The organism is Arthrobacter sp. S39 (genome assembly GCF_004320525.1).
Classification (GTDB): domain Bacteria; phylum Actinomycetota; class Actinomycetes; order Actinomycetales; family Micrococcaceae; genus Arthrobacter.
This window is the reverse complement of the sequence record NZ_SIHX01000012.1, coordinates 1-57,671: the sequence shown is the minus strand read 5'-3', so window position 1 is coordinate 57,671 and position 57,671 is coordinate 1. Positions and strand designations below refer to the sequence as shown.

49 protein-coding genes (1 of these 49 running past the window's edge) are annotated in these 57,671 nt (G+C 66.6%); 14 read left to right on the top strand and 35 right to left on the bottom strand.

Annotated features, from left to right (window positions below; all coding sequences use genetic code 11):
• From EYS21_RS19570 to EYS21_RS19540, 7 genes are all read right to left on the bottom strand, one after another.
• Positions 1-1,359 carry the 5' portion of a LuxR C-terminal-related transcriptional regulator gene (locus EYS21_RS19570; protein ID WP_242633519.1) on the bottom strand. Its footprint begins 777 nt before the window's first position, so 1,359 of the gene's 2,136 nt are visible here — the first part of the coding sequence; its start codon is at positions 1,357-1,359; its stop codon lies beyond the left edge, outside the window.
• 3 nt (positions 1,360-1,362) lie between these two features.
• Complete coding sequence (locus tag EYS21_RS19565) at positions 1,363-3,516, bottom strand: Hsp70 family protein (RefSeq protein ID WP_347559578.1); 2,154 nt, start codon at positions 3,514-3,516, stop codon at positions 1,363-1,365.
• A 113-nt stretch (positions 3,517-3,629) separates the two neighbouring features.
• A complete protein-coding gene (gene ccsB, locus EYS21_RS19560) occupies positions 3,630-4,754 on the bottom strand; it encodes a c-type cytochrome biogenesis protein CcsB (protein ID WP_131134910.1) in 1,125 nt (374 codons plus the stop codon).
• On the bottom strand, positions 4,754-6,505 hold the full coding sequence (locus tag EYS21_RS19555) for a cytochrome c biogenesis protein ResB (protein WP_131134909.1): 1,752 nt from the start codon (positions 6,503-6,505) through the stop codon (positions 4,754-4,756). The genes ccsB and EYS21_RS19555 overlap by 1 nt, the downstream gene beginning before the upstream one ends.
• A complete protein-coding gene (locus tag EYS21_RS19550) occupies positions 6,505-7,260 on the bottom strand; it encodes a cytochrome c biogenesis protein CcdA (RefSeq protein WP_131134908.1) in 756 nt (251 codons plus the stop codon). Before EYS21_RS19550 ends, EYS21_RS19555 begins: the two co-directional genes overlap by 1 nt.
• A 15-nt stretch (positions 7,261-7,275) precedes the next feature.
• A complete protein-coding gene (locus EYS21_RS19545) occupies positions 7,276-7,884 on the bottom strand; it encodes a TlpA disulfide reductase family protein (RefSeq protein ID WP_242633518.1) in 609 nt (202 codons plus the stop codon).
• Positions 7,885-7,889: 5 nt separating this feature from the next.
• Complete coding sequence (locus EYS21_RS19540; RefSeq protein ID WP_131134907.1) at positions 7,890-8,570, bottom strand: histidine phosphatase family protein; 681 nt, start codon at positions 8,568-8,570, stop codon at positions 7,890-7,892.
• Between the two features lie 202 nt (positions 8,571-8,772).
• On the opposite strand from EYS21_RS19540, the gene EYS21_RS19535 reads away from it, so the two are divergent.
• The 3 genes from EYS21_RS19535 (at position 8,773) to EYS21_RS19525 (ending at position 11,380) form a co-directional block, all read left to right on the top strand.
• On the top strand, positions 8,773-9,321 hold the full coding sequence (locus tag EYS21_RS19535; RefSeq protein WP_131134906.1) for a YceI family protein: 549 nt from the start codon (positions 8,773-8,775) through the stop codon (positions 9,319-9,321).
• Positions 9,322-9,505: 184 nt separating this feature from the next.
• The gene (locus EYS21_RS19530; protein WP_242633517.1) at positions 9,506-10,237 is read left to right on the top strand and encodes a hypothetical protein; all 732 of its coding nucleotides are present in this window, start codon (positions 9,506-9,508) and stop codon (positions 10,235-10,237) included.
• A gap of 237 nt (positions 10,238-10,474) precedes the next feature.
• Positions 10,475-11,380 (top strand): hypothetical protein, encoded by a 906-nt coding sequence (locus EYS21_RS19525; RefSeq protein ID WP_131134905.1) that lies wholly within the window; start codon positions 10,475-10,477, stop codon positions 11,378-11,380.
• 86 nt (positions 11,381-11,466) lie between these two features.
• Here the strand turns inward: EYS21_RS19525 and EYS21_RS19520 are convergent, their stop codons facing one another.
• Positions 11,467-12,225, bottom strand: a complete 759-nt coding sequence (locus EYS21_RS19520; RefSeq protein WP_278184758.1) for a redox-sensing transcriptional repressor Rex — start codon at positions 12,223-12,225, stop codon at positions 11,467-11,469.
• Between the two features lie 90 nt (positions 12,226-12,315).
• Positions 12,316-12,570, bottom strand: a complete 255-nt coding sequence (locus EYS21_RS19515) for a glutaredoxin family protein (RefSeq protein WP_131134904.1) — start codon at positions 12,568-12,570, stop codon at positions 12,316-12,318.
• Positions 12,571-12,659: 89 nt separating this feature from the next.
• Between EYS21_RS19515 and EYS21_RS19510 the strand changes: the two genes are divergently transcribed.
• Positions 12,660-13,478, top strand: a complete 819-nt coding sequence (locus EYS21_RS19510) for an HAD-IB family hydrolase (protein ID WP_131134903.1) — start codon at positions 12,660-12,662, stop codon at positions 13,476-13,478.
• 119 nt (positions 13,479-13,597) lie between these two features.
• Here the strand turns inward: EYS21_RS19510 and EYS21_RS19505 are convergent, their stop codons facing one another.
• The 9 genes from EYS21_RS19505 to EYS21_RS19465 all read right to left on the bottom strand — a co-directional run bounded on the left by EYS21_RS19505 (position 13,598) and on the right by EYS21_RS19465 (position 24,504).
• A complete protein-coding gene (locus tag EYS21_RS19505; protein ID WP_003792170.1) occupies positions 13,598-13,696 on the bottom strand; it encodes an AURKAIP1/COX24 domain-containing protein in 99 nt (32 codons plus the stop codon).
• A 151-nt stretch (positions 13,697-13,847) separates the two neighbouring features.
• A complete protein-coding gene (locus EYS21_RS19500; protein ID WP_131134902.1) occupies positions 13,848-14,060 on the bottom strand; it encodes a helix-turn-helix domain-containing protein in 213 nt (70 codons plus the stop codon).
• A gap of 140 nt (positions 14,061-14,200) precedes the next feature.
• A complete protein-coding gene (locus tag EYS21_RS19495) occupies positions 14,201-15,322 on the bottom strand; it encodes a 3-deoxy-7-phosphoheptulonate synthase (protein ID WP_131134901.1) in 1,122 nt (373 codons plus the stop codon).
• Positions 15,323-15,551: 229 nt separating this feature from the next.
• On the bottom strand, positions 15,552-16,571 hold the full coding sequence (locus EYS21_RS19490) for an acetylxylan esterase (protein WP_131134900.1): 1,020 nt from the start codon (positions 16,569-16,571) through the stop codon (positions 15,552-15,554).
• 65 nt (positions 16,572-16,636) lie between these two features.
• Entirely contained in the window at positions 16,637-19,153 is a 2,517-nt protein-coding gene (locus EYS21_RS19485; RefSeq protein WP_165478367.1) for a glycoside hydrolase family 95 protein, read from the bottom strand.
• 218 nt (positions 19,154-19,371) lie between these two features.
• Positions 19,372-20,859 (bottom strand): rhamnulokinase family protein, encoded by a 1,488-nt coding sequence (locus EYS21_RS19480; protein ID WP_131134898.1) that lies wholly within the window; start codon positions 20,857-20,859, stop codon positions 19,372-19,374.
• Positions 20,856-22,910 carry a bifunctional aldolase/short-chain dehydrogenase gene (locus EYS21_RS19475; RefSeq protein ID WP_131134897.1) on the bottom strand — a complete coding sequence of 685 codons (2,055 nt, stop codon included), beginning with the start codon at positions 22,908-22,910 and terminating at the stop codon, positions 20,856-20,858. The genes EYS21_RS19480 and EYS21_RS19475 overlap by 4 nt, the downstream gene beginning before the upstream one ends.
• Before the next feature lie 4 nt (positions 22,911-22,914).
• Positions 22,915-24,081 carry an L-rhamnose isomerase gene (gene rhaI, locus EYS21_RS19470; protein WP_131134896.1) on the bottom strand — a complete coding sequence of 389 codons (1,167 nt, stop codon included), beginning with the start codon at positions 24,079-24,081 and terminating at the stop codon, positions 22,915-22,917.
• A gap of 75 nt (positions 24,082-24,156) precedes the next feature.
• Positions 24,157-24,504 carry an L-rhamnose mutarotase gene (locus EYS21_RS19465; RefSeq protein ID WP_131134895.1) on the bottom strand — a complete coding sequence of 116 codons (348 nt, stop codon included), beginning with the start codon at positions 24,502-24,504 and terminating at the stop codon, positions 24,157-24,159.
• Between the two features lie 150 nt (positions 24,505-24,654).
• Here EYS21_RS19465 and EYS21_RS19460 point away from each other — a divergent pair, with 150 nt between their 5' ends.
• From EYS21_RS19460 to EYS21_RS19450, 3 genes are all read left to right on the top strand, one after another.
• Positions 24,655-25,680 (top strand): LacI family DNA-binding transcriptional regulator, encoded by a 1,026-nt coding sequence (locus tag EYS21_RS19460; protein WP_131134894.1) that lies wholly within the window; start codon positions 24,655-24,657, stop codon positions 25,678-25,680.
• An 88-nt stretch (positions 25,681-25,768) separates the two neighbouring features.
• Positions 25,769-26,227, top strand: coding sequence for a DUF1801 domain-containing protein (locus tag EYS21_RS19455; protein ID WP_131134893.1), 459 nt, complete (start codon positions 25,769-25,771; stop codon positions 26,225-26,227).
• Positions 26,228-26,335: 108 nt separating this feature from the next.
• Positions 26,336-27,730 carry an FAD-binding oxidoreductase gene (locus EYS21_RS19450; protein WP_131134892.1) on the top strand — a complete coding sequence of 465 codons (1,395 nt, stop codon included), beginning with the start codon at positions 26,336-26,338 and terminating at the stop codon, positions 27,728-27,730.
• Positions 27,731-27,733: 3 nt separating this feature from the next.
• On the opposite strand, the gene EYS21_RS19445 is transcribed toward EYS21_RS19450, so the two are convergent.
• The 3 genes from EYS21_RS19445 to EYS21_RS19435 all read right to left on the bottom strand — a co-directional run bounded on the left by EYS21_RS19445 (position 27,734) and on the right by EYS21_RS19435 (position 30,134).
• Positions 27,734-28,168, bottom strand: a complete 435-nt coding sequence (locus tag EYS21_RS19445; RefSeq protein WP_131134891.1) for a low molecular weight phosphatase family protein — start codon at positions 28,166-28,168, stop codon at positions 27,734-27,736.
• Positions 28,169-28,194: 26 nt separating this feature from the next.
• A complete protein-coding gene (locus EYS21_RS19440) occupies positions 28,195-29,568 on the bottom strand; it encodes an FAD-dependent oxidoreductase (protein WP_131134890.1) in 1,374 nt (457 codons plus the stop codon).
• Between the two features lie 134 nt (positions 29,569-29,702).
• Positions 29,703-30,134 carry an arsenate reductase ArsC gene (locus EYS21_RS19435; protein WP_131134889.1) on the bottom strand — a complete coding sequence of 144 codons (432 nt, stop codon included), beginning with the start codon at positions 30,132-30,134 and terminating at the stop codon, positions 29,703-29,705.
• Between the two features lie 172 nt (positions 30,135-30,306).
• On the opposite strand from EYS21_RS19435, the gene EYS21_RS19430 reads away from it, so the two are divergent.
• The 3 genes from EYS21_RS19430 to EYS21_RS19420 are packed head-to-tail and all read left to right on the top strand — an operon-like array spanning position 30,307 to position 31,979.
• A complete protein-coding gene (locus EYS21_RS19430) occupies positions 30,307-31,047 on the top strand; it encodes an MIP/aquaporin family protein (protein ID WP_131134888.1) in 741 nt (246 codons plus the stop codon).
• Between the two features lie 60 nt (positions 31,048-31,107).
• Positions 31,108-31,458 carry a metalloregulator ArsR/SmtB family transcription factor gene (locus EYS21_RS19425; protein ID WP_131134887.1) on the top strand — a complete coding sequence of 117 codons (351 nt, stop codon included), beginning with the start codon at positions 31,108-31,110 and terminating at the stop codon, positions 31,456-31,458.
• A gap of 2 nt (positions 31,459-31,460) precedes the next feature.
• Complete coding sequence (locus EYS21_RS19420; RefSeq protein WP_242633516.1) at positions 31,461-31,979, top strand: GNAT family N-acetyltransferase; 519 nt, start codon at positions 31,461-31,463, stop codon at positions 31,977-31,979.
• A gap of 25 nt (positions 31,980-32,004) precedes the next feature.
• Here the strand turns inward: EYS21_RS19420 and EYS21_RS19415 are convergent, their stop codons facing one another.
• The 8 genes from EYS21_RS19415 to EYS21_RS19380 all read right to left on the bottom strand — a co-directional run bounded on the left by EYS21_RS19415 (position 32,005) and on the right by EYS21_RS19380 (position 42,444).
• Entirely contained in the window at positions 32,005-32,676 is a 672-nt protein-coding gene (locus EYS21_RS19415) for a DUF1961 family protein (RefSeq protein WP_131134886.1), read from the bottom strand.
• Positions 32,677-33,426, bottom strand: coding sequence for a rhamnogalacturonan acetylesterase (locus EYS21_RS19410; protein WP_131134885.1), 750 nt, complete (start codon positions 33,424-33,426; stop codon positions 32,677-32,679).
• Between the two features lie 28 nt (positions 33,427-33,454).
• Positions 33,455-34,327 carry a carbohydrate ABC transporter permease gene (locus EYS21_RS19405; RefSeq protein WP_131134884.1) on the bottom strand — a complete coding sequence of 291 codons (873 nt, stop codon included), beginning with the start codon at positions 34,325-34,327 and terminating at the stop codon, positions 33,455-33,457.
• On the bottom strand, positions 34,327-35,349 hold the full coding sequence (locus EYS21_RS19400; protein ID WP_242633515.1) for an ABC transporter permease subunit: 1,023 nt from the start codon (positions 35,347-35,349) through the stop codon (positions 34,327-34,329). Before EYS21_RS19400 ends, EYS21_RS19405 begins: the two co-directional genes overlap by 1 nt.
• A gap of 82 nt (positions 35,350-35,431) precedes the next feature.
• Complete coding sequence (locus EYS21_RS19395) at positions 35,432-36,961, bottom strand: extracellular solute-binding protein (protein WP_131134883.1); 1,530 nt, start codon at positions 36,959-36,961, stop codon at positions 35,432-35,434.
• 98 nt (positions 36,962-37,059) lie between these two features.
• Positions 37,060-39,630, bottom strand: coding sequence for a hypothetical protein (locus EYS21_RS19390; RefSeq protein ID WP_131134882.1), 2,571 nt, complete (start codon positions 39,628-39,630; stop codon positions 37,060-37,062).
• Positions 39,627-41,723 (bottom strand): beta-galactosidase, encoded by a 2,097-nt coding sequence (locus EYS21_RS19385; protein ID WP_131134881.1) that lies wholly within the window; start codon positions 41,721-41,723, stop codon positions 39,627-39,629. The genes EYS21_RS19390 and EYS21_RS19385 overlap by 4 nt, the downstream gene beginning before the upstream one ends.
• Positions 41,716-42,444 (bottom strand): DUF624 domain-containing protein, encoded by a 729-nt coding sequence (locus tag EYS21_RS19380; protein WP_131134880.1) that lies wholly within the window; start codon positions 42,442-42,444, stop codon positions 41,716-41,718. The genes EYS21_RS19385 and EYS21_RS19380 overlap by 8 nt, the downstream gene beginning before the upstream one ends.
• A 340-nt stretch (positions 42,445-42,784) precedes the next feature.
• On the opposite strand from EYS21_RS19380, the gene EYS21_RS19375 reads away from it, so the two are divergent.
• Positions 42,785-44,056 carry a Gfo/Idh/MocA family oxidoreductase gene (locus EYS21_RS19375; RefSeq protein ID WP_242633514.1) on the top strand — a complete coding sequence of 424 codons (1,272 nt, stop codon included), beginning with the start codon at positions 42,785-42,787 and terminating at the stop codon, positions 44,054-44,056.
• Entirely contained in the window at positions 44,056-47,433 is a 3,378-nt protein-coding gene (locus tag EYS21_RS19370; protein WP_131134879.1) for a family 78 glycoside hydrolase catalytic domain, read from the top strand. The genes EYS21_RS19375 and EYS21_RS19370 overlap by 1 nt, the downstream gene beginning before the upstream one ends.
• A gap of 120 nt (positions 47,434-47,553) precedes the next feature.
• Here the strand turns inward: EYS21_RS19370 and EYS21_RS19365 are convergent, their stop codons facing one another.
• The 6 genes from EYS21_RS19365 to EYS21_RS19340 all read right to left on the bottom strand — a co-directional run bounded on the left by EYS21_RS19365 (position 47,554) and on the right by EYS21_RS19340 (position 54,209).
• Positions 47,554-48,843, bottom strand: a complete 1,290-nt coding sequence (locus EYS21_RS19365; protein ID WP_131134878.1) for an extracellular solute-binding protein — start codon at positions 48,841-48,843, stop codon at positions 47,554-47,556.
• Positions 48,844-48,963: 120 nt separating this feature from the next.
• A complete protein-coding gene (locus EYS21_RS19360; RefSeq protein ID WP_131134877.1) occupies positions 48,964-50,223 on the bottom strand; it encodes an MFS transporter in 1,260 nt (419 codons plus the stop codon).
• A gap of 58 nt (positions 50,224-50,281) precedes the next feature.
• Entirely contained in the window at positions 50,282-50,983 is a 702-nt protein-coding gene (locus EYS21_RS19355; protein WP_131134876.1) for a Poxvirus protein I5, read from the bottom strand.
• Between the two features lie 19 nt (positions 50,984-51,002).
• Entirely contained in the window at positions 51,003-51,920 is a 918-nt protein-coding gene (locus EYS21_RS19350) for a carbohydrate ABC transporter permease (RefSeq protein WP_131134875.1), read from the bottom strand.
• A complete protein-coding gene (locus EYS21_RS19345) occupies positions 51,917-52,870 on the bottom strand; it encodes a sugar ABC transporter permease (protein WP_131134874.1) in 954 nt (317 codons plus the stop codon). Before EYS21_RS19345 ends, EYS21_RS19350 begins: the two co-directional genes overlap by 4 nt.
• Positions 52,871-52,916: 46 nt before the next feature.
• Positions 52,917-54,209: an ABC transporter substrate-binding protein gene (locus EYS21_RS19340; protein WP_131134873.1), complete on the bottom strand. Its 1,293-nt coding sequence runs from the start codon at positions 54,207-54,209 to the stop codon at positions 52,917-52,919.
• Between the two features lie 178 nt (positions 54,210-54,387).
• Here EYS21_RS19340 and EYS21_RS19335 point away from each other — a divergent pair, with 178 nt between their 5' ends.
• Entirely contained in the window at positions 54,388-56,403 is a 2,016-nt protein-coding gene (locus EYS21_RS19335) for a beta-galactosidase (RefSeq protein WP_131134872.1), read from the top strand.
• Positions 56,404-57,373: 970 nt separating this feature from the next.
• Positions 57,374-57,671 (top strand): hypothetical protein (locus tag EYS21_RS19330; protein ID WP_131134871.1); only part of this gene is annotated, 298 nt, incomplete at its 3' end.

Below are 57,671 nucleotides of genomic sequence, written 5' to 3'. Positions count from 1 at the left end.
CCGGGCGCGTTCCCACGCCAGGACCAGGCCGTGGACTTCGCCGCTTCTGCGTGCGAGGCCCACTTCCAGGGCTGAGCACAGAAACTCATCGCGTGGGACCAGTGGCCAGTGGTTGGCTTTTGAGGCTTCGTTGATGGCCAGCCGGGCGTCCTCGGGGTTGTCCTGCTGCATGGCTGACCAGGCCTGGAGCAAAAAGTGCCTCGGTTTGGCTGCGTCGCCGCCTTGGCCGGCGGCGATGGCTGCCCGCACGATGGTCTCCGCCAGGTGCGGTTCACCGCTGTGCAGGGCCACCAGCGCGGCGAGGGTGCCGGGTGTATCAGGGAAGGGGACCGAGGCGCCTGACGCATTCATCATGTCGGACGCGTGGATCAGGAGGGGAAGCCCCTGGTGCGGGTCCCCGGCCAGTGATTCCATGACACCCCTGGCCGTCTGGGCCTGCGCCACGGCCAGGAGCGTGGGAGACGCCGGAGACGAGCCGCTGGGGAACATGGACTCGGCTCCGGCGCGGTTGCCGCAGCCGATCATGGCCACGGCAGCAGCCGGCGCGGACGGTCCCATCTTTCCCGCACCCAGCCAGCTGTAGACGTCCGCACTGCGGCCCAGCATCCCCCGCTGCGCCCACACGGCGGCAGCGACGTCCACAGCGAGCCGGAGGTCGGGCGGTTCGGGGCGCACGAACAGGCCCTCGATGATGCGGTCGGCGGTATCCAGGTCTCCGGTGGCCGAAGCTGCGTGCGCGCGGCGGGCCGCAGTGGCCCACTCGTCGGCACCCGCCAGGAGCGCTTCGTCAAAGAGCTGGGCGGCCAGGCCAGGATCGCGCTCGAGTGCCTTATTTCCGGCCCCTTCCAGCTCCGCCGCTACGCGGGGGTCAGCGAGGCCGCTGCGTGCCAGTTCACGGGCGAAGTCGCCGAGCGGGCGGCCCTCCGCGGCGAAGCATCCCACGAGTTCGCGCTGCAGCGCATGGATCCTGGCTGTGGGCGTCAGGGTCAGGAGTGCGTGCTGCGCAGTCCCAATGACGGTGCCGTCAGGCAGGAGGAGCCCGGAGGCTTCGGCGCTTGCCACGAGCGAATCGATGCTCTCGACGTCCCCGCCCGCCACTTTCTGTTCGAGTTCCGCGGGCAGCGGGCCGGGAAGGCTGAAGCCCACCGACAATGCCAGCAGGAGTTCCCGGACGGCTGCGTTCTCGCCGCGGAGCTGCTGCGCCATGTACTGCGGGCTGCCCGGCGACAGCAGGTCCGTTTCCGGCCGGGCTGACGGCTCGGCCGGGTCCGGGCCGTAAACGTACGACGGCGGGAGGTGCGTCCCCCGCCGGTGGCCGTTGAAGAGTTCCCGGGCTGAGGGCTGATCATCGCCTGCCATGCGTCAGATCACCGGCTCGAACGGGACCGGGTCAGCAGTGGGCGCCGGAGGCTCGGTGGTCGGGTCGGGCGCGGGCGTTGTCGGGTCCGGCGCAGGCGTCGTTGGATCAGGATCCGGCGCAGGCGTCGTCGGGTCCGGCGCAGGCGTCGTTGGATCCGGGTCCGGCGCAGGCGTCGTTGGATCCGGGTCCGGCGCAGGCGTCGTTGGATCCGGGTCCGGCACCGGGTCAGTGGTGGGGTCCGGCGCAGGCGGATCCGTCGTCGGGTCCGGCACAGGATCCGTCGTCGGGTCCGGCACCGGGTCAGTCGTGGGGTCAGGATCCGTTGTGGTCGTTTCCGGGGAAATACCGGATCCGCCGGTGCCCTGCGCCGGATCGGACGGTGCACCCTCTGTTCCGCCTGGTGTGGTTCCTGCCGCGACGGCACCTTCGCTGCCCGCGGACCCCGCTGCGGGCGTGCTGTCGGACGGCCTGCTGGTGGGCGACGCCGCTACCTCGAACCCGGCCGTGGTGGAGAGCTGGTCCGTAGACTTCCTGGCGCTGGCTTCAAGGCCCCTCAGCGGAGCCTGTGCACCGCCCGCGGCGCCGCCCGCAGCTCCTGCTGCACCAACGCCCGCCGGAGCCGGGCCACCCGGATCCGCGGCGGCCGCCACTGACCCGTTCGCTGAGCTCTCTCCCGGCGGCGAGAACATGGCGCTGAGGCTGCCCAGTCCCACGGGACTTTGTGCAGTCGTTGCAGTGAGGACGGTAAGCATGGCCGCCGCGGCAGCCACTGCCGTAAGCCGCACTGTCGGCCGCGGGCTATGCTGTCCGGCCTTCGCGCCAGGCGCGTGGGCCCCGGCGTGGGCACCCGAATGCCCCCTGGCACCGACGGTCAAGTCGCCGGTGCCAGCCAAGGAGCCAAAAGCTGCCCCGGGCTTCCGGGACCAGCTGGCACGGCGGTTGTCCCCGTGCGGCTCAACGTTTGTCAGGGCAATGGTTGTCAAGGCGATGGCGGTTACGGAGGACTCCGTAACCGCTGAAACAACTGCAACCTGCCGGGCACGAAGCGCTGCCACCACTGCACCCAGGCAGATGGAGGACTTGGGGTCAGCGTCCACAGCGATGGGCCGGTCCAGCTGTTCCGAAATGAGCTGTGCCACGAGCGGAATCCGCGAGGAACCGCCGATCAGGAGCACCGCAGTGAGGTCATCCGCCGCCAGGCCGAGCTCGTCGAGGGAACGTTCCAGGGCGTCCACCGTCTCACGGATGGGTTCCTCGATCATGGCCTCAAGTTCGGAGCGGACCAGCCGCACCTGCTGGTGGACGGCGGGCAGGAACACGGAAATGCTGGCCTCGCTGTCGGCCGAGAGCGCTTCCTTTGCTTCCACGCATTCACGCCTAAGCCGGGCCAGGGCCGCCATGGCCGCCGGGTCGGCGGGGTCGAGGGCGGTGATCGCTTCCCCGGTGTGGGCCGCAACGTGGCGGAGGACCGCCGCGTCGAAGTCGGCGCCGCCCAGGCCTTCGATCCCCTCGGGCCGGCCGAGGAACTCAAAGCGGCCGGCGTCGGCCTTCTTCAGGATGGCCGTGTCAAAGGTGCCGCCGCCAAGGTCGTAGACGGCGATGGTGCTGCCGTCCTCCACCCTCACCTGCGAGGCGTAATGCAGCGCTGCCGCCTCCGGTTCACTGACCAGCATGACGTCGTTCAGGCCCCGGGCGGTGAGGGCTTCCTGGATGACGGCGATCCGGTGGCCGCCCCAGGCGGCCGGGTGCGACAGGATAATCTGCGACGGCGGTTCGCCTTCGCGTTCCGCGGCCCGGTCAACCACCCAGCCGGCCATGGTGGCGAAGACTTCTTCCGCCGGCAGGGAGAGGGTGCCCAGGGCGATCGGGACGTTGTCGCCGATCCGGCGTTTGAATTCCCGGACCACCCGGTCCGGGGAATCGAGGCCGCGGCGTTCCGCGGACTCCCCCACCAGGATGGGGCCTTCTTCCGGGTAATAGATCACGGAGGGCACCGACGTTCCGCGGAGCCCCAGCGGGAGGCTCTCCGGAACAGGCGGGGCAATCCGGTCAGTACGTGCAATAGCGGCGGCGGTAAAACTGGTCCCGACATCTATGGCGAGAACGTAGCTCATGGGCACCTCGGAAAAACGCAGCATGCCGTCCGCGAGCTTCATCACAGACGAGCTTCCACCAAGGTAGCATTACCGATTCGCCGGCGACACCCTTATTGCTACACCGATTTTACTTTCCCCTGCGCCGGAATGGCGTCCAGCAAAGAAACCCCTGTTCAGAGGCCCGAGTAGGAGTGCAGGCCGTTGAAAAACTGGTTGACAATGGTGAAGTTAAAGATCACGCAGAGGTAGCCAACGATCGAGAGCCAGGCCGCGCGGGTGCCCGTCCAACCGCGGGTGGCGCGGGCGTGCAGGTAGCCGGCGTAGACCACCCAGATGACAAACGTCCACACTTCCTTGGTGTCCCAGCCCCAGAACCGGCCCCAGGCCTTCTCCGCCCAGATGGCGCCGAACATCAGCGTGAACGTCCAGCCGATGAAGGCGATGGCGTTGATCCGGTAGGACAGGTTTTCCAGGCTGAGCGCCGACGGCACCAGCCGCATGAAGCCGAGCTTGTCAGCGCCGCCGGCGGCAACGGTCTTCTGCCGGTGCGCCTGGACCAGCTGCAGGGCGGACATGGCGAACGTGAGGGTGAAGAGGGCCGAGGACAGCACGGCGATGGAAACGTGGATGATCAGCCAGTAGCTCTGCAGCGCCGGCACCAGGTGGCCCACCGGAGTCCAGTAGGCAACGGAGGCGGCCACCAGCATGATGATCGCCAGGCCCACGACGAACGTACCCAGGAAGCGCAGGTCACGGCGGATCAGGACCAGCAGGAACACGGCAACGGCCACGAAGGCGCCGGTGGTGAGGAACTCATACATGTTGCCCCAGGGCACGCGGCCCGCGCCCAGGGCCCGGGTGATGACACCGGCTGCGTGGATCAGCACACCAAGGACTGTGAGCGCGACGGCGACGCGCGCCGGGGCTCGGCGTTCCGCGGCGTAGCGCATGTCGGCATCGGCGGTCTGTCCCGCACCTGAGGCGTCGCCGGCCTGCTTGGCGGCGGACGACGTCGGCCGTTCAGCCCGGCCCGCAGGCCCGGCAAGGTGCGACTCGGTCCTGTCCGTGCCGGCAGAGGAGGCCGCGCCGGCACCGGCAGTACCCACGCCTGCACCGACGGGGACCTTCGCTGCGGCTTGCTCCGTCTGGGCCGCTTTGAGGTCAACGGCGCGCAGCGCCTTGCTGCTCTTCGCCAGGTCCCAGGCGAAGGCGATGAAGGCCACGGTGTACGTGCCAGCCGCGAGCAGCATAAACAGCTCGCTGTACTGGCCCATGGTTTCGTTGATGGCGAAGGGCATTACTGGTCCTTTTTCGGCCCGGTGGGGCCAGCTGGGGTGGAGACAGAGTCTGCGCCATTATCGTCCTGGCGGCTGGGAGTTTGCTGGATGCCGGCGGAGCTTTCGGCATCATCACCGGAACCGGACTCCGGAATTTGCCACTCGTCGGCGAGAAGCTTCCTGATCGCTGCCGCCTCGGCGGCCAGGCGGTGGTCCTCGCCGCGGGCGAGGAGTCCGTATTCCACCATGGTCCGGCCGTCCTCGTGGGCTCCGGTGCGGACCCAGACGCGGCGGCGGTTGACGTACAGCGAGATGATGAGGCCGCCCACTGCGAGCAGGGCGAAGATGAGGGCGTACAGCTGGCCGGGGTTGTGGTGGATGTCCACGCCCACGTAGCGTTTCACGCCGTCGAAACTGATGGTCCCCTTGCCGTCCGGCAGGGTGTAGCTCATGCCCGGCGCCAGGGTGATGCCGCCGGCGTCCAGGTTGCGGGCGTTCAGCGGGGTCAGGTCCTTGACGTCGAGCTCGAACACGTTCTGGGGTGCGCCGTCATCCAGGCCAAGATCGCCGTAGAACGAGTTCAGGGTCAGCTGCGGGTTGATCAGCTCGGGGTCCCCGCTGAAGGAGACGCCTTCCTCGGTTTTGAACGCCGTGGGCAGGAAGAAGCCCGCGAACCCGAGCTGGTCCGGCTTGGCGTCCGGCACCTTGATCACTACGGACGAGTAGTAATTCTCGCCCTGCAGCTTGCCCACCACGGGGCCCTGCATGGCCACGTTGCCGGCGCCGTCACGGACGGTCACCACGGGGGCGTAGCCGTTGCCGGTTAGGTAGATGCTGGTGCCGCCGAGGGTCACGGGGTCGTTGACCTTCAGGACCTCCTGCTTGGCCGGCGCATCAGGGTTTTCCTTGGTGGTGACATTGGCCGTGAAGTCGATGGGCTGGCCGAACTTTCCCCGGGATTCGCGGTCGAACGTGACCGCGAACTTGTCCAGCTGGATGGAGTACGGCTGCAGCTGGCTGGACTGGAAGTTCGTGCCGGGGGTGAACTGGTCGTAGCCCACCAGGGTGTTGACGAAGGTGTCGCCCTCCACCAGGATGCGCTGGCCGCTGTAGCCGAACAGCCCACCCGCGGCCACGGACACCAGGACGCCGATCAGAGAGGTGTGGAACACCAGGTTCCCCACTTCCTTCAGGAAGCCGCGTTCGGCCCCCAAAGACGGCCGCGCGCCGTCGTCGTCCCTCACCTCAACGCGGTAGCCGCGTTTCCTGAGCAGCCCGGCGGCGCTGCGGATGGCGTCCGACGCCGGGAGGCCGGCGTCGGCGGGAACCACCATTGTGCCGTACTCGGGGAGGCGGGAGAGCCGTTTGGGGGTCCGCGGGGGCTGGGAGCGCATCGCTTTGTAGTGCGCGATGGCGCGCGGAACCACGCAGCCGATCAGCGAAATGAACAGCAGGATATAGATGGCCGAGAACCAGGCTGAGGAGTAGACGTCGTAGAGCTGGAGGGTATCCAGCAGCTTTCCGTAGTCCGGGTTGTCCTTAATGTATTGCGTCACGATGGACGGGTTGGCCGGGCGCTGCGGGAACAGCGAACCGGGCACCGCCGCGACGGCCAGCAGCAGGAGCAGGAACAGTGCCGTGCGCATGCTGGTCAGCTGCGTCCAGGCCCAGCGCAGCATCCCCACCGGCCCGAGGACGGGCAGGGCTGCTTCTGCCTTGGCGGCGGCGACGGGGGCCGGGGACAACTTGTTGGATTTCACGCGCTCGCTCATCAGATCGGCAACTTCACATCGGTTTGGAACCAGTACTGCAGCCCGGTCACCCAGGTGCCCCAGACGCCGCTGGCCATCAGGAGCCCCAGCACAATCAGGATGCCGCCGCCGGTGCGCTGGATCGCCAGGCGGTGCTTGCGGAAGAAGGACATCACGCCCATGCCGCGCCGGACCGCCAGGGCAATCAGCAGGAACGGGATGCCCAGGCCCAGGCTGTAGACAAAGGCCAGGAAGGCGCCCTTGGCCGCGGAGGAACCGCCGGACAGGCTCAGGAGCTGGACAGCGGAGTAGGTGGGTCCGATGCATGGGGCCCAGCCCAGGCCGAACGTGATCCCCAGCAAGGGTGCGCCCCACAGTCCGGCCGGTGGTTTGGCGTGGATCTTGGCATCACGCTGCAGCCAGCCGAAGCCGCCCATGAAAACCACGCCCATAACGATCACCAGGACACCCAACAGCTGGGTGATCCACGCGTTCTGCGAGCCGGTGATCATGGTGCCCAGTTGGCCGAATGCCCCGCCGAGCAGCACGAAGATCACGGAAAATCCGAGCACAAACAGCCCGATGCCTGCGAGCATCCGGCCGCGCTTCTGGCGTTCGAGGTCCACGCCGCTCAGGCCGGTGACATAGCCCAGGTAGCCGGGCACCAGGGGCAGCACACAGGGCGAGAGGAAGGAAACCAGGCCCGCCAGCAGCGCCACCGGGATGGCAAGCAGGAGCGAGCCGTTCAGGATGGCTTCGGCGAAGGGGCTGTTCACGGTCCGGGGCCGCCGCTACTCTGCCACGGCGGCGGTAATGAGGGCTTTGAGGGTGCCCTTCTGGATTTCGCCCAGCACGCGGGAGGCCACGCGGCCCTGCTTGTCCAGGACCAGCGTGGTGGGGACGGCGCCCGGCGGGACCAGCCCGGAGACGGCCAGGAGCACGGCGCCGTTCTTGTCGTCGAAACTGGGGTAGGTCAGGCCGAACGTCTTGTCGAAGGCCTCGGCGGTGGCTTTTTCATCGCGGAGGTTGACGCCAAAGAACTGCACGCCCTGGTCCGTGAACTCCTGGTGCAGCTCCTCCAGGATGGGCGCTTCCACCCGGCAGGGGGCGCAGGCGGCAAACCAGAAGTTCAGGACCGTCACCTTGCCCTGGAAGTCTGCGGGGGTCACCGCGGTGCCGTTAAACAAGGTGCCGTTAACGGCGACGGCGGCCTTGCGGTCGGCGGCGGCAAACTCCGTCACCGAGCCGTCGCCGGCAACGTAGTTCTTGTTGTCTCCGGCTTTGGCCTGCTTGGCGAGGGCGTCCTCCTGCGCGCAGGCGGACAGGCCAAGGGTCAGTGCGGTCAGGGCCGCGCCGCCTGCGGCGAGCATGCTGCGGCGGGAGGTATGGGGGTTAAACATCACTGTCAGGCTCCCGGGGTGGTGGCGGCACCGGGAAGGAGGGCGGCAGCGGGCTCGCTGTACTCAACGCGCAGGAGGGAGCCGTCGTCGTCGAACACCAGCGAGGTGATGGACGTCAGCGTGCACTCGCGCTTGCGCGGATCATGCCAGAGCCGGCGGCCTTCGGCGCTGAGCCGGGTGGCCCAGATGGGGAGCTGGTGGCTGACCATGATGGCCTCGGGCCCGTTCGTCCCGTAGTCGTCTCCGGCCAGTTCAATGGCACGGACCCTGGCATGCTCAACTGCGGCCCTGACGCGGGCCGCCTGCGCCTTGTATGGCTCGCCCCACGAAGGCTTGAGCGGGTTGACCAGGTGCGGCCAGTGCTTGGGCTTCCGGAGCTCCGCCTTGGTGACCTTCATGCCCTCGAAGTAATTCTCGGCCTCGATGATGCGCCCATCCGTGTGGATCTCAAGGTGCAGGGCTTCGGCCGTGGGTACGGCCGTCTCCTGCGCCCTGACCAGCGGCGATGCCGCGAGATAGACGATCCGCGCACCCTGCGCCGCACGCTCGCTGAAGTGCGCTGCGAGGGTCTGCGCCATCTCCCGGCCCAGCTCGGAGAGGTGGAATTCGGGCAGCCTGCCGTACAGAACGCCGTCGGGATTGTGGACCTCGCCGTGGCGAAGCAGATGGACAGTGGCTTGGGGCATGTTTACCAGTTTCTCAAAGATGGCGTGCTATCCGAAATCTTCTACATCCAGTAGAACTGAAGATTTTCAAAAAATGTTCCGGAAGCGGGAACAAAAGATGCAAATGCATGTTTATACTGGATGCAGCAGTTAGTTGAGACTTCAACAAATGAAGCGTCAACTTTTCTTCGTACTACCCGACACACTCCCAAGGAGAAACACCATGTCACTTCCCGCAGACGTCACCACCGGCACCTGGACCCTGGACAACTCGCACAGCGAAATCGGCTTTACTGTCCGCCACGCAGGCATCAGCAAGGTCCGCGGCCAGTTCAAGGATGCCGCAGCAACCTTGGACCTGGCTGACAACGTCGCCGACTCCAGGATCAGCGCCACCATCCAGACCGCAAGCTTCGACTCCGGCGATGTGAACCGCGACGGCCACGTCCGCGGCGAAGACTTCTTCGATGTCGAGAAGTTCCCGGAAATCTCCTTCGTTTCCAACGGCCTGGTGGCCAAGGGCAACACCTACGAGCTGACCGGCGACCTGACCATCAAGGGCGTCACCCGGCCCGTCGCGCTGGAAACCGAGTTCAACGGCGTGGCCGTTGACCCGTTCGGCATGACCCGCGCCGGCGTTTCCGCCGAGACCACCATCAGCCGCAAGGACTTCGGCCTGACCTGGAACGCAGTGCTGGAAGCCGGCGGCGTACTGGTCAGCGACAAGGTTGCCATCAACCTTGAGCTCGCGTTCATCGCACCCGCAGCCTAATTTCACGCTCACTGTGCCCGGCCGCAGATCCTCTGGGATCCCACGGCCGGGCACAGTACTTTAACTGCCTCCAGCAGCCTCGCCCTGGCTGGCTGACCGTCCTGTGGAAAACCCCCGGCTGTTCCCTGCGATTTCGCCGTAAATCTCCTAGATAACAGGGAATGCGCGGTCTACAGTGAGAGCCATGAGCAACCCTAGTGAAGTACCGCCGCCGCAGCAGCCGGGTGCCCAGCCGCCTGCCAGCAACGTTCCTCCCGCCGGCTACCAGCCGCCGCAGGGTTTCCAGCCACCACCGCAGGGATACCAGGCCCCCGGCCAGGCTTATCCCCCGCCGGGCCAGGCATACCAGCAGTCGGGCCAGCCGGGCCCGGAACAAGGCCAGCCAATCCCGCAACAAGGCCAGCCGGGCCAGCCGGGTGGCTTCCACTTCGAGATGCCAACGGACGGCCCGCGGAACTTCAATGACGTGCTGCCCAACGGCGGCTTCGCGGGAATGTTCAATGTGGCCGGACTGCCCACCGAGCTCAAGGTCTCCTATTGGATCTGGCTTATTGGCGGCATCCTGGGCGTCCTGGGCAGCATTTTCGGTTTCTTTGGCTCCCTGTTGCTGTTTACCGTGGCGCCCGCAGCAGCCATGGTGGTCCTCCTCCTTGTCCTGGTGTCGCTGGCCATCGCAGCCGCCCAGATTGTCCTCGTGCTGAGGATGAAGGAAGGCAAGGAATGGGCCCGCCTGGCCCTGACCATCGTGGCGGGCGTCTCCCTGGTCCTGGCGGTGATTGGCGGCAGCGTCGGCGGCAGCGTCGGCGGCGGCATCGGCAACAACTGGCTCGGATTCCTGATCAGTGCCGCGGCAACCGTGCTGATGTGGGTGCCCAACTCGCAGGCCTGGTTCGCCGCCGTCAAGGGCCGGGCCTGACCCGCCCCGTTCAGTCCCTCGACCCGAAGGCCGCAGCCTGGCGATCCAGCCGGGCTGCGGCCTTCCCAGCGCCTCCGGACTGCCACTGCCTGCGCGCTGAATGACGCGGGAATACCTCTCCGGAATGACCCGCTCTAGGGCCGCCCGGGGGTACGGTGGAAGTAAGCCTTGCTGGGGGTAGGGCCAGTGCACCGATCCCGGCAGCCGATCCGCACTCCGACCTGAAAAGGACCGCTCATGAGCACGCCTCCTGTCCAGCCTCCCAACCCCAACGAGCCGGAGTCCGGCGGGCAGCCACCTGCTCCCCGCTACGGCGAGAATGCGCCGCAGTTCGGCCAGCCCACACCGCCCGCACCGCAGCAGCCCACGCCCCAGGCACCCCCCGCCCCGCAGTACGGACAGAACGCTCCGCAGTACGGCCAGGTCACGCCGCCCGCACCGCAGTATGGTCAGAACGCTCCGCAGTACGGCGAGAACCCGCCGTCGTTCGGTCAGAACGCCCCGCAGTACGGCGAACAGAGCTCCCCGGCGCCCCAGTACGGCCAGAACCCGCCCCCGTTCGGTCAGAACCCGCCGCAGGCCCCGGCCTACGGCCAGCAGCCGTTTGGCCAGCAGTACGGGCAGTCACCGTACGCCCAGTACCCGTCCGAGCAGCCGGCGGCTTCGGGCACTAACGGAATTCCCCAGCTGGTCAACATTTCGTTCTGGCTGCTGATCGCGTCCGGCATTGTTTTTGTCATCTCCATGCTGATGGGCATTGGCCAGCTGGATGATCCGCTGATGCGGAGCACGTTTGAAGAGGCCATGCAAAGCGGCGGCGCCGCCGGCCAGGTCTCCTACGAGGACCTCAAGGGCGTCATTGCCGGCACCCTGGTGGTCTTTGCCATCATCGGGGCCGCGCTTTACGCCCTGGTGGCCATCTTCGTCCGCAAGGGCAAGAACTGGGCCCGGATCCTGGGAACCGTGTTCGCGGCGCTCTCCGTCTTCGGCCTCTTCCAGGTGCCGAGCTTCGGAACGCTGGGAACCCTGATGGGCATCGCAGCCATCGTGCTGCTGTTCCTGCCGGCCGCAGCCCCTTACTTCCGCAAGCAGCAGCCGTTTGCCAACCCGTACGGCCAGCCCGGAAACCCTTACGGCCGCTAGCCTGACGGTCCGCCGGAAACCATTCCGGCCCTGACCAACATCAGCAACCACACCCAGAGGGCGTGGATCCCGGAGCCGCCTGATTGCTAGGCAGTCTGACCCGGGGTCTGCGCCCGCTGTGCGTGGTACGCCAGGATCTGGAGTTCGGTGGCCATGTCCACCTTGCGGAGGTTGACGTCGTCGGGCACCTGGAGCATCACGGGCGCAAAGCTGAGGATGCTGCGGACACCGGCAGCCACCACACGGTCGCACACGCCCTGTGCCACGGCTGCGGGCAGGGCAAGGACCACCATGTTGGCGCCCGTGCGCTGCAGCACGGGTTCGAGATCTGCGGCGTCGCTGACCCGCAGCCAGCCCACCTCGTTGCCCACCACCATCTGGTCGGCATCAAAAATGGCCACAACGTCGAACCCACGGGACTCGAAGCCGCCGTACCTGGCCAGCGCCTTGCCGAGGTTACCGGCGCCCACGATGGCCACCTTCCAGTCGTGGGTGAGGCCGAGCGCCGCGGCTATGTGGCGGCTGAGGTACTGGACCTCGTAGCCCACGCCCCTAGTGCCGTAGGAGCCCACGTGCGACAGGTCCTTGCGCAACGTGGCTGAGCTGACGCCGGATGCTTCCGCCAGCGACTCGGAGGAGACCCGCTCGACACCTTCGGCCAGAAGGGTGTTGAGCGCGCGCAGGTAAAGGGTGAGGCGGGCTACCGCGGCGGGCGGAATCTGCTTGGCAGCGACGGTCTTGCCATCCGCGGCGATCTTGCTTTCCTGCACGTCCGCCGCGTCCTGCGTGTCCGCCCCGTCAGGGGCGCCCTGGACAGCCTGGGGAGATGAATCCAGTGAACTCACTATCCCCTCCCTTGCGTCGCGTTGTGGTTCCACTCTAGAGCCCCGCGCCTGATGCCAACAAAGCCGATGCCATTGCCCGGAACCGCGGCCCTACTGCGCCATGGCGCGCTGCAGGACGCGCTGCAGCCGGGACTCGTCGATCTTCCAGAAATCGCGCTGGATACCGTCCACCAGCACCACCGGGATCTCCTCGGCATAGCGGTCACGCAACTCGGGATCGTCGTCGACCCGCTGTTCCGTCCACTCAAGTCCCAGGGAGGCAGTCACCCGCCCGACGGCGTCGCGCGCGTCCGCGCACAGGTGACAGTCGGTTTTGGTGATGAGGACAACCTGCGGTCTTGCCATGCATTAACCGTATCGCCCTTTGGGGGCGGACAGCGCGGCGCACAGGGCCGCGACAGTTGGGGCCTCCTGCATTGACTAGACTCGGGGACATGCCCGAGGAGAAGTACGTCGCTGTTGTCACGCAGCCGGTTGCGGCGCCGCAGACCGGCGAGGCGGCGTTCTTCGACGTGGACAACACCCTGATGAAGGGCGCCAGCCTGTTCCACGTGGCACGCAAAATGCACCAGCGCGGCGCATTCACGTTGACGCAGGCGGCAGGGTTCGCCTGGAAGCAGTTCAAGTTTGTGACGCGCGGCGAGAACATGGACGACGTCCATGCGGTACGCGATTCGGCGCTGAACCTGGCCGCCGGGATTACGGTGGAAGACGTCAAGGCCCTCGGCGAGGAAGTCTACGACGAGATGATCGCTTCCAGGATCTGGCCCGGAGCCAAGGCCCTGGCACAGCAGCACCTGCGCGTGGGCCGGCGGGTCTGGCTGGTGACGGCCACCCCCATTGAAGTGGCAACCGTCATCGCCACGCGGCTCGGCCTGACCGGCGCCCTGGGCACCGTGGGCGAGATCGCGGACGGGATGTACACCGGGCGGCTCGTGGGCGACATCCTGCACGGCTCCGCTAAAGCCGTGGCTGTCCAGGGGATCGCCGACGCCGAAGGACTGGACCTCAAGCGCTGCTGGGCGTACAGCGACTCCTACAACGACATCCCGCTGCTGACCCTCGTGGGCCACCCGGTGGCCATCAACCCGGATGCCCGGCTCCGCCGCCACGCCCGCGACAACAACTGGCCGGTCTACGACTTCCGCTCCGGCCGCCGCGCCGCCACGCTGGGCCTGAAGGCCGCCACCGCCGGAGGCGTTGTGTACGGCCTCTGGCGCGGCTTCTCCCGGATCCGCGGACCGCGGGCATAAGCTGCCGCACGCCCGCATCTGACTGCCGCACCCCCGCATCCAAGCAGCACGTCCCCCGCACAAAACAAAATGCCCGCTGCCGGGAAGGCAACGGGCATTTCACGCAGTTCGAAGTATCTCTACTTCTTATTGCGGCGCTGGTGGCGCGTCTTGCGAAGCAGCTTGCGGTGCTTCTTCTTGGCCATACGCTTGCGACGCTTCTTAATAACTGAACCCACGAAAGTTCCTCACAAACTAGATGCAGTACCTGTCTGCTGGAAAGGTCCGTGGACAGAGCTACAGACTGAAACAACCGACAGATTCTTACAATGACGTAAAACGTTCCTTAACAGGGTACCGCTTATCCGGGGCACCCACTGACAGTGCGGTTCAGGCGGTCTCGGAGTGGCCGTCCACAACAGCGCCTTTGAGGTACTGGTCGACGGCGCTTTCCGGCACCCGGTATGAACGGCCGAACCGCACTGCTGGCATTTCACCTGAGTGGACCAGCCTGTACACGGTCATTTTGGAGACGCGCATGACCTCGGCCACTTCGGCCACGGTCAGGAACTTCGCGTTTGAGAAGTTCTGTTCTGCGGACATTTCCCTATTCCTTTGCTGACGGATGGACAACATGACCCCAGGTTTATGCCATTGCGGTGTGCCGATGCTGAGCCATCCACCAACCATGTGCTAGATACTCTAGAGGTTCATGTGGCTATTGTGAAAGTCATCGCGGGTAATCATTTCGCCGTGCGGCGCTTGCGGGCCGAGGACGCGAGCTGGTCCAGGACCGACACCGAGACGTCCCATTCCATGCACGCATCGGTGACGCTCTGGCCGTAGACGAGTTCCGAATGTCCGGCGGCATGTTCGGCGACATCCAGGTTCTGCGCGCCGCCCACCAGGAAGCTCTCCAGCATGACGCCGGCGATGGCATCGGCGGAGCGTCCACCATCCTCCAGCTGCGCACCGATTTCCAGCGCGACTTCGGCCTGGCGGTGGTGGCTCTTGCCGCTGTTGGCGTGGCTGGCGTCCACAATCAGCCGCGGGTTCAGGCCCTTGCCGGCGAGCTTTGCCGAGGCGCCTTCGACGTCGGAAGCCGAGTAGTTGGGCCCCTTGCGTCCGCCGCGGAGGATGACGTGGGTGTCCGGGTTGCCGGCGGTGGCCACCAGCGCTGCCCGGCCGTCGCCATCAATTCCCAGGAACGCCTGCGCGGCACCGGCGGCGCCGCAGGCGTCGACGGCAACCTGGAGGTCGCCGTCGGTCCCGTTCTTGAAGCCGATCGGCATGGACAGCCCGGAGGCGAGCTGCCGGTGGATCTGGCTTTCGGTGGTGCGTGCACCGATGGCGCCCCAGGAAATCAGGTCCGCCATGTACTGCGGGCTGATGGGTTCCAGGAACTCGGTGGCGGTGGGAAGGCCCAGTGCGGTGACCTGCTGCAGGAAGCGCCGGGCGGTCCGGAGGCCGGTGGCCATGTCGTGGCTGCCGTCCAGCCGCGGGTCGTTGATGAGGCCCTTCCAGCCAACCGTGGTCCGCGGCTTTTCGAAGTAGGCCCGCATCACGATCAGCAGGTCTTCCTTGTGCTTCTCGGCCTGGCTCACCAGCCGGCGGGCGTATTCCAGGCCGGCCTTGGGGTCGTGGATGGAGCAGGGGCCCACGATGACCAGGAGGCGGTCGTCCACGCCGTCCATGATGGCGCGGACTTCATCGCGTCCGCGTTCGACGACGTCAGTCACCCGGGCGTCCAGGGGCAGCTCGGCGATGAGCTCCTGGGGCGTGGGGAGCGCGGTGAATTCGCTGACGCGCAGGTTTGACGTGGATTTTGCGGCCGGTGTGGCTGTGGCGGCTGTTGCGGTGCTCATGTTTGGGTCCTGTTCCGGGAGTGGAAGCGGGCCCAAATCAGAACCCGCCGGGAAATGGCGAAGGGCAGAGAATGATCTTTGCCCTGTTGGCTCTGAAGGAAAGTTGGATGCGTGTCAGTTAGACGCGGGCCCCTCCAGAGCCAACGAAAAATACGCATACCAACGGTTAGTCATAGCCAAGACCATAACCGCATGCCGCGGTTACCGCAAAATCGTGCCCGTCACACGGTCAGCCGGCGAGCTTGCGCAGGAACTGCAGCTGCTTGATCCAGTGGTACTCCTGGCCGCCTTCGTGGTTGTTGAACCGGTAGACCTCGATGTCCTTGGCGGCCCCCGTGCCTGAGGCGTCTGCCGTGCCCGAGCCGTAGGCATTGAAGCTGGCGAAGACCGTCGACGGCGGGCAGATGTCGTCCATCTGCGCGGCCGAGTACAGCGCCGGGGCCGTGGCGGACCGGGCCAGGTTGACGCCGTCGAAATAGTTCAGGACCGAGAGCATGTGCTCGTACCGGTCCCGGTGCCGGCCCAGGAAAGCAGCGATCTCCGGGTAGGGCCCGCGGGGCGTGATGTCGATCGCGCGGGGGAAGTCCTGCAGGAACGGGACGTCCGGCAGCGCGGCGATGACGCCGTCGAGCCGTCCTGCCACGAGTCCGGCGACGGCCACCACGATGCCGCCGCCCTGGCTGACGCCGGCGATGACCACCCGCGAGGAGTCCACCTCCGGGTGGGACTGGGCGGCCTCGACGGCGCGGAAGGCGTCAACGTAGACGCGGCGGTAGTAGTAGTCCTCGCGGCTGCCCGCTCCCCTGGTCATGAGCCCGGCGTGGGCCACCTCGCCCGCGGAGGGATGCGGATCCGCCGTCTCCCCCAGAGTCCCGCCGTAGCCCTGGCCGCGGGTGTCCATGATGAAGTGCGCGTAGCCCGCCTGGGCCCATTTGGTGTCCTGGTTGACCAGCCCGCGGCCGCCGGAGTATCCGATGTACTGCACAACGACGGGCAGCCGGCTTCCTGCCGGACGGTTCGCCGGGAGGTGCAGCCAGCCCTTGATGGGAGCCCCGCCGTACCCGGCGAACGTCACGTCGAACGTGTCGATGACCGTCAGGTAGTTCTCCACGGGCTCGAACGTGGCGTTGAGCGGAAAAGTCCGGGCCTCGTCGATGGTGGCGTCCCAGAACGCCTGGAAGTCGTCCGGCGTAGTGACTGCTGAGGTGTAGCCGCGTAGCTGGGCAAGGGGTAGGTCAAAAAGCGGCATGGTGCTGAAGGTCCTGTCAGGTCTGGTTTGGCGGGAAGGCTCCTGGAACTTTCGGTGATCCTATGTCATGCGGACGCCCCCGCCGGGCTAAAGGACGCCAGGTTCAGAACTGTTGCCTGAAGCGGCTCCAGGTGAAGCTCCTGAACGGCGTTCTCGCAGCGGATGCGCACGATCCTGGCCTTCGGCGAGGTCAGGGTGGCGCCGGCCAGCCGGCCGTCCTTCCACTCCAGGTCCACCTCCACGCCCGGGCGGGCCCGCAGCCGGTGCGCGGCGCCGTCGGGCAGTTCCCGCGGCAAGGCCGGCAGCAGTTCGATCTCGGGCACACCGCCGGAGGTGCGGTGGCTCTGCAGCAGGCATTCAGCCAGGCCGGCCACAAAGCCGAGGTTGCCGTCGATCTGGAACGGCGGGTGTGCCCCGAACAGGTTGGGATACAGTCCGCCGCTTTGGCCGCCACGGTCTGTGGCCATGTCCCGGAAGTACAGCCGGAGGAGGTCGCTGACCTTTCCAGGCTGGCGGAGGCGGGCCCGGAGCAGGATTTTCCACGTGAGCGACCAGCCGGTGGATTCGTCGCCGCGGCCGTCCAGGCTGGCGCTCACTGCGGCTTCGAGTTCCGGCGTGAGGCGCGCATCGCCGGGGTACGCGAGGTAGAGATGGCTGACGTGGCGGTGCGTCGGCTCCCACTCCTCCGGGTCTGCCAGCCACTCGCGGAGCCTGCCATTCCGGCCAGCTGTTGACTCCGGGAGGCGCGGAAGGGCCGCCTGGGCCTCGGCCACCACCGGGTCCGTTTCCAGTCCCAGCTCCCCGGCGAGGGAGCCCAGCATCAGGAACACGTCGCGGATCAGGGTCAGGTCCATGGTGGACGATTCGGCGGCGGCGGCCCGGCTGGTGCCTCCACCGGGGTGCGGTGCCGTGAAACTGTTTTCCGGCGACGTCGACGGGCTGGTTCCCAGCGTTCCGTCCGGGAACTCCACCAGCAGGTCGAGGGCAAATTCGGCCGCGCCGCGGATGGCGGGCCAGGCAGTGTCGCGGGCGAAGCTTCCTGCGGACTCCGTGTCGTCCGTGCCGAACTGGAGATGCTCCCACAGGTGGCGGACCAGCCACAGCCCGGCCACCGGCCAGAAAGACCATTCCGGCGAGTGCGTACCGTGGCCCACGGGCTTGCTGTAACCCCAGATGTCCGAGTTGTGGTGCACGGCCCAGCCGCGGGCGCCGTAATACTCCCGGGCGGTGGCCGCACCGGTTTCCTGCAGGGCCCCGATGAGCGCGAACAGGGGCCTGGCGCACTCGGCCAGGCCGGTGGGCTCGGCTCCCCAGTAATTCATTTGCAGGTTGATGTTGGTGGTGAAGTTGGAGCTCCACGGGGCCTGCAGCTGGTCGTTCCAGATGCCCTGCAGGTTGGCCGGCGTCCCGGGCCAGGCGCTTCCTTCGCGGGAGCCCGGCGCCCCGGTCCGCGAGCTGGAAATCAGCAGGTAGCGCCCGTAGTTGAAGAGCAGGGCTGCCAGTCCAGGGTCGGCGGCGAGCGGCCCGTCCGGATGGGTGTTGGCCGTCTCCAGGCGGTGCGCGGTGTTGGTGCCCTGCCATGCCGGCGTATCAACGGTGATGCTGCAGCTGTCGTAGAGCTCTGCGTGGCTCTGTTCGTGGCGCGCGATGAGTGCCTCCCGCCCGGCGGCCCTGGCGGTGGCCAGGGTTCCGCGGGCGGCGGCGGCTGCCTCGGCCGCTGTTCCCTCGGGCTGGCGGCCCGGGCCGCGGAAGGTGGTCTCCGTGGTGACATACAGGACGGCGCGGCGGACGCCCGTGGCGGCCAGGCCGCCGTCGTCCGCGTCCGCGTCGGTGCCGTTATGCTCCCAAGCCGCCGCGACGGCGCCCTGCAGGCTGAGGGAATCGTCGTCGGAATACTCCACCGCGCCGCCGTCGTGGGACGGTGGCACATCGCTGGGAAGCTTCAGTTCAAGGACGGCCGACGACGGGCCGGACGCAGGTGCACCGGTGCGGCGGAGGATGCGCAACTGCGAGTCGAGGCGGAGGGCGAGGTCAAAGCCCTGTGGCGCGTCGGTCTGCACCGAAATCACCAGGACCGAAGGCCCGTGGGACGCGAAGGCCTCCACGCTGACCGTGTGGCCGTCCACCTCATAGCGGGTGGAATTGACGGCGCGGGCGAGGTCAAGGGAACGGCTGTAGGCGGGGGTCCCGTCGGCTGCAGGGCCCGCACCTGATGAACCGCCGGAGAGGCCAATGGTGAGGAAGAGGTCCGCGAACGGCAGGTAGGACTGCGAATGCCGGTGCTGCAGTTCCTTGAGCGTCTCGTGGGCCGCTGCATAGTCGCCGTCGCGGATCTGGCGCCGGGATTCGGCGAGGATGGCGTCCGCCCGTTCGCGGCTGAAGTGTGGTTCGAGGTCCTGGCTGTGCGGCGAACCGGACCAGGCAGAGCCGTCGTTGAGCTGGAAGCGGTGCTCGCGCGCCGGACTTCCCGGGAGCGCAGGACCGCCGAAAACCATGGCTCCCAGCCGCCCGTTTCCCAGCGGCAGGGCCTCGAGCCAGTCGGAGGCAGGGGCATCGTAGACGAGGGTATGTTCTGTGCGCACGGGATTAGATCCTAGGGGAATACATCGGGTGAAAACAGGGGTTTCGGGAAGCGATTTCCCGCCGCCGTTCCAAGGCCCCGCGCGAACGTACACTTGGCGCCCCGCCCCACAGCGCGAACGTACACTTGGCGCCTCGCCCAACGCGCGAACATACACTTGGCGCCCCTCGATGAGGGCGCCAAGTGTACGTTCGCGCCAAACGGAGCGGGGTCCAAAACCTACAGCCGCGAGAGCTCCGGCGTGAAGCTCTGCAGCCCGTGCGAACCAACCACCAGGCTTCGCAGTTCCGTGAGGCCTCCGGTGACCTGGCCAGCGGCGCGGGCCTGGACCAGGACGTTGCCGAGGGCGGTGGCTTCCACCGGACCGGCGATGACCCGCTTGCCGGTGGCGTCGGCCGTGAGCTGGCACAGCAGCCTGTTCTGCGAGCCGCCGCCCACCACGTGGACCACGTCCACGGTGCGGTCGGCGAGGCGTTCGGCGTCGCGGATGGTGCGGGCGTAGCCGGTGGCCAGGCTGTCCATGATGCAGCGGGTGATCGCCGCAGGGTCATCCGGCAGGACGTCCCCGGTGCGGCGGACGGCGGCGCGGATGCGGTCCGGCATGTTGTCCGGGGCGATGAAGTAGGAATCGTCCGGATTGATCTGCGGCCCGCCCGGGGGCAGCGCCGCAGCTGCCGTGAGCAGCGCGGTCAGTTCCGGGGTGAACCCTTCCGCAGCCCAGGTCCGCTGGCATTCGCTGAGCAGCCAGAGCCCGCCCATGTTGCGCAGGTAGCGGATGGTGCCGTCCACGCCGCGTTCGTTGGTGAAGTTCGCTTCCCGGCTGGCCTCGGTGAGGACCGGATGCTTCAGTTCCAGGCCCACCAGGGACCAGGTTCCGGAGGAGATGTAGGCGAAGTTCTCCTCCTGGGCTGGGACGGCGGCGACGGCGGACGCGGTGTCGTGCGAGCCGACGGCCACCACCTTGGTGCCGGCCGGCAGGCCAACCCGGGACGCGATCTCGGGCAGCAGCGTGCCGACGGTTTCGCCGGGCTGCACCAGCGGCGGGAACAGCTTTTTGGGCAGCCCGAGGGCGGTGAGGAACTCGGTGGCCCACTCCCCGGCGACGGCGTCGAACAGGCCGGTGGTGGAGGCGTTGGTCGCCTCGGTCCGGCGCTGCCCGGTCAGGAGGAACGCGATCAGGTCCGGGATGAGCAGCGCCTGCATACCGTCCAGGTCCGGCTCGGTGGCCAGCTGGTACAGGGTGTTGAACTGCAGGAACTGCAGGCCGGTGGTGCCGTAGAGCCGGGCCGGGTCCAGTTTCTGGTGTACGGGTGCGACGGCGGCACGGCTGCGGTCATCGCGGTAGCTGTAAGGCTGGGCGATCAGTTCACCGGCCTTGTTGACCAGGCCGTAGTCCACGGCCCAGGTATCGATGCCGATGCTGGTGATGGTTTCGTCCTGCACGGCCGCCACGGTGGCGGCGGCCGCGAGGCCCTTGAGCACCTCGGCGAACAGGGCGTCGAAATCCCAGCGGAGGCCGCCGTCGATCTCCACCACACCGTTGGGGAACCGGTGCACCACTTCCAGCTCGACGCTTCCGGCCGCGGCGGTACCGCCGTCGAGGACCCTGCCGAGAATGACCCGGCCGGAGGAGGCGCCGATGTCGACTGCGGCGAACACCGCCCCGGCGGTGGCCGGGGCGGTGTTCTGTGCTGCTGGGTCGGTCATCGGAGGAAGGCTGCTGCCACACCGGCGTCCACGGGGATGTGGAGTCCGGTGGTGTGGGACAGCTCGGCGCTGGTCAGGACCGCGGCGGCGTTGGCCACGTGCTCGGGCAGGACTTCGCGCTTGAGCAGCGTGCGCTGGGCGTAGTACTTGCCCAGTTCCTGCTCGTCCACGCCGTAGACCGCGGCGCGCTTGGCGCCCCAGCCGCCGGCGAAGATCCCGGAGCCGCGGACCACGCCGTCGGGGTTGATGCCGTTGACGCGGATGCCGTATTCGCCCAGTTCGGCCGCGAGGAGCCGGACCTGGTGGGCCTGGTCTGCCTTGGTGGCGGAGTAGGCGATGTTGTTCGGGCCGGCGAAGACCGAGTTCTTGGAGGAGATGTAGATGACGTCCCCGCCCATGTCCTGGGCGATCATGACCCTGGCCGCGGCCTTGGCCACCAGGAAGGAGCCCTTGGCCATGACGTTGTGCTGCAGGTCCCAGTCCTTCTCCGTGGTCTCCAGCAGCGGCTTGGAGATGGACAGGCCGGCGTTGTTGACCACGAGGTCCAGTCCGCCGAACGCGAGTACCGCGGCGTCGATGGCTGCGATGACCTGGGCTTCGTCGGTGACGTCGGCCTGGACGCCGATGGCGACGTCGGAGCCGCCGAGCTCCTCGGCGACAACCTGGGCGTTCTCGAGGTTCAGGTCGGCGATGACCACGCAGGCGCCTTCCGCGGCGAGGCGGGTGGCGATGGCCTTGCCGATGCCCGACGCAGCGCCGGTCACCAGCGCGATGCGGGTGGCGTGCGACTTGGGCTTGGGCAGGCGTGCCAGCTTGGCTTCCTCGAGGGACCAGTACTCGATCCGGAACTTCTCGGATTCCTCGATCGGGGCGTACGTGGAGATCGCCTCGGCACCGCGCATGACGTTGATGGCGTTGATGTAGAACTCGCCGGCGACACGGGCGGTCTGCTTGTTCGCACCGAAGGAGAACATGCCCACGCCCGGAACCAGCACGATGGCCGGGTCCGCGCCTCGCAGTGCCGGGGACGCCTCGGTGGTTGAGCTTGCCGAAACCGCGTGGCGGTCGTAGTAGGCCTGGTAGTCCTCGCGGTAGGCGGTGTGGAGTTCCTGCAGACGGGCGATGGAGTCCTCGATCGAGGCGTCGGCCGGCAGGTCCAGGATCAGCGGCTTGACCTTGGTGCGCAGGAAGTGGTCCGGGCAGGACGTGCCCAGCGCGCCCAGGCGGGGGTGCTCGGCGGCTTCCAGGAAGTCAAGGACGACGGCGTCATCACTGAAGTGCCCCAGCTGCGGCTTGTCAGTGGACGCCAGGCCGCGGATCACCGGAGCGAGCGCGGCGGCCTTGGCCTTCCGCTCGGCCTCCGGCAGCGCGCCGAAGCCGGGCAGCTTCGGGCCGAAGGGTTCGGCCTTGCCGTTTTCGCGGAGGTACTTCTCGGCCTCGTCGATGATCCACAGCGAGTTCTGCTCGGCTTCTTCGGACGTCTCGCCCCAGGCGGTGATACCGTGGCCGCCCAGGATGGTGCCGATGGCCTGCGGGTTGGCGTCCTTGATCGCGGCGATGTCCAGGCCCAGCTGGAAACCGGGCCGGCGCCAGGGCACCCAGACCACCTTGTTGCCGAAGATCTTGCTGGTCAGGGCCTCGCCGTCCACCGCGGTGGCAATGGCGATCCCGGAGTCCGGGTGCAGGTGGTCCACGTGGGCGGCATCCACCAGGCCGTGCATGGCGGTATCGATCGACGGCGCGGCGCCGCCCTTCCCGTGCAGGCAGTAATCAAAAGCGGCCACCATCTCATCTTCGCGTTCAACGCCCGGGTAGACGTTCTTCAGGGCGTTCAGCCGGTCCAGGCGCAGCACCGCAAGGTTCCCCGCCTTCAGCGTGCCGAGGTCCCCGCCGGAGCCCTTGACCCACAAAAGCTGGACGTCCTCGCCCGTGACCGGGTCCTTCTCCGTGCCCTTGGCCGAGGTGTTGCCGCCGGCGAAGTTGGTGTTCCGCTTGTCCGCGCCTAGGCGGTTGGAGCGGGAAATCAGGTCTTCAACAGTCTTGTTAGTCATGCTCTTATGCGCCCCATCCGGCTTGCTGGCCGCCGACGCGGTCCTCGTTGATCTGTTTCTGGTAACCGCTGGCCTTGAACGCGGCCATCGGGTCCGCGGGCAGGCCGCGGGATTCACGCCAGTCGGCCAGGATGGGCCGGACGTCGGTGTAGAAGGCGTCGTTGAACACGCCGTTGGCGGCCAGGACGTCGCCGGAACGCTGGGCTTCGGTCAGCGCAGCGGTGTCGATCAGCATGGCGCGTGCCGTCATTTCCTGGACGTTCAGGACCGAGCGGATCTGGCCCGGGATCTTCTCCTCCAGGTTGTGGCACTGGTCCAGCATGAGGGCCACGCCGGAGTCCTTGCCGAAGCCGCCGCCGCGGATGACCTCGTGCATGATGCGGAACAGCTGGAACGGATCGGCCGCGCCCACGATCAGGTCATCGTCCGCGTAGAAGCGGGAGTTGAAGTCAAAGGATCCGAGCTTGCCCAGGCGCAGCAGCTGCATCACGATGAACTCGATGTTGGTGCCCGGTGCGTGGTGGCCGGTGTCCAGGCAGACCATGGCCTTCTCGCCCAGGGCGAGGGTCTGGGCGTAGGAGGTGCCCCAGTCCGGAACATCGGTGTGGTAGAAAGCCGGCTCGAAGAACTTGTATTCGAGGACCAGGCGCTGCTCGTCCCCCAGCGCTGCGTAAATCTCCTGCAGCGATTCGGCGAGGCGGTCCTGGCGTCCGCGCATGTCATCCTGGCCCGGGTAGTTCGTCCCGTCCGCCAGCCAGACCTTCAGGTCCTTCGAACCCGTGGCGTGCATGATTTCGATGCAGTCCAGGTGGTGTGCGATCGCCCGGCGACGCACCGTCTCGTTGGAGGACGTCAGCGAACCGAACTTGTACTCGTCATCCTGGAAGGTATTGGAGTTGATCGTGCCGAGGCCCACGCCCAGGCCCGCCGCATATTCCTTCAGGGCGGCGTAGTCGTCCACCTTGTCCCACGGAATATGCAGGGCAACGGTGGGGGCCAGGCCGGTCAGCTCGTGCACCTTCGCGGCGTCAGCGATCTTCTCCTGCACTGTCCGAGGGGTACCCGGGGTGCCAAACACCTTAAAACGCGTGCCTGAATTTCCATAAGCCCACGAAGGGACCTCGATGGCAAGCTCCCCGAGCCTGCCCAGCGCCGTTGCTACGTCATTCATGATGGGTTCTTTCCGGTCTTTGTTACTGCGGTATGGGTGGTGTTGCTGCGGCCCCGCTGCTGGAGCCGGTCAGTCTCAGCGGGCGGTGGACTCCGCCGCCGCCAGCTGGTCGTCAAGGTTGAAGACTTCCTCAAGGACCTGGAACCCTTCGTCGGGTGCCTGGTCCGGGTTGTTGAACAGGGTGGCCATCTCGGCCTGCCAGCGGGCGTTGACCTCGGTCAGCGCCGTCCGCGCACGCACGGCGTCGAAATCGTCGCATTCGACATAGCCCACCAGGAGCCCGTCCTCGCCCATGAACAGCGAGTAGTTGGTCCAGCCGGCGTCCTGCAACGCACGGAGCATCTCCGGCCACACCGCAGCGTGGCGCCGCTTGTATTCTTCGATCAGCCCTGGCTGGACCGAGGAGCGGAAACACACCCTCATCTGCGACTCTCCTGAACTTTCCAAACTTTGAATCGTTTCATTGTTACGATTCAAAGTACTCTTGAAGTCAAGTAGGTGTCAAGCAAATTCCCAACCACAATCCGGAACTGCGGAAAAGTGCTTCACACGGCATATAAGCCATGGAGAATAATGAATCGCTCAGCAAGCATCAAGGACGTCGCCAACCACGCCAGCGTGGCCGTGGGCACGGTCTCCAATGTCCTGAACTATCCGGACCGGGTGTCCCAGCGGACCAAGGAGCGGGTGCTGCGGGCCATCGATGAGCTGGGCTTCGTCCGCAACGATGCCGCCCGACAGCTGCGCGCCGGCCAGAGCCGGACCATCGGGCTGATTGTCCTCGACGTGGGCAACCCGTTCTTTACGTCAGTGGTGCGGGCCGCCGAAGACGCCGCGGCCCTCCAGGGCAGCGCCGTGCTGCTGGGCGACAGCGGCCACAACGCCAGCCGCGAATCAAACTACATCGACCTGTTCCAGGAACAGCGCGTGCAGGGACTCCTCATCTCCCCCGTGGGCGACATCACCGAGCGGCTGGATCTTCTCCGTGAGCGCGGCGTGCCCACCGTCCTGGTGGACCGGCTGGCCGACGAGAGCAAATACAGTTCCGTGTCGGTGGACGACGACGCCGGCGGTTACCTGGCTGCCCGGCACCTGCTGGACACCGGCCGCCGTCGGCTCGCCTTTGTGGGAGGCCCCACGTCCATCCGCCAGGTGGCGGACCGCCTGCAGGGCGCGCAACGCGCCGTAAAGGAGGAACCCGACGCCACCCTGGAGGTCCTTGATTCGGACGGACAGACGGTGCTGGCCGGCCGGAGCGTGGGCAACATGCTGGTGGAGCGCGGGGAGCTGCCGGACGGCATCTTCTGCGCCAACGACCTCCTGGCACTGGGTGTTATGCAGTCGCTGACTATGACGCATACGCTGAGAATTCCCGAAGACATTGCCCTGATTGGCTACGACGACATCGATTTTGCCGTCTCCGCCGTGGTGCCGCTTTCCTCCATCCGCCAGCCCACCGAAGCGTTGGGGCGCACCGCCATTGAACTTCTGGCAGAAGAAGTGGAGTCCGAGAATCCGCGGCACCGCGCCGTGGTGTTTACCCCGGAACTGGTGGTACGCCAAAGCACCGGCCCGGCGAAGGGATCCTCCGCCGGCTAGGGGTTCAACTTCGAGCAGTTCTGGAGAAGCCGCCGTGACGCACGGACGCTAGCGTGGTTCCCACCGGACCACGACGTAAGGAACCGAAATGACAGAGAAGACAGCCAACAGCACCAAGTCCTACGAGGGATTCGATGCGGAAGAACGCGCCGCAATGAAGGAACGGGCGCAGGAGCTCAAGTCCGCGTCGCGAAAGGGTACCGGCGCCGCCAAACCGGATGGTGAAAGCGATGTGCTCGGTAAGATCGCCGAGATGTCGGACTCAGACCGCGCCATCGCCGAGCGGCTGCACGCCATCATCAAGGAAAACGCGCCGGAGCTCGCGCCGAAGACCTGGTACGGGATGCCTGCCTACGCCAAGGACGGCAAGGTGGTCTGTTTCTTCCAGCCCGCCGACAAATTTAAGGCTCGCTATCCGACGCTGGGTTTCAGCGACCCCGCGAACCTCGACGACGGCAACATGTGGCCCACCTCCTACGCCCTGACGAAACTCACCGCCGCCAATGAGGCGAAAGTCATTGAGCTCGTGAAGAAGGCAGTCAGCTAGCCGCCTGGCTTTCCTGGACGGGGCGCCCGGGCTCCCACGTATTCGTCCCCTTGCCAGTTCGTGCCAACGGTGGGACTCTGCTGGAAGAGCGAGAGGCCCGGGAGTCCAATGGCACAAAGCACCGAGATCGACGGCGTTGCAATCGACGAGCTACAGACATCGTTTCGGGGCGACCTCGTCCGCCCGGATGACGCCGGCTACGACCAGCATCGCAAGGTGTGGAACGGATCGATTGACCGCCGTCCGGCACTGATTGCCCGCTGCACCGGCGTCGCAGATATTCGCGCCGCCCTCCGCTTTGCCCGCGCGCAGGACCAGCTCGTCGCCGTGCGGGCCGGCGGACACAGCTTTCCCGGATTGTCCGTGTGCGACGGCGGCATGGTCATCGATCTCGGACCGATGAAAGGGATCCGGGTGGATCCCGAGGCGCGCACGGTGCGTGTCCAGGCCGGAGTACTGCTCGGTGAGCTCGATCGCGAGACGCAGGAGTTCGGTCTCGCCGTTCCGTCCGGAATCGTCACCCATACCGGGCTGGCAGGCCTCACGCTGGGCGGCGGCATCGGCTGGGTCATGCGCAAGTACGGGCTCACGATCGACCAGCTGCTGTCCGTCGACGTGGTCACTGCCGACGGCGAACTGGTTAGGGCCAGTGAAGACCAGAACGCCGACCTCTTCTGGGGAGTGCGGGGCGGTGGCGGGAACTTCGGCATCGTCACCGACTTCGAGTTCCGGCTCTGCCCTCTGGGCCCCTATGTGATGGCCGGTCCGGTCTTCTGGGCGATGGAAGATGCCCCCGAGGTGCTGCGGTTTTACCGGGACTGGATCGCGGACTGCCCGGACGAGCTGATGACCATCGCCGTGCAGCGGAGGGCACCGGCGTTGCCGATTGTCCCGCCCGAGCTGGTGGGCAAGCGCGTCCTTGCCATCACGGCCTGTTACGCCGGACCGGTCGAGGAGGGCGAACGGGTCCTGCGGCCGCTCAAGGAATTCGGTTCGCCCGTGCTGGACTTTTGCCGGCCAAAGCTGTTCCTGGAGCATCAGCGGACGTTCGATCCGTCCTTCCCGCACGGCTGGCATTATTACGTCAGGTCCTGTGACGTGGCGGCCCTGAGCGACGACGTCATCGACATCGTGGCCGAGCACGGCAGCCGCATCACCTCGCCGGTCACCAGCATCGCCCTGTGGCAGATGGGCGGCGCTGTGGGGCGGATCGACGATGGTGCCACGGCCTTCAATGGCCGCCAGGCCGGGTTCACGTTCAACATCAACGGCAACAGCAAGACCGCCGAGGGCTTCGACGCCGAGCGGCAATGGGCTCGTGACTACTGGTCTGCCCTCGCGCCCCACCACACCAGCGTGTACGTAAACTTCCTGATGGAAGAGGGCGAGGAGCGGGTCAGGCAGGCCTACGGTGCCGTTAAGTACGACCGGCTCAAAGCACTCAAGAACAAGTACGACCCCACGAACTTCTTCACCCTGAACCAGAACATCAAGCCGGGCTGACCGCTACTTCGCGGTCAGCTCCGCATAGAGCTTCTGCACCCGGGCCCTGATGTCGTCCCGGACCAGGTGCATGCGTTCCATGCCCTCAATCCCCCGTTCGGAGGGTTCATCCGTTTCCCAGACCTCGAAGCGGGTGCCGCCGCGCGGTTCGAGCTTCGCCTCGGTGCCCAGGACGATGACGGCGTCCACGGCGTTCAGGACCTCGTCGGTGACGGGCTTGGGGTGTTCGCCGCCGATGTCGATGCCCAGTTCGGCCAGGGACTCCACGGCCTGGGGGTTGAGGGCGCTTCCCGGCTTGGTGCCTGCGGAGTAGACCCTGACCGTTCCACCGGCCAGCTGGCTCATGAGCCCGGCCGCGAGCTGGGATTTGCCGCCGTTTTTGCTGCAGACGAAGAGCACAGACGGTGCGTTGGAGGTGCTGCCGGTTTCCTGGGACATCAGAGTGCTTTCTTTTGTGCGGCTGTTCAGTTGCTGCCGGATCGTCCGTGGGACAGCCCGGTGGGGAAGCCTACCAGCACCGGCTCCGGAGCGGAGCAGCAGCCGGCCTCCGCCGGGGCAACGGCAGATGCGGGGACGTCGCAGCTGGTGCCGGCGTCGGTGGAGCAGACCCCGGTCTCAGGGAGTTCGAGGTGGACGGTATCGGCTGATTCCTGGTCGCCGCCGATGGCTGCCACGACGGAGCGGACCTGTTCGTAGCCGGTGGCCAGCAGGAAAGTCGGGGCACGGCCGTAGGACTTCATGCCCACGATATAGAAATCCTTGTCCGGGTGGGCCAGGACTTTCGCGCCGTGCGGCGGGACGGTGCCGCAGGAGTGGAATTCGGGGTCGATCAGCGGGCCGAGTTCCACCGGCGCTTCGACGGCCGGGTCCAGGTTGAGTCGGAGTTCGCGCAGGATCTCCAGGTCGGGCCGGAAACCCGTGCAGGGCACCACGACGTCGGCGTCCAGTGTGCGGCCGTCCACCGCTTCGACCGTGACGCCGGAATCCAATGCCTTGAGCGAAGCAATCCCGAAGCCGGTGTGCAGTTCGATGGTTCCGGCCTCCACGAGGCGGCGGACCCTGCCGCCGAGCTGGCCCCGTGCGGGAAGTCCGTCGGCGTCGCCGCCACCGTAGACCTTCTCCGCAGACGCACCGCGGACCGCCCACAGGATCCGGGTGTCCGGCTGGTCCTTGGCAAGGTCGGCGAGGCTGATCAGGGTGTTGGCGGCGGAGTGGCCCGCGCCGACCACCAGGACCCGGCGGCCGGCGAAGGCTGCCCGGTCCCGGCCGGTAACGTCGGGAAGCGGCGCGGAGATCCGTTCAGCTGCTGCTTCCTCGCCGATGGCGGGCAGGCCGGAGGTGCCCAGCGGGTTTCGGCGGGACCAGGTGCCCGAGGCGTCGATGACCGCAGCGACAGTGTGGTCGCGTGTTTCGCCGTCCTGATGTTCGACGCGGACGACGAAGGGCGTGGTGTCCCGGTTCCGGACGTGGGTCTTGTCCAGGCCCTCCCGGGTCACGGCGATCACGCGGGCGCCGGTCTGCAGCCGGGTCGCGATCTCTGGAAGTGCGGCCAACGGCGCCAGGTAGTTGTCGATGAGTTCCCCGCCGTACGGAAGGGCGGTGGGCCGTGGCGGCTCCCAGCCGGTGGCTGAGAGCAGGCGGACGGCGGCGGCGTCGAGGTTGAACTGCCATGGTGAGAACAGCCGGATGTGGCGCCATTGCTCAATGGCCGCACCCGCCGTCGAGCCAGCTTCGAAGATCAGAGGCTCGAGGCCACGCTCAAGCAGGTGCGCTGCGGCTGCCAGGCCAACAGGCCCGGCGCCGATAACGGCGACGGGAAGGTTCTTCGCCGAATCCATAGTTCTCCTTTGTTCCATCTGTAGGTCTGGCAGTTCGGGCAGGGCGGGGTGGCTAGCAGCAGCCCTGCTCGTCGTCGCAGCAGCCATCGCCGCAGCATCCGGTGTTCATTCAGCTCACCTCCTTCCCGATGGGGCTACTTGGTCGGGTTGACCGAAGGGATGAGGGAGGCGATCAGGTCCTCGATGCGGGTCTTGAGCTGGTCGCGGATGGGGCGGACGGCGTCCACGCCCTGGCCGGCCGGATCCTCGAGGACCCAGTCCTCATAGCGCTTGCCGGGGAAGTACGGGCATTCGTCGCCGCAGCCCATGGTGATCACCACGTCCGATTCCTTCACGGCCTCGGTGGTGAGGACTTTGGGGATCTCGGCGGACATATCGATGCCGAGCTCGGCCATCGCCTCGACGGCGGCCGGGTTGATCTTGTCGGCAGGCTGGGACCCGGCGGAGCGGACATCGATGTCACCCCTGGAGAGCGTGGTCAGGAAGGCGGCCGCCATCTGGGAGCGCCCGGCGTTGTGGACGCAAACGAACAGGACGGAGGGCTTCTTGGCCATGTCGGTGCTCACGTGGTTTCTCCTGGAATCAGTCTGGTGACGGAATGGGGCCCACGCGGGGCCCCAAATATTGATAATGATCGATACACAGAGTATCGGACTAAAGATTGATGATTGTCAATATTCCGTCACGTCCATGACGTGTCAATTTTGCCGGGGTTGATTCTTCGATCAAGCTGTTGCCATGCCCTCAAAACAGCCACCCCTGTGGCGTCGTGCCGTCGCGGAACTTCTCGGCACCTGCCTGCTCGTAGCCATCGTCGTCGGCTCCGGAATCGCCGCGCAGCAGCTCTCACCGAACGACGTCGGCCTGCAGCTCCTGCAGAACAGCACCGCCACGGTGCTTGGCCTGACGGTCTTGATCCTCGTGTTCGGGCCCGTCAGTGGCGCGCACTTCAACCCCGTGGTCTCGCTTGTCGACTGGGTTCTGGGCCGGCGGAGCGGTTCCGGACTGACCCTGCCGGAGTTCGGCACTTACGTGGCGGCGCAGACCGTGGGTGCAATCTGCGGGAGCGTCCTGGCCAACGCAATGTTTGAGATAGGCACCTCCATCTCCGCAAAAGACCGCGCCACCACCGGACACCTCCTCGGCGAGGTGGTCGCGACCGCTGGCCTCGTCCTGCTGATCTTCGCCCTGGCCGCCACCAAACGCGGTGTCCTCGCAGCCCCGGCGGTGGGCGCCTACATTGGCGCCGCATACTGGTTCACGTCTTCGACGTCGTTCGCGAACCCGGCCGTGACCGTCGGCCGCATCTTCAGCGACAGCTTCGCCGGCATTGCGCCGGCATCGGTTCCCGGCTTCGTGGCGGCGCAGCTTGTTGGCGCCGCCGTCGGCCTTGGCCTCCTCCTCATCCTGTTCCCTTCCGCCGCCAACGCTGCGGACGACGTCGTCCTTCCGCACCGTTCCGGCACGGCCGGCCTGTAGCCTTCAGCGGCCGTTCACCGATTACATTGATGACTGTCAATGTCAGGGCATAATGGATATATGAAATTGCTGCCCATGCTCGATCAGGCCACGGATGAAGCCTGCTGCACTCCCTCGGGAGTCCCTGCCCTGGGCGCCGAGGAAGCGAAGCAGAAGGCCCTGGTCTTCAAGGCGCTGGCCGATCCGAACCGGCTGCGGCTGCTGTCCATCGTCAAGGCGGACGCCTCCGGTGAATCCTGCGTGTGCGACCTGACGGAGCCGCTGGACCTGGGCCAGCCCACGGTCTCCCACCATCTGAAGATCCTGGTGGAGGCCGGCCTGCTGCACCGCGAAAAGCGCGGCACCTGGGCCTACTACTCCCTCGTCCCGGGGGCCCTGGAAGAGACGGCCGGACTCCTGGCCACCCTGTGACCATGCCGGAACAGTCAGATGTGGCCATACGTCCCATGCTCGACGGCGACTGGCCGGCGGTCCAGCGGATCTACGCCGAAGGAATCGCCACCGGACACGCTACCTTCGAATCGGAGGCGCCCGGCTGGGAACGGTTCAACGCCACTAGACTGCCGCGCCACCGGCTCGTCGCCGAAACGGCCGACGGCGGAATCCTCGGCTGGGCTGCGGTCTCCCCCGTTTCCGCCCGCCCCGCCTACGCCGGCGTGGTGGAACACTCCGTCTATGTCGCAGCCGTTGCCCGCGGACTCGGCTTGGGGGCAAAGCTGCTGCGCGCCTTGGCTGAATCCACGGAACGTGACGGCATCTGGACCGTCCAGGCCAGCGTCTTTCCCGAAAATGAGGCCAGCCTCAAACTCCACCTCGCCAACGGCTACGTTGTGGTGGGCCGCCGCCAGCGCATCGCCAGGATGTCCCACGGACCGCTCACCGGGCAGTGGCGCGACACCGTCCTGATCGAACGCCGGTCCCCCGCCATCTGAGTTCGCGCCTTCCAGCCCAGCGCCCCTAGATCTTCTCCACTGTGAGGTTCCGGTAGGCCGCCCTGAGCGGTGCCATCTGCCGGAAACCGATGCGGCCCCCGCCCAGCACCTTGTCCGACGGGTCCGACCATTCAAAGAGGGTCAGCCCGTTGATGGAGAACGCCACGCGCGGCCCGTCCTTCACCACGTCCATCCGGTAGAAATCCACGGCATCCTCGGTGGGAGGCAGCGGATCGGCGCCCTGGGCCACCAGTTCAAAACCGGCGCTCTTCCGAAGGTTGCAGGTGCGGAAGGCCCGCTCAGACTCGTACTTGTGCCGGAAATAGGAGACGTGGAGGGCGTCGATGTCGCCGGAGTGGTACTGCGGGTAGTACCCGGTCCTCGGCACCAGGCTGGCGGAGAACAGGTCCCGTCCTTCGTGGCCCACGGCTGAAAAGAACAGCATGGCCAGGCCCGGTTCCGCGAGGGGAAGGAAGTCCCAGCTGATCCGGATGCCGTCCGGGAATTCCTCCGGGCACCAGAACGTCCAGTGCGCATGGTCCCCGAACTCTTCGTCGTCCAGCGAGCCGGACAGCTCCAGCGCGCCGTCGTGGCTGGCCAGGCCCAGCGGTCCTTCCGCCACCCAGCCGGCCACATCCGCCGGGCCGGCGAGCGGGTTGCTGTACAGCAGGCCGGTGCCGGCGCGCGGCGCACCCACCTAGCCCCGCCCCGCCGTCGTACCTACCCCCAAGGCGGGGTCACTATCGGCCCAATTTTCGTCCATTATTGGGCCGGACGTAACCCCGCGTTGCTTTGGGCCGAAGCCGAGGCGCCCCAGCTGGGTGGCAACTTCCTCGGCCACGAGGGCCGCTCCACGCTGGGAGAAGTGCGTGTTGTCCGCCAGCCCGGCAGGCCAGAAGGCGTGCTCGCCGGGCCCGAAATGGCAGAACAGGGATTGCGATTCCTCAACCCCCAGCTCCTCATACAGCGCGCGGGTCCAGCTGTTAAGGTCGACGACGGGCAGCTGCAGCTCGAGTGCGATCTCGCGGACCACTTCGGGGTAGTCCTCCAGGCTTTCTTCCAGGACAGTGTCCGACGTCGGCCCGTCCAGGAAGTGCCTGCGCTCCACGGAAGTGCAGAGCACCGGCACGGCACCCTGGGCACGCACGTCCGCCACCATGGTGCGGAGGTTGGCGGCGTAGCCGGTCCTGGCCGCGAGGTGGACCTTTTTCTGGTCGTTATGCCCGAACTGGATCAGGACGAGGTCGCCCTCCGCGACGGTGTCCAGCAGCTGTGCCCAGAGCCCCTCCTCGCGGAAGGACTCCGTGCTGGCCCCGCCCTTGGCGAAGTTGTGAACGGCCGCCCAGGTGTAGACGTGCCCGGGCAGCTGTGCTCCCCAGCCGCTCATGGGGTACTCGTGAGTGGGACAGTTGGCCACCGTGGAATCTCCGGCGAGCAGGATTTTCATGCTGTGCTTTCTGTTGTTCTCGGGGCGGTCAGCCCTTGACGGAGCCGATCAGCATGCCCTTGGCGAAGTGCTTCTGCAGGAAGGGGTAGAAGATCAGGATCGGCAGGGTGGCGACGACGATGACGGCGAACTTGATGCCCTGTTCGGGCGGGATGTAGTTCGGGTCCACGTTTCCGGTGCCGAGGAGGTCGGAGGAAGCGGTGACCTGGCGCAGGTACATCTGCAGGGTCCACTTCGAGTTGTCCGAGAGGTAGAGCAGGGGTGACATGAAGTCGTTCCAGATTCCCACGGCGTAGAACAGCGCGAACGTTGCCAGCACCGGTTTGGAGAGCGGCAGCAGGATCCGCCAGAGGATCCCGACCTCGGTGGCGCCGTCCATTTTGGCGGATTCCTCCAGCTCGGCGGGGAGTTCCTGGAAGAAGTTCTTGATGATGATCAGGCTGAACGGGTTGATCGCCGCGGGCAGGATCAGGGCCCAGTAGCTGTTGAGGAGGCCGAGGTCCTTGATCAGCAGGAAGGTGGGGATCATGCCGCCGGAGAAGACCATGGCGAAGACCACCAGGGACAGGATGAGCTGGCGGCCGCGGAGGTTCCTTTTGGCCAGCGGGTAGGCCATGGTCACGGTCAGGATCAGCTGCACCACGGTGCCCACCGCGGTGACCAGGACCGTGGTCACCAGGGCGCGGATGAACGCCGGGGTGGAGAAGATGTATTCGTAGGAGCCCAGGCTGAACTGTTCGGGCCAGACGAAGAAGGCCCGCCGGGTGATTTCGGCTTCGGTGGCAAAGGAGCCGGCGAAGACGTAGATGAACGGCAGCAGCGTGATGACGCCGATCAGGGTCAGGAAGACATAGTTGGCGGCGTCGAAGATCCGCCCGCCGGTGGTGTTGTGAATCTTCATTAGAACAGTCCGCTCTGGTTGAACCGCTTGGCCAGGGCGTTGGTGCCGAAGATCAGCACGATGCCCACCAATGACTTGAACAGTCCCACGGCGGTGGAGTAGGAGTAGGCGCCCTGGGTGATGCCCACGAAGTAGACGTAGGTGTCGAAGACGTCGGCCACATCGCGGTTCAGGGCATTGGTCATCAGGTAGATCTGCTCGAAGCCGGTGTTGAGCATCTGCCCGATCGCGAGGATGAGCATCACGATGATGGTGGAGCGGATCCCGGGCAGGGTGATGTGCCAGACCCGGCGGAACCGGCCGGCGCCGTCGATGATGGCGGCCTCGTACTGGTCCTGGTCCACGGTGGCCAGGGCGGCGAGGAAGATGATGGTTCCCCAGCCGGTGTTCTTCCAGATTTCCTGCAGCACGATCAGCGGCCGGAACCAGGCGGGATCGGAGAGGAAGTCGATGTCCGTGCCCAGCACGTTGTTGATGAACAGGAACAGCGGGCCGAAGTCCAGCGCGAAGAGCAGGAAGCTCAGCGACGCCACAATGGTCCAGGACAGGAAGTGCGGGATGTAGACCAGGGTCTGGACGGTGCGCTTGAGGATGGAGAGGCGGACCTCGTTCAGCAGCAGCGCCAGCACGATGGTCAGCGGGAATGCCACGCCCAGGTTCAGGAACGCCAGGATCAGGGTGTTGCCCAGCAGGCGGCCGAAGTCGGGGTTGGAGAAGAAGTCCTGGAAATGCGTGAACCCCACCCACGGGCTGGCGTTGACCCCCAGGAACGGGACGTAGTCCTTGAACGCGATGGACACGCCGTACATCGGGGCGTAGCGGAACACGGCGAAGTACAGCACGCCGGGCAGCAGCAACAGGTAAAGCCACTTGTAGTGCGCGAAATGAACCGAGAACTTGCCGCGCGGAACTTTCGGGGCCTTGCCCGGCTTTTTGCTCCGCTTTCCGGCGTTGCCGGGCTCCGTTCTGGCACCGTCGCCGGCGCCGATGTTCGAGGCCAGTGCATCTGTCAGTTGCGACATTCAGGCCTCCTTTCTGGTGGTGGGGATCCGCCGCCGGCCGGCCCGCACGGTGTACGGGCCGGCCAACGGCGCCGGGGGTCTGCTACTTGCTGTCCTGCCAGAGCTTGTTGATCTCTTCCTGGACCTTGTCGCCGCCACTGGACTTCCACAGCTTGATGGCGTCCTTCAGGCCCTGCTCATCGATCTGGCCCGCCAGGTACTTGATCCGGGCATCCGCCACGATGTTGTCCAGCTGCGCACCCTTTGCCACGTACGTGGGTGAAACGAAGGCCGCTGCCGGGTTGTAGACGGCACTCTTCAGGTCCTCCGCCATGACCTCTACGCGCCGGTCGTAGACTTTCTGCTCGTACTCAGAGGCCTGCTTGACGGGGTAGAAGTTGTTGCCGGTGACGTTGGTGCCCAGCTGTGCGTAGCTCTTGATGTCGGTGGCTACAGCCTTGCCCTCGGGCGTTTCGGGCTTGATGGTGGCTGCCTTGCCGTCCTCGACGGCGAAGTTCACGCCTTCGATGCCGTTGTTGAAGAGCGTGGCCACTTCCTTGCCGTTCATGGTGTTCAGGAATTCCAGGACGTTCTTCAGCTCAGCCTCGGTGCGGACGCTGGTCTTGGGAATGGCCAGGAATCCGGAGTAGCCGTCGGTGGGGTGCGCGTTGAGTTCGCCGTCCGGTCCCTTGAGGTTGCCGACGAAGCCCACCTTGTTTTCGAAGTCGTTGGGGTTGGCCTGCTTGAACAGGTTGATCAGGACGCTGACGCGGGAGTCGACGTCGACGATGATGCCGCCCTTGCCGTTGAAGAACGGCTCGTTCCATTTGGTGCCGTCGAACGTGGCGAAGTCCGGGTTGATGAGCTTCTCGTCAACCATCTTCTTGACGAAGCGGTTGGCTTCGAGGAATTCCTCGGTTTCGAAGCTCGGGATCAGCTTTCCGTCTTTTTCGGTCCAGCGGTTCCCGGCGCCGTACCACTCTTCGATGATGTCGTAGGGGCTGTTGGAGCCGAGAGCGCCCCACTTGGGGATGGTGATGCCCCAGGTGTCATTCTGGCCGTTGCCGTCCGGGTCCTGCTCGGTGAAGGCCTTGGCCACGTTGTAGAGGTCCTCGGTGGTTTTCGGTGCCTCCAGGCCGAGCTTATCCAGCCAGTCCTGGCGGAACATTACGGCTGCCCGCATGGGTCCGCGGGCCCGGAAGACGCCGTAGACCTTGCCGTTGACGCTGGCATTGTTCTGCACCTCGGGGAAGGTGGTCTTCAGGTTGGGGTACGCGTCCAGCTTGTCGGTGAGGTCCCAGAAGGCGCCTGCCTCGGCATTCTTGACGAACCCGGGCGACTTGCTCTGCACCACCATGATCTGGGGGATCTCGGAGGAGGCCAGCGTGATGTTCATTTTGTCTTCGTAGGAAGCGTTCGGTGCCCAGGTGATGTTCACATCCTTGCCGGTGAACTCCTCGAACTTCTTCTGCACGGCACCGTCGGCGGACGGCGGCTGCGCCTCCAGGAACGGCGCCATAATGCTGATTTTGGTGGTATCCACGGCGGGGGCTTCACCCGCTCCGCATGCGGTCAGGGTCAGGGCCGTGGCGGTCACGACGGCGGCGGCCAGGCTGAGTTTTCTGGTGATCATGTTGTTCCTTTTCCACTTCTTCGGGGTTGATTCCGGCAGGTCACTTCACCGGGGTCGGGTGATGCAGTTTCAGGTGGTGCAGTGCAGGTTGGTGCGGTTCAGGTGGTCGTGCTGGTCAGGTCGCGGGCATGTGCGGCCCAGCGGGGCTCCCCCGGCGGGCCGATCAGTTCCAGGCAGAGCATGGCGTTCAGGCCCCACTGGGAGGCCCAGTTGGTGGAGATGTTGGGGTGTTCGACGACAGGCCGCCAGGTCTGTGCCCGCTGCAGCGATGCGGCGAAGGGTGCATTCAGCCCGCCGCCGGCGTTCTCCAGCAGGACGTTCCAGGCCGTGGCGGCAAGTTCCTCGTCGCGGTAGTACCAGGCGCCGTAGGCCATCATTCCGGTGGCCATGGACGGCCAGCTGAAGTGGGTGTCGTCCAGGGCGCCGCCGGTGAGGCGCTGCTTTTCGGCTTCGGGCAGGGCGTAGAACCTGCCGAAGTCGGCGAGCATCCGGCGGAAACCGTCGTGGTCCAGCGCCTCGGCCACCTCCATCCACACCTGCGGGGCGCCGAAGGCGATGATCATGTGAAAACCGCCCTCGGTCCCGGTGAACATGTGGTGCAGGTCCAGGGCCGAGGCGTCGAACTCCAGGGTGGGCCCGGAAAGAAGACCGTGGGGCATGGCCTCAAGCTGGCCGATGCCCTTCACGATCCGGTCCTTCCACTGGCTCTCGCCGGTGCGTTCCCATTGGCTGAACCAGTTGGACACCAGGGCCGACCAGTCGGGTCCGATCCGGATGTGGGTCCGTTCCGTGGTCCGCCCGTAGAACTCACGCATGGGGTCCAGCCGGTCCAGCGCGTGCTCGGCGTCACGGACTTCGGAGAGGAGTTCGCCGATGCGTTCGTCCCCGGTGAGGAAGTAGTAGTAGCGGTGCAGGCCGGCCATGCTGATCCGCACTTCCTTGCAGCCGCAGCCCCAGTGGACCACGTTGTGCCGGGAGCCCAGCTGGGAGTACTCGCCGAAGTGGTGCCGGTCAACCTCTGCGCTGTGCCAGGTCATCGCCTCGGCCAGGCGGAAGGCCCGGGCGTCCCCGGTGCGCAGGAACGACTGCCAGAGCCACATGTTGGGTGCCAGTTCGTTGTTGGCCCAGGCGAAGCCGCCAAGGTCGTAGCGCCACTGGTGGCGGTACTGGTCGTAGCTGTGCATAAAGTCGCCGTAGTTCCAGTAGCCGTACCAGCCGCGCTGCTCCACTTCCCGGGTGTAGAAGTCCACCAGGCCGTCGAGCCGCTGTTCGACGGCGGCGCCGGCGGGTTCCGTTTCCGGCAGCCCCCACGTGGTGCCGGCGGCGCGGGAGGAGTAGTACAGCTCCGGGGCGCAGACCGGCTGGGCGGGCTGCTGGCGTTCGCAGGCGAGCTCCCAGAGCCAGTCGTTGGACGGGGAAGCCTCCACAAAGTCGAACGAGATGTGGGAGGTGTTGGCTACACCTTCCGGGGTGGAGCGCAGTTCGTCGAAGCCCTCGTAGGCGCTGGGCACGTGGCATTCGTCCGTGTAGTGGCGCAGGTCCATGGGTTCCACGGACTCGGCCCAGGACCAGGCAGTGAACGCGGCGGAATCGCCGGCCATGCCGTCCACTTCGAGGGCGGCCGAGTATTTCTGCCAGAAGCCGCGAAGGGTAACGGCCACGCCGCCTGTGGTGTCTCCGGCGTAGAGGAGTCCCTGGCTGCGGTGGCCTTTGCCCATCCGGACGGGCAGCAGCTTGGCTTTGGTCTGCTTCTCCAGCCGGAAGTAGTCCTCGGATTCCTGTGTCACGCGGAAGGCGGACCAGACGGCGTTCTGCCGTCCGACGGCGAACAGCTCTGCGGTCTCGGGTGTCTCGGCGACGGCCTGGCCGGCGAGCTGGTGGGCATAGTCCGGGTTGTCGCCGCTGAAGGAACGGGTGTAGAGGGACTGGACGGGTTCGGTGTAGACGGCGGTGTCCCCCGCGATGCTGACGCGGCGGTTGAGAAGGTCCCCGCTGAGGCTGCGGTCCAGCCGCAGCCCGATCCCTTTGATGATCCGGTCCTTGGCTGCGTCCTGGAACAGCAGCGTCTGGGTGACCTGCACGGTGGCCTGCCCGGCGAAGAACGTGAGCCGGATGATGAAACGGAGCAGTTCGGCGCCACGCGCGGCGACGGCCCCTTCGATCCGGACCACCGTCCGCACGGCCCCTGGAGTTTCGATCGCCGCGGACTCGACGCTGGCCTGGGCATCCGGCGCGCTGACCACGAGCCGCAGGGCGTCGCCGAGTTGGCGCCCGTCGGGTGCAGTGAACGGGCCGGTGAGCGCAGCACCCGCCGTCTGGCTTCCAGAGGGGATGGCCACCGCAAATGCTCCGGTGTCGACGCGGATGGTCCCGCCGTCGGAGGCCGCCAACAGCCGGGACGGCTGCGCGGGTGCAGCGGCCGGTTCCAGGGCCGGGGCAAGCTTCGGTTCCAGTGCCGCGGCGTCCGTGCCGGCCGGAACCACCACTGCATGGGCGGTCCACTTGACGGTGCCGTCAGGCCAGTAAGCCAGCGGGCGGGCCTCGTGGGCAAGGCCGGAATCGGCAATCCGGATGCCTGGGACGGCCGCGGCATCCAGGTCGCCCTGCGGCCACGGCCTGCCGAAGGACACAGCCGTGTCCACTCGTGGTGCCTGCTCAAGCCATTTCACAGCGCGTGCTCCTCTTTGATGTCTTCCAGGACCAGGTAGTCGTAGGCGCCCAGGGTGTGGATGCCGGCGGGAAGGGTAATAGCGGGATGGCCGGCATGGGTGCCGCCTTCGGCGTGGACGGCCTGCTTGTCCAGCAGCCTGCGGGCGGGCCGCAACAGCGTGAACGTGCCCGGCTCGCCGCCCATGTTGACCAGCCAGTGCTGCAGCCTGCCGTTGCGCCAGCGCGGATATTCGGCCACGGAGCCGCCCGCGGTGCGGATCGGCGGCAGCACCCCGGCGCAGGAATATTCGACGACGGCAGCCAGCGCCGCGCCGTCGTCGTCCGGTCCGCCGGTGCCCGGGCCTGTGCCCGGATAGGAACCGAGCAGGATCATCCGGCCGGCGCCGATCCGGCGTTCGGTGGCGAATTCAAGGCCTTCGGCCGGGCCGGCGGTGACGGTTCCAAGGGCAGTGGCCGCGCTGGGCAGGTCGGTCTCCGGGAGGCGGAAGAAGGTGCTCATCCGGGAGAGGACGACGTCGTGCCCCAGGATGGCGCCCCGGGAACCTGAGCCGGTGGCCGGGAACTGGAAGACGGATTCGACGCCGGCGGCGGACTCGAGACCGCCGAGGGCGGAGTCGGCGTGCCAGGTGTGGTGCTCCGTGCGGTCTCCGGTGCCGGGCCCGCACACCCAGGTGCCGCCGTCGTGCACCCAGTGGAGGATCCGTTCCCGGTCCTGCTCGGACAGGTGGTGCACGAACGGGGTGAACAGCACCCGGAATCCGGCCAGGGAAGCCTCCACCGGAAGCAGGGAGCGGTGGATGCCGGCCCGGACCAGTCCTGCATGGAATGCCGAGACCAGGCTCCGGTAGCCGGCGCCGCCGCCCGATTCTGTTGCGAGGAATGCCTTCGCGTGGTCCGAGTAGTGGACCGCGACGGCGGGCTGGGCCGGGCTGCTGTGGTCCAGCAGGGGCTTCACGGCAGGGAGCAGGCGGCCGATTGCGTCGGCGCTGGAGTAGCCGATGGTGGGCTGTCCCCAGGCGCTGAGCACCGAACCGTGTGCCTGCTCGCTGCCGCCGCGGTGCTGCCGGAAGTGCCAGAACAGGAATCCGGCGGAACCGGAGGCGTAGTTGGCGAAGGCCTCGGCTTCGACGAACCCGTGCGGGTGTGGCACGCCGTAGTGCTGCACCGAGCCGCCGTGGCTGGGACTGGTTTCCATCAGGACCGTCCGCCGGGTCTTTGCCAGCCGAGGGAAGTAGTCCAGGTTCATCAGGAACGCGGAATGGTTGCTGGCGGACGGGTAGGTGTCGAAGCTGGAGAAGTCCAGGTCCGCGAAGAGCGCAGCGTTGTCCAGGTCGAAGCCGAAGCCGCTGTTGTGCGTCACCGGAAGGTTGCTGTGGGCGCGGATGATATCCGCCTGTTCCCGGGCAAACCGGTTGATGTGCTCCTGGCTGAACTGCCTGAAATCGTTGAGCAGCGACGTGTTGTGGAGGAACGGCGTGGGGCCGGGCAGTGGCACCTGGGCAAAATTTTGATACGTTTCACTCCAGACCGCGGAATGCCAGGCCTCGTTGAGCAGCCCAACCTCCTGGTAGCGCGCGGCCAGCCATTCGGTCCACAGTTCGCGGCAGGTTGCGCAGTGGCAGCCGCCCACATGGGATTTGAACTCGTTGTCCAGCTGCCAGGCCAGCACCCTGCGGTCATTCCCGACGGCGGCCGCGATGGCCCGGGTGATCCGTGCGGCACGGTCACGGAAAACGGGGTTGTTGGTGCAGATGTGCTGCCGGGAGCCGTGACCCAGCGCAACGCCGTCGGCCGTGTGGTGCAGGCGTTCCGGGTGGCCATGGGTGAGCCAGACGGGCGGCGTGGCGGTGGGCGTGCAGACAATGGCGTCGAGCCCGTTGGCTCCGAGCACATCGAGGGCGCGGTCCAGGACGTCCAAGCGGATCTGACCATCGTCCGGCTCCAGGGCGGACCACATAAACTCGCCCAGCCTGGCCGTGTTCATGCCAAGCCGGCGCATGCGGGCGGCGTCGGCTTCGAAAGTGGCAGCGTCCAGGACTTCGGGATACACGGCCGCGCCGTAGAGGAGCCGGCCGTCAAAGAGCTCACCCAACAGGTGCCCCCTGCTGGGTGGGGCGGGCGGTTGAGGTGCCGGCCGGAAGGGCGACGGCGGGGCTGCCGCCGACGGGCATGTCAGCTTCCTGGAGCGCGGCGGTTGCGGCCACGGACTCGTCGTTGGCGGTAAAGAACCGGTCGCACAGCCAGCCGGTCACGTACAGCCAGGCGCCGATGCTGAAGAACGGGATGAGTCCGGGCAGCGCGCGGCTCGCGTAGACGGCTGCGGCCGTGATGAACAGCAGGATGACCGTGCCGGCCAGGTGGCGGACGGCGAAACGGGAGCTGGTCATCAGGTACTGGCCCAGCGGCAGTTCGTAGCGGGCGTACATCGGGAACAGGTAGCAGACCACACCGGCAAGGAAAATGGCGGCCACAAACGTGCCTGCCGCGATCAGCTGGGACATCAGGTCCCCGGCGCCGGACGAGTAGTTCCAGTTCAGGGCCAGCGCTGCGGCCACCGCCATGACGGGCAGCGCCAGTGCGTTGGCCCGGACGAAGTTCGCAAAGTATTCGCGGGTAAAGGACTTGAGCAGCGGGGCCGCTTCTCCGCGCGCCCTGCGCCGGACCAGGATCTGCGCCGCAGCCGTTGCCGGACCAGCACCCAGGACCCCCAGGCCCAGCAGGGTGAAGAGGACCCACAACAGGTTGAGGCAGGCGATCCACAGCAGGGTGTCAAAGAACGAGTAGGCGCGTGCACTGAAATTTCCAGCCAGCATGGCAAAGCTCCCTTCGGTTCTCCATCGTTGCAGAAACGCTTCCATGAGTGGCGGGCGTCACCTGAGTAATCGGTTTCTCGAAATCTAGACCCTCCATGGCTGGCGGGTCAAGCTAATTTTTGAATCGTTACATTACTGGACTCGCGACCCCGGCGTGCCGCACAATGGATCTTGGAAAGCGTTTGCCACCTGAACGGCCTGCGAGCGCCCAGGGTGAGCCAGCCCCGTATCCGCCAGCCAAAGCCGGTATGGCGGGAACGCCGCATCGACCGCTCCGGCGCCGTCACGACGCCGCCGCCGGGGCCAAGCTTTTGTGCCTGCGGGCAGAAACGGAGATCCATTGGGAACGCCAGCCGGCACCGCCGCCGAGTCACAGTCCCGGAACGCTGACCAGGGCCAATCCGAAGTCCCGGCGGCGGCACCCGCCCCGGCCGCTGCAGCCGCCCCGGCACACCCGCAGCAGCAAACCGGCCCGGCGCGCGTGGCGCTGGTAGGCGTCCACGGCTTTGGTACGCACCACCTGCACAACCTCGAACGGCTGCAGGCTGCCGGCGTCGTCGAACTTGTTGCGGTGGCCGATCCCCAGCCGCCGGCACCAGGCGCCGTACCGGACACGGCCGCTGTATTCCCGGGGCTTCCCGAACTCCTGGCAGCAACCCAGGATCTGGAACTGATCATTGTGGCCACGCCCATCCAGACCCACGCCCCGTTGGGGCTCGCCGCCCTCACCACCAACGCTGACCTGTATCTGGAGAAGCCGCCTGTGGCGTCCCTTGCGGACTTCAACACCTTGTGCGAGGCCGCCGAGGCATCGGGACGGAGCGTGCAGATCGGTTTCCAGAGCCTGGGGTCGCACGCGCTTGCCGCCATCGAGGAACTGCTGGCCAGCGGCACCATCGGTACGCTGCAGGGCATCTCAGCCACCGGCCGCTGGGTCCGCGACAGGGCTTACTACAAGCGCTCCCGCTGGGCCGGGAAGCGGAGCATCGACGGCGTCGACGTGGTGGACGGCGTCGCCACCAATCCCCTGGCCCACGCCGTGGCTACCGCGCTGCGCATCGCCGGAGCCCGGACCATCGACGATGTCGCCTCGGTGGAAACCGATCTCTACCGGGCCAACGACATCGAGTCCGACGACACCTCCGTCATCCGGATCCGCACCGCAACCGGACTTCCCGTCACCTGCGCGCTCACCATCTGCGCCACCGAATCCGTGGAACCCTACGTGACACTGCAGGGGTCCCTGGGCGAGGCCGTGTTCCATTACACCGAGGACCGCCTCACCGTGACCACCCTCGCCGGGCAGACCGAGCAGGTCCTCGGCCGGGACGACCTCACGGAGAACCTGCTCGCCCACCGCCGCGAAGGCAAGACACTCATCAGCCCGCTCCTGGACAGCGGCGCCTTCATGCTGGTGCTCGAAGCCATCCGCACCGCACCGCTGCCGGCCCTGATCGACGGCGACTACGTGCAGTGGGAGGGTGACGGCGAGTCCGCCCACGCCGTCGTCGTCGGGATCGAAGATGCTTTGGACCGCGCCACCCGGGAGCACGCCACGTTCAGGGAACTCGGACTCCCCTGGGCCCTGCAGGCTCACGGATCTGCTTCCTGATGGGCGTCTCCCCCACCCAGGAAGCCACCCGCACGCAGACCCGTCAGGGCGAACTGCAGGCTGCCGGCCTGCTGACTGAAGGCCTGGCCCCGTGCCTCACGGCGTCGCTGCGTCCAGTGTTCGGCTGGCGCCTGGGCCTGCCGGATGGCGCCGATCCGGCAGCGGCGATGCAGACCGGCTACGAAATCGCCGTCGAGGATTCGGACGGGGCTGAGGTCTGGTACTCCGGGCCCGTTCCGTCCCCGGTGCAGTCCGGGATTCCTTACGACGGTCCGGAGCTGACCGGGGATGCAGGCTACAGCTGGCGGGTCCGGGTCAGTGACGCCGGAGGGTTCCCCGGCCCCTGGTCCGAGGCCGAGCCGTTCAGCACCGGACTTCCGGACACCGGGTGGGGTGCCGACTGGATCCACCGGGCGCCGGGCGGCCGGGCTCCGCTGGACGTCCTCGAGGGCGCCCTTCGTGTCGCCGGTTCGCCGTTCCTGCCCGTGCCCTGCCCGCCTGTACGCCGTTTCACGCTGAACGCCCGCCTCCGGCCGGTCATGGGCTGGGCCGGCCTGCTCCTCCGCAGCAGCGGCCCGGGCACCGGACTGCTGCTGGAACTCAATACGGCGGGCAACGTGGTGCTCCGCCGCGCCCCTGTCTGGGACATCCCCGCCGCCGCCACTCCGGAGACCGAGGTCCTGGCCAGTGCCCAGCTTGACCGCAACGCAGTAGCCAGCCAGCAGCGGCTCCCCGGCAATGACCTGGTCCCCGGCACCTGGCAGGACCTGGGCGTATCCGACGACGGCACCACCATCACCGTTGCCCTCGACGGCGTTGAGCTGCTCACCGTGGCCGAGCCGCTCCCCGCCGGGTTCGAGGGTCACCTCGCCCTGCACCAGGGTCCGCGCAGCCAGGCCGAGTACGCCTCGCTGCGGATCACCGGCGCAGCTCCCGCCGGCGCCGCCGTACCTGCCGGCGCTGTACCTGGCGACGCTGTTCCTGCAGACGCCGTGTTGCTGGACCACCGGTTCAGCGAGGGCCCGGAAGAGGCCCGCGCGTTCCTCGGCCATTGGGCCGGCACCACCGCGCACCGGCAGCCCGACGAATGGACGCTCTTCCGCACCACCGTCATGCTCACCGGCACCGTTGCCCGGGCCCGGCTTTTCGCCGCGGCAAGCCATTACGCGCAGCTCGCCCTGGACGGCACAGCCTGCCTCAGCACCACCTCCTTCGGCTACCCCGGCGAGGGATATTACGACGCCGCCGACGTCACCGCGTTGCTCGCCGCGCACTCACCGGAGGAGCCGAAGCAACCGGGTCGGCACGGACATCCTGCGCAGCTGGACGAACCGGTCCAGGTTCCCCTGACCGCACTGCTGCACTGGTACGGCCCCGGCCAGGGCAGGGCCGCCAGCGTCCCAGGACTGCTGGTCCGGCTCAGCGTGGACTACACGGACGGCCGCCGCGAGGTCTTCGGCTCCGGTCCCGGCTGGACGGCCGCCGAAGCCCCGTACCGGCAGGCCGGCTACCGGAACGACGAGGGCGACCCCGTGGAGCACCTCGACGGTCAGGCCGCGGCAGCCCTCGACGCTGGCCAGGACATGCCGCCCGCCCTGAGCTACGGCACCCACCCCGTCCCTGAGTTCCCGGCCCTGCACCCCCGGCGCACTTCCCTGTCCGAGACCTTTGTTGCCCCGCAGTCCTTCCAGACGGCAGCCGACGGCACGCTCGTGGCGGACTTCGGCAAGGTCATCCCGGCCCGCCCGGAAGTGGACTTCCGCACCGGCGTGGCCGGACGTGCCCTGATGATCCGGGCCGGCTACACCCTGGATGCGGACGGCCGGGTGGACCGGGGCAAAACGGCCAGCCAGAACACCGACATGTCCTTCCCCTACACCCAGGCGGAAGGCCCCCAGCAGTTTCGCGCCACCGTGCACCTCGGCTTCCGCTACCTGGAGCTGCCCGGCGTGGAGGCGTCGGACCTGTCCCGGGTGGGTGCCGTCGTCGTGCACGGCAGGCACCCGGACGAGGGGAGTTTCAGCAGCTCCGACCCCACCCTGGACGCGGTGTTCGGGCTCCTGCGCGATTCCGCGCTGTACGGCATCCAGGAGCAGTTCGTTGACACGCCCACCCGGGAGAAAGGCCAGTTCCTGGCCGACGCCGTCAACATCTCCTACGCCACGATGGCGCTGTTCGGCGAGCACGCCTACACGGCGCAGGCGCTGCGGGAGTTCTGCTGGTCGGCCAGCCGCTACTGGACCACCGGCGAGGGCCGCGGCCGCTACAACGCGGTCTACCCCAACGGCGACGGGAAAAGGGACATCCCCGATTTTTCGCTCATGATGCCGGAGTGGGCCGAGGAATACCACCTCCGGACCGGGGACCTCGCCCTGATCAGGGAACTGCTCCCGCACCTCCACGACACAGCGGACTACGCGCTGCGCTACCTCGCCACGGACGGCCCGACGGCGGGACTGGTCACCGAACTCGGCGGCGGCTCCGGCCCCTACCTGCACGGCATCGTGGACTGGCCGGCCCCCGGCCGGTTCGGCTACGACATGGACTGCGCGGCCAAAACCACCGTCAACGCCCAGGCCTACTCGGCCCTGATCTCCACGGCCCGGCTGTGCAGCCTCGCCGGGCAGGAGGACGCGGCAGTCCGGTATGCCGGCCATGCCGGGGCACTCGCGGAAACCATCCGCACTCGCCTGCGGGTGGGCGGCGTGATGGTGGACGGCCTGCACCCAGACGGGACACCCAGCACCCACGCGTCCCAGCACGCCACCTCCTTCCCGCTGTCCCTCGGCATCACCGATCCGGCGTACGCGGCGGCTGATGCTGAGCGGATCGCCGGGCAGGGCATGCGGCAGGGACCCATGACCGTGCACCGGCTGGTCCGCGCGCTGCTGGCCGAGGGCCTGACGGACGCCGTCCTGGACCTGCTCACGTCGGCGGAGCAGCCGGGCTGGGCGCGGCTCCTCGAGGCCGGCGCCAGCTTCACGTGGGAAGCCTGGGAACTGGAAGAAGGCACCGACTACAGCCAGTCGCACGCCTGGTCGGCCTCCGTCGTGAAGGAAATCCTGGAGTCCCTCCTCGGCGTGCGCGTGACGGTTCCCGGAGGCAGCGAACTGCTGATCGAGCCGCCGGCCTGCCGGCTCGAACACGCCAAGGGCCATGTGCCGCTGCCCAACGGCACCGTAGCGGTCAGCTGGCGGCGGACGGCCGCGGGGACGCAGTTGGAATGCACGGTTCCGGCCGGCGTCACCGCAACGGTCCGGATGCCCGCCGGCACCTACGGAATCCAAGGGCCGACGGCGGGACCCGCCGTCGTGCGTTCACACGACTTCAGGATCCACGCAGGAACCTGGACCTTCACACCGTCCGACGAATCCTGAGAGAGACGCCCAGTCCCCCAAGTAGGTAGCACTAAGTGTCGTTATGAGGCTCCATAACGACACTTACTGCGACCTAGTTGGGGTGGGGGCACCAAAGCTATTCTTAGTTCGAAGCCGTTCCTAGAGCAGCGCGCTCTTTGCCTCTTCCATGGCCTTCTTGGCGGCCTCGGCCGGGGACATGCGGTCGAAGTGGATCTCAAGGGCATAGCGTCCGATCACTTCCACCACTGCGCTGGAGCCCGCCGGCGGGACCGGAACGGCGTCGCCCAGTTCGTCGGCGATTTCGTCAATGAACTTCGCCGTCGCGGCGTCGGCCGGGCTCAGCTTGTCCGCAATGGCTGCGCGGACCTCGGAGTTGCCCGGGATTCCACGGTCTGCCAGACCGATTTTTCCGGCCTCTACATTGTTGGCAAGGAAGTCGATAAACTTCTGCGCTTCGGCCGGGTGCTTCGTGCGGGAACTGGCTGACCAGAACATGGAGGACTTGTAGTACTGCTCTGCGTCAGCCGCGCTGCCGTCAGTGCTCGGTGGCCGGAGGATTTCCAGCGTCTGGCCGGAGGCCTTGCTGAGGGCGCCGAGCTGGTTGGACCAGTACCAGGCCATGGCATAGCGGTTGGTGGAGAGTCCCTGCTGGTCTACGGAGGCGGTGGCATCCTCGGTGGTCACGGACGCCGGGGGCGCAGCTTTGGAGTCCCGCATGTCCGCCTGGTACTCATACCAGCCCTTCAGGTCGTTCTCGTCAAAGCCAAGCTTTCCGTCATCGGTGAAAAGCTTTTTGCCGTGCTGCCGCAGCCAGAGGTTGGTGGCGGCGTCGCCGGTGACTGCGCCGGTACCGTACACGCCGTTGGCGCTGGCCGCCGTGATGGCGGCCGCCGTCTTGTTGTAGTCCTCCCAGGTCCAGGTGGAGTCATCCGGGATGCTGACCCCGCTTGCCGCCACCAGGGCCGGGTTGGCGAGCACCACCTGGGCGTTGATGCCGCCGGTGACGGCAAACTGTTCGCCCTCGACTTTGCCGGCGTCGGCCACGGCCTGCTCGAACTTGGAAAGGTTCACGTCCTTCAGCTCCAGCAGCGCGCCCCGCCCGGCGTACTCGCCCAGGTAGGCAGCATCCATCTGGATGACATCCGGGGCGTCCTGGGACGCGACCTGGGTGGCCAGCTTGTCCCAGTAACCGGACCAGTCGCCGTATTCCCCCTCGATCTTGATGTTGGGATTCTCAGCTTCGAAGGCCTCGATCAGGTGCTGCGTCATCTTGTGCCGCACGTCGGAGCCCCACCAGCTGAAACGCAGGGTGACGGGCCCGTCGGAGGCGGAAGGCGATCCTCCGCCACAGCCGGTCAGGGCCATGGCGAGGATTGCTAAGACAGCCGCTGTTTTGGGGATGGTGGATTTTCGGGCGCTAAAAAGCATTCGTTGTCCTTTAGTCTCACAGTGGAAACGGCCATCAAGAAACCGCTTTCTCATACCTTAGGTGTGAGCCACCGCACACGTCAACAACGCACACAAACTTACTTTTATTCACAGGAGCGGTCAGCCGGCGTGGCGCCGTGAGTTCCTCCACAACAGGAAGCCGATGACCAGCGCCGAGAGCATGCCCAGGGCACCGGTAACCACCAGCCCGGTCCGGACGCCGAACTGTTCAGTGAGCCAGCCTGCCAGCAGGCCGCCCAGGGCGTGCCCGCCGAGAAGCAACGGCAGGTACAGCGCCATGACCCTGCCACGGACTTCCGGCCCGGCCTCCAGCTGGACGGCGGTGGCCGCACTGGTCAGGAAGAGCAGTGTCATCAGCCCCACCACCACCAGCATCACGGTAAATGAGAGCAGGTTCGGCATCAGCGCCGCCACGAGCTGGGCGAGGCCAAAAAGGCCCGCCGCGGCTACGATTCCCTTTCTGCCAAGTGTCCGAAGACGCGCAGCCAGCAGGGCACCGGCCAGGGCACCGACGGCGCTGACCGTGTTGAACATGCCAAATCCGGCCACGCCGTTATGCCAGACGCGTTCGGCGAACGCCGCCAGCACCACGGGGCCGTTCATGCCGAACGCCCCCAGCAGGCCGGCGAGGGCAATCACCAGGAGCAGCCGCGGCCGGTCCCGCACAAACCGGAACCCGGCCAGGAGCTGGCCACGGCCCCGGACAGCCGGGGCATTCGCGTGCAGGAGCGCGGGCCGGATGCCGGCGATCATGCCCAGCACCAGCATGCCAAGAAAGGCGTTGGACGCGAAGGCGGCCGCGGAGCCGGCGTGGGCGATGACCACTCCGCCCAAGGCAGGCCCGGCCATGGCGCCGAGCTGGCCGATGGCGTTGTTGAGGCCGATGGCCGGCCGGAGACCGGCGTCGCCCACCACTTCATTAACGAAGACCTGGCGGGCGGGGCCGTCAATCGCCGAAGTAATCCCCAGGGCGATGCAGCTGCCGTAGACAATCCACACGGTAATCCCGCCGGTGGCGTCCCACGCCGCGAGGCCCAGGGCGAGGAGGACGATCACGGACTGGCAGACCATCATGACGCTGCGCTTGGGGAAGATGTCCACCAGCAGGCCACTGAGCGGTCCCACGATCAGCATGGGGAGGAACTGCAGGGCCACCGCGACGCCGACTGCGGCCGGACTGCCGGTCAGCTGGAGCACCAGCCAGTCCTGGGCGAGGCGCTGCATCCAGACGCCCATACTGCCCGCCAAGGTCATTCCCATGTACAGGCGGTAGTTGTGCTGCGTCAGCGGGTAGTACCAGCGGACCGGGCCTTTGGGGGTGTGGAGGGACTCTGCGGACTGGGGGCGGTCGGAAGACACGTCGGGCTCAACTCGGTAGTAACGTCAAAATGCAGAAGAGTGGGAATGCAGGGAATGTCTAGGCGTTGAACTGCCAGCCACGGTTGGAGCGCATCTTGACCGACGCGGCGGCCAGGATCAGCATGCCGGGCACCACCACAAACAGCGCAACGAGCATCCAGACGAAGACGACGGCGGCGAACAGCGCCGTAACCAGGAGAAGGGATCCGGTCCAGTCCCGAAGTGTCAGTGCCTTGCCGGTTGCGAGGGCAGAGGACCACGCGGCCGACTTCGAAGAGGCCGACGGCGGAACGGCGCCGGGTGCTGAACCGGACGTCTGCCGGTCGGCGTCGGCAGAAGGTCCGGCGACGTCGGACCAGGCGGCGGTGGTGCGCAGGAGCAGGACGGCGCCGGCCGCTGCCAGGACGAGGGTGGCCGGGAGGACCACCGCGCTGCCGGGCAGCTGCCCGACTGTTGCGAGCAGCAGGTTCAGGACGATTACGACGGCGGCCGCCGCCGTCGTGAATCCCAGCTTCCAGCTGCCGGGCAGGGCAGCCTTGAAGGTGCCCCAGAGGGCACGGAGGGAATCGTCCCGCCCGGAGAGATGGCGTTCGAGGTGCGCGATGCCGGCTGCGTAGGCGGCAGGGATGGTGACAAGCGGAATGGACAGCACCAGCACCAGCAGCCCGGCCAGCAGGGTCTCGGAAAACAGTGCGAAACGGTTGACCGGGATCGGTTCATCGCGGCCGGATGCGGGTGTGGTGCTGTCCATCGTGCTCATTTTCTGTTGTGTTCTTCCGTCAGCCCTTGAGGCCCTGGGTGGAGACGCCTTCGACGATGTAGCGCTGGAAGACGAGGAAGAAGATCAGGACCGGGAGCAGTGCCAGGACGGACATGGCGATCATGGCTCCGTAGTCCGAGGACTGGGTCTGGTCCACGAAGAGCCGCAGCGCCAGGGGCAGCGGGTACTTTTCCGGGGTGTTCAGGTAGAGCAGGGGGCCGAGGAAGTCGTTCCAGCTCCAGATGAAGGAGAAGATCGAGGTGGAGATCAGGGCCGGTTTCATCAGCGGGAGCATGATGGAGGTGAAGATCCGGACGTGCCCGGCGCCGTCGATGCGTGCTGCTTCGTCCAGTTCTGCCGGGAGGTTGCGCATGAACTGGACCATGAGGAACACGAAGAACGCGTCGGCGGCGAGGAACTTGCCGATCAGCAGCGGGATGTATGTGTCCACGAGGCCGAGCTGGTTGAAGATGATGTACTGCGGGATGATGACCACGTGGAAGGGCAGCAGCAGGGTGGCGATCATCATGCCGAAGAAGATGCTGCGGCCGGGGAACTTGATCCTCGCGAACGCGTAGGCCGAAACACTGGCGGAGAGGATGGTCCCTACCACGGCGCCGATGGCCAGGATCAGGGAGTTGGTGAAGAACTGCAGGGTGGAGACCCCGCCGATCCCCTCCATCGCCGTGGCGAAGTTATCGAAGCTGAAGTTATTGGACCAGAGCGAGGTGTTCGCGCCGCCGATTTCGGCGTTCGGCTTGAAGGACGAGGCGATCATCCATACCGCGGGGTACAGGACCACGGCCGTCAGCGCCAGGGCCACGGCGTGGAAGATACCGCTCTTGACCCGTTTGGCCGTGACCGATTCGGACTTCGGGTTATAGACCTGCGCATCGGCGTCAGGGGCGGACTGGGTGGGAGTTGCCATGGTTGTCATTTTGCATCACCGCTGTAGTGGACCCAGCCCTTGGACGTGCGGAAGATGATCAGCGTGATGATGCCGACCACGATCAGGAGCAGCCAGGCCATCGCCGAGGCGTAGCCCATCCGGAAATCGGAGAAACCGCGCAGATACAGGTAGAGGGTGTAGAAGAGGGTGGAACCGGCGGGGCCGCCTTCACCGTTGGAAATGATGTAGGCCGAGCTGAAGATCTGGAACGCGTGGATGGTTTCCATCAGCAGGTTGAAGAAGACCACCGGGGAAAGCATGGGCCAGGTGATGTTGAAGAACTTCCGTACCGGGCCGGCACCGTCCATCGAGGCTGCTTCGTAGAGGTCGGCGGGGATCTGCTTGAGGCCGGCGAGGAAGATCACCATCGGGGCGCCGAACTGCCAGACGGTCAGCAGGATGAACATCGGCATGGTCATCGAGGGGTTGCCCACCCAGCCGCCGAGGTTGATCCCGAAGAAGGACAGGCCCTGGTCCACCGGACCGGAATCGCCGAACATCGCCTTCCACACGATCGCGATCGAGACGGACGCGCCGATCAGGGACGGGGCATAGAACGCGGACCGGTAAAAGCCCTGGCCCTTGCGGGCACTGTTCAGCAGCATCGCCACCGCCAGGGCCGCGGCGAGCTTCAGCGGGGTACCGAAGACCACATAGCCCACGGTCACGCCCACCGACTGCAGGAACCGCTCGTCCTGGAACATCGTGGTGTAGTTATCCAGCCCGATCCACTTGGGCGGATCGAACAGGTTGTAGTTGGTGAAGGACAGGTACAGCGAGGACACCATCGGACCTATGGTCAGGACGATGAATCCCAGCAGCCAGGGCAACAGGAACGTATAGCCGGCGCGGGCATCCGCCCCGCTCCGCTTTGACTTGCGCGGAGCGGGAGCGGACGGCGACGCCGAACGCCTGCTCAGGGTTGGGCTTTGAGTCACGAGTTCAATCCGTCAGTAGGGAACGCAAGGGCAGACAATACGCTGCTCAGGCGTTCTGCTTGATGAGGTCTTCGGCTTCCTTGAACCACGCATCCACTGCGCCGTCCACGGTGACCTTGCCGTAGTTAATGTCCGAGCTGACGCGCTTGAAGGATGCTTCCAGCGTGCCGAAGCCGACGATGGGCGGCTCGGGGGCGTCCTTGAGGTACTTCTCGATGGACTTCTCGTAATCCACAACCAGCTTGTCGGTGCCTTCGAAGGTGGTGCCGTCGCGCTGGGTCTGGGAAGCCGGAACACCGCGGGAGGTCTTGAAGATCTGGCCGACCTCGGGGTCGTTGACCATAAAGTCGATGAACCGGGCAGCAGCATCCTTGTACTTGGTCTTCGCGCTGGCCACCATCAGCATGGAGGGCTTCAGGAACAGCCCCAGGTTGTCCTTGTCATCGGAGGGGACCGGCACAAGCTTGAGTTCCTTGGCGCCGCTGTCGGCCAGGTAGCCGGCCATGAAGTTATCCCAGGTAACCTCCGTGGCAGTCACGTTGGAACCGAACGGAGACTTGGGGGCAAGCTGCGTGGCCCGTTCCTCAGAGATGAGGGCCGGGGTGCCGCGAAGCTTGGCGGAGAGGTTCCACCACTTCTTCAGATCGTCCTTGCTGAAGCCCAGCTTGCCGTCCTCGGTGAAGGCCTCGATGTTGTTCTGCCGCAGCCAGACATTGAACATCCACCACACACCGGTGTAGTCGGTGCCGCCGAAGAGCGCGCCGTTGCCCTTGGCTCCAACCTCGCTCAGGAACTTGTTGAACTCTTCGTAGTTCCAGCTGCCGTCTGGCTCGGCGATGCCCAGGGAAGCGAGCTTCGCGGGATCGTAGTACACCGCGAACGCATTGGTGCTGGTGGGGATGCCGTAGGTCTTGCCACGGATCTGACCCGAGGGAAGGAGGGTCTTGTCGAAGGCGTCAGTGTTGATCTTGACCGTACTGAGGTCCAGGAGCTGGTTGCGCTGGCCGTAATCGCGAAGGTAGGACAGGTCCCACTGCATCACGTCCGGCAGCCCGCCGCCGGCAGCCTCCGTGGCGCGCTTCTGCCAGTAGCCGGCGAAGTCGGTGAAGTTGCCGTTGACCTTGATGTCAGGGTTCTTGGATTCGAAGAGCTCGATGGCCTTGCGGGTGCGCGTCGCGCGGTCGTCGTTGCCCCACCACGTGTAGTTGATGGTGACCGGCTTCTCCGCGGAGCCCGTCTCCCCGGCGGTCGTGCTGGAACCTGTCCCACAGGCCGCCAAAGCAGCGGCAGATGCGGTGCCGATAGCCACGGTGGTGATGAAATGCCTTCTGTTGATCATGAGAGCCTCCTTGCTCGTTTGGTGCAAGCCCATACCCAGCTATCTACAACGCGAGCAGTGAGCTGGCTTACACACCTTCTGAAACGATACAATAGCGGCATTCCACGCCGCGGGCAAGCGTTTTCCAAACATCAGTTTTCATGTACGTTTTTATCCAACCACCAGACAAGGGAGTCCCATGACTTTGCAGGAACAATCCGGCCCGGCGAGCGTCTGGGACGGTGTCCAAGGGATCGCCTACGGCGGAGACTACAACCCTGAGCAGTGGCCCGCCAGCGTCCGTCTGGACGACCTGGAGCTGATGAAGGAAGCGGGCGTCACCTTCCTCAGTGTGGGAATCTTCTCCTGGGCCCTGCTTGAACCGGCCGAAGGCGAATACGACTTCGGCTGGCTGGACGAAGTCCTGGATAACCTCGCCGCGAACGGGATCAAAGTTGCCCTGGCTACGGCCACCGCCGCTCCCCCGGCCTGGCTGGTCCGGAAGCACCCCGAGATCCTGCCGACCACGGCTGACGGGACCGTGCTGGGACCGGGCTCACGGCGGCACTACACGCCGTCGTCGGCCGTTTTCCGGCGCTACGCAACCGCGATCACCAGGGTCATCGCCGAAAGGTACAAGGACCACCCCGCGCTGGCACTGTGGCACGTGGACAACGAGCTCGGCTGCCACATTTCCGAGTTCTACGGGCCGGAGGACGCCGCAGCGTTCCGTGTCTGGCTGGAACGGCGTTACGGCAGCATCCAGGCCCTCAACGCGGCGTGGGGAACGGCCTTCTGGTCCCAGAGCTACGGCTCCTTCGAGGAGATCCTGCCGCCCGCCGTCGCCCCCTCCACGCTCAACCCGGGCCAGCAGCTGGACTTCCAGCGGTTCAACTCGTGGGCGCTGATGGACTACTACCGCGAGCTGGTGGCGGTCCTGCGGGAAGTCACTCCCGGGGTCCCCTGCACCACCAACCTGATGGCCTCCAGCGCCACCAAGTCGATGGACTACTTCGAGTGGGCCAAGGACCTGGACGTCATCGCCAACGATCATTACCTGGTGGCCGCAGATCCCGAGCGCCAGATCGAACTCGCGTTCAGCGCGGACCTCACCCGGGGAATTGCGGGCGGCGACCCGTGGATCCTGATGGAACATTCGACGTCGGCCGTCAACTGGCAGCCGCGCAACCAGCCCAAGATGCCCGGCGAAATGCTGCGAAACTCCCTCGCCCATGTGGCCCGCGGGGCTGACGCAGTGATGTTTTTCCAGTGGCGCCAGAGCTTTGCCGGGTCGGAGAAGTTCCACTCCGCCATGGTTCCGCACGGCGGCCGGGACACCCGCGTGTGGCGTGAGGTGGTGGAGCTGGGGTCTGCGCTGAAACGGCTCGCGCCGGTCCGGGGCTCCCGCGTGGAATCCAGGGCTGCCATCGTGTTCGATTACGAGGCGTGGTGGGCCAGCGAGATCGATTCCAAGCCGAGCCAGGACGTGAAGTACCTCGACGTGCTGCGCGCCTTCCACCGGTCGCTGTTCCTGCGCGGAATCTCCGTGGATATCGTCCATCCGTCCGCCTCGCTGGAGGGCTACGACCTGGTGCTGGTGTGCACCTTGTACTCCGTGACCGACCAGGCCTCTGCCAACATCGCAGCCGCCGCACACGCCGGAGCCACCGTGCTGGTCACCTACTTCAGCGGCATTACCGACGAGAAGGACCACATCCGGCTGGGCGGCTACCCGGGCGCTTTCCGTGGGCTGCTCGGCATCCGGGTGGAGGAATTCCACCCGCTGCTGGCCGGCACACAGCTGAAGTTGAGCGACGGCGGCGTCTCGACGATCTGGAGCGAGCACCTCCATCTCGCAGGGGCCGAAGCGGTGCAGACCTTCACCGAATACCCACTCGAGGGTGTGCCCTCGGTGACGCGTCATGCCGTTGGCTCCGGGGCGGCGTGGTACCTGGCCACTTTCCCTGACCGCGACGGCATAGAGTCCGTTGTGGACCGGCTGCTTGCAGAATCCGGTGTGGCTCGTGTTGCCGAGGCAGATTCAGGGGTTGAGCTCACGCGCCGCCGCGCCGCCGACGGCAGTTCGTTCCTCTTCGCCATCAACCACTCGCGCTCGTCGGCCTCCGTTCAGGCCACTGGAACGGACCTGCTGACCGGCGACCGTTTCGGCGGCACCGTTGAGGCCGGGGCCGTGGCGGTGATCGCGGAGGACTGACGGTTTCCTGATGGTCCCGGCTTCCGGTTTTGCCCGGGACCGGGACCATCTCCGTCTGACTCGCGCCGGGCGTGTTCGGGGGCTTGCTCCGGGGCTGAGCCGCATGGAGCGTTCGACGGCGGCACTTGGGTAAGTCGCCCGGCCCACCGTTGGTTCTTGGCCCGCCGGATTCTTGGGCGCGGAAACGGTGCCGGGCTTCATTGTCGTACCCCTTTGGAAGAGTGTGCCTATGGAAGCTCTTAGGGTTCAGGGCACGGGATACGGCGGTAGAGCCGGGCTGCGCACGCGTGCTGATTCGCCTGTTGGGGGCGCTTCCAACCTGCTGGCCTGTCGACCCGAAACGGTGCCGGGCTTAATTGTCGTACCCCTCTGGAAGAGTGTTCCCATGGAAGCTTTTAGGGTTCAGCGCACGGGGCACGGCGGTCATTCCGGCCTGCGCACGCGCGCTGGCTCGCCTGTTGGGGGCACTTCCAGCAGCCGCGATTTCGGCGGCGGCGCCCGGCCAGCTGCGCTCCGGTTTTTCCCGCCCCGCCGGCTGGTTCCTGGGCTCGGAATCGGTGCCGGGCTTAATTGTCGTACCCCTTTGAAAGAGTGTTCCTATGGAGGCTCTTAGGGTTCAGCGCACGGGGCACGGCGGTCACGCCGGCCTGCGCACGCGCGCTGATTCCCCTGCTGGGGGCGCTTCCAGCCTGCTGGCTCGTCGACCCGGAAACGGTGCCGGGCTCAATTGTCGTACCCCTCTGAAAGAGTGTTCCTATGGAAGCTCTTAGGGTTCAGCGCGCAGGGCACGGCGGTCATTCCGGCCTACGCACGCGCGCTGGCTCGCCTGCTGGGGGCGCTTCCAAGACCCTGACGTTCGATGGCGGCGCCCAGCCAGCTGCGCCCCTGTTTTTCCCGCCCCGCCGGCTGGTTCTTCGACCCGGAAACGGTGCTCGGCTTAATTGTCGTACCCCTTTGAAAGAGTGTTCCTATGGAAGCTCTTAGGGTTCAGCGCACGGGGCACGGCGGTCATGCCGTCCTGCGCACGCGCGCTGATTCCCCTGCTGGGGGCGCTTCCAGCGGCCGCGATTTCGGCGGCGGTTCACGGACCGACCGGTCTGAACGGCCGGGCATCCGCTGCGCTGCCCCGTTCACAGAGGCCGCCGGGCTGCAGGACACCGCCGAAGCCACCGGGCTCGCTGAGGCTGCCGAAACCGCCGGGCTCGTTAGTGCTGTTGAAGCGGCCGGGTTCGTTGAAGCTGCCGCGCCGGCCGTGAGTATTGAGGCCG

Coding starts and splice junctions, on each gene's coding strand:
- EYS21_RS19410 (WP_131134885.1), bottom strand. CDS start 33,426: ATGAAAATCCTGCTCGCCGGAGATTCCACGGTGGCCAACTGTCCCACT.
- EYS21_RS19405 (WP_131134884.1), bottom strand. CDS start 34,327: ATGAAGATTCACAACACCACCGGCGGGCGGATCTTCGACGCCGCCAAC.
- EYS21_RS19500 (WP_131134902.1), bottom strand. CDS start 14,060: ATGTCCGCAGAACAGAACTTCTCAAACGCGAAGTTCCTGACCGTGGCC.
- EYS21_RS19440 (WP_131134890.1), bottom strand. CDS start 29,568: ATGGATTCGGCGAAGAACCTTCCCGTCGCCGTTATCGGCGCCGGGCCT.
- EYS21_RS19450 (WP_131134892.1), top strand. CDS start 26,336: ATGGCACAAAGCACCGAGATCGACGGCGTTGCAATCGACGAGCTACAG.
- EYS21_RS19530 (WP_242633517.1), top strand. CDS start 9,506: ATGAGCAACCCTAGTGAAGTACCGCCGCCGCAGCAGCCGGGTGCCCAG.
- EYS21_RS19430 (WP_131134888.1), top strand. CDS start 30,307: ATGCCCTCAAAACAGCCACCCCTGTGGCGTCGTGCCGTCGCGGAACTT.
- EYS21_RS19460 (WP_131134894.1), top strand. CDS start 24,655: ATGAATCGCTCAGCAAGCATCAAGGACGTCGCCAACCACGCCAGCGTG.
- EYS21_RS19335 (WP_131134872.1), top strand. CDS start 54,388: ATGACTTTGCAGGAACAATCCGGCCCGGCGAGCGTCTGGGACGGTGTC.
- EYS21_RS19420 (WP_242633516.1), top strand. CDS start 31,461: ATGCCGGAACAGTCAGATGTGGCCATACGTCCCATGCTCGACGGCGAC.
- EYS21_RS19510 (WP_131134903.1), top strand. CDS start 12,660: ATGCCCGAGGAGAAGTACGTCGCTGTTGTCACGCAGCCGGTTGCGGCG.
- ccsB (WP_131134910.1), bottom strand. CDS start 4,754: ATGCCCTTCGCCATCAACGAAACCATGGGCCAGTACAGCGAGCTGTTT.
- EYS21_RS19365 (WP_131134878.1), bottom strand. CDS start 48,843: ATGCTTTTTAGCGCCCGAAAATCCACCATCCCCAAAACAGCGGCTGTC.
- EYS21_RS19350 (WP_131134875.1), bottom strand. CDS start 51,920: ATGACAACCATGGCAACTCCCACCCAGTCCGCCCCTGACGCCGATGCG.
- EYS21_RS19480 (WP_131134898.1), bottom strand. CDS start 20,859: ATGACCGACCCAGCAGCACAGAACACCGCCCCGGCCACCGCCGGGGCG.
- EYS21_RS19355 (WP_131134876.1), bottom strand. CDS start 50,983: ATGAGCACGATGGACAGCACCACACCCGCATCCGGCCGCGATGAACCG.
- EYS21_RS19445 (WP_131134891.1), bottom strand. CDS start 28,168: ATGTCCCAGGAAACCGGCAGCACCTCCAACGCACCGTCTGTGCTCTTC.
- EYS21_RS19425 (WP_131134887.1), top strand. CDS start 31,108: ATGAAATTGCTGCCCATGCTCGATCAGGCCACGGATGAAGCCTGCTGC.
- EYS21_RS19535 (WP_131134906.1), top strand. CDS start 8,773: ATGTCACTTCCCGCAGACGTCACCACCGGCACCTGGACCCTGGACAAC.
- EYS21_RS19490 (WP_131134900.1), bottom strand. CDS start 16,571: ATGCCGCTTTTTGACCTACCCCTTGCCCAGCTACGCGGCTACACCTCA.
- EYS21_RS19475 (WP_131134897.1), bottom strand. CDS start 22,910: ATGACTAACAAGACTGTTGAAGACCTGATTTCCCGCTCCAACCGCCTA.
- EYS21_RS19370 (WP_131134879.1), top strand. CDS start 44,056: ATGGGCGTCTCCCCCACCCAGGAAGCCACCCGCACGCAGACCCGTCAG.
- EYS21_RS19340 (WP_131134873.1), bottom strand. CDS start 54,209: ATGATCAACAGAAGGCATTTCATCACCACCGTGGCTATCGGCACCGCA.
- EYS21_RS19455 (WP_131134893.1), top strand. CDS start 25,769: ATGACAGAGAAGACAGCCAACAGCACCAAGTCCTACGAGGGATTCGAT.
- EYS21_RS19540 (WP_131134907.1), bottom strand. CDS start 8,570: ATGCCCCAAGCCACTGTCCATCTGCTTCGCCACGGCGAGGTCCACAAT.
- EYS21_RS19400 (WP_242633515.1), bottom strand. CDS start 35,349: ATGTCGCAACTGACAGATGCACTGGCCTCGAACATCGGCGCCGGCGAC.
- EYS21_RS19380 (WP_131134880.1), bottom strand. CDS start 42,444: ATGCTGGCTGGAAATTTCAGTGCACGCGCCTACTCGTTCTTTGACACC.
- EYS21_RS19525 (WP_131134905.1), top strand. CDS start 10,475: ATGAGCACGCCTCCTGTCCAGCCTCCCAACCCCAACGAGCCGGAGTCC.
- rhaI (WP_131134896.1), bottom strand. CDS start 24,081: ATGAATGACGTAGCAACGGCGCTGGGCAGGCTCGGGGAGCTTGCCATC.
- EYS21_RS19395 (WP_131134883.1), bottom strand. CDS start 36,961: ATGATCACCAGAAAACTCAGCCTGGCCGCCGCCGTCGTGACCGCCACG.
- EYS21_RS19555 (WP_131134909.1), bottom strand. CDS start 6,505: ATGAGCGAGCGCGTGAAATCCAACAAGTTGTCCCCGGCCCCCGTCGCC.
- EYS21_RS19565 (WP_347559578.1), bottom strand. CDS start 3,516: ATGAAGCTCGCGGACGGCATGCTGCGTTTTTCCGAGGTGCCCATGAGC.
- EYS21_RS19545 (WP_242633518.1), bottom strand. CDS start 7,884: ATGTTTAACCCCCATACCTCCCGCCGCAGCATGCTCGCCGCAGGCGGC.
- EYS21_RS19495 (WP_131134901.1), bottom strand. CDS start 15,322: ATGAGCACCGCAACAGCCGCCACAGCCACACCGGCCGCAAAATCCACG.
- EYS21_RS19515 (WP_131134904.1), bottom strand. CDS start 12,570: ATGGCAAGACCGCAGGTTGTCCTCATCACCAAAACCGACTGTCACCTG.
- EYS21_RS19465 (WP_131134895.1), bottom strand. CDS start 24,504: ATGAGGGTGTGTTTCCGCTCCTCGGTCCAGCCAGGGCTGATCGAAGAA.